Source organism: Gordonia sp. SCSIO 19800, from assembly GCF_018132775.1.
In the GTDB taxonomy this organism is placed as follows: Bacteria; Actinomycetota; Actinomycetes; order Mycobacteriales; family Mycobacteriaceae; genus Gordonia; species Gordonia hongkongensis.
On sequence record NZ_JAGRQM010000003.1, the window covers coordinates 1 to 57,077 of the forward strand.

The 57,077-nt window shown below is 68.7% G+C and carries 51 protein-coding genes and 1 pseudogene (1 of these 52 running past the window's edge); 30 read left to right on the forward strand and 22 right to left on the reverse strand.

All coding sequences use genetic code 11. The features are described from left to right. Window positions 1-144: 144 nt before the first annotated feature. Complete coding sequence (locus KB201_RS04045; protein ID WP_058252577.1) at window positions 145-618, reverse strand: hypothetical protein; 474 nt, start codon at window positions 616-618, stop codon at window positions 145-147. A 121-nt stretch (window positions 619-739) separates the two neighbouring features. Further along, on the reverse strand, window positions 740-1,669 hold the full coding sequence (locus KB201_RS04050; protein ID WP_065629147.1) for an IclR family transcriptional regulator: 930 nt from the start codon (window positions 1,667-1,669) through the stop codon (window positions 740-742). 62 nt (window positions 1,670-1,731) lie between these two features. Between KB201_RS04050 and cysD the strand changes: the two genes are divergently transcribed. The 3 genes from cysD to KB201_RS04065 all read left to right on the forward strand — a co-directional run bounded on the left by cysD (window position 1,732) and on the right by KB201_RS04065 (window position 5,407). Continuing rightward, window positions 1,732-2,694: a sulfate adenylyltransferase subunit CysD gene (gene cysD, locus KB201_RS04055; protein WP_211538560.1), complete on the forward strand. Its 963-nt coding sequence runs from the start codon at window positions 1,732-1,734 to the stop codon at window positions 2,692-2,694. Continuing rightward, window positions 2,694-4,556: an adenylyl-sulfate kinase gene (gene cysC, locus KB201_RS04060; protein ID WP_211538446.1), complete on the forward strand. Its 1,863-nt coding sequence runs from the start codon at window positions 2,694-2,696 to the stop codon at window positions 4,554-4,556. The genes cysD and cysC overlap by 1 nt, the downstream gene beginning before the upstream one ends. Window positions 4,557-4,627: 71 nt before the next feature. Next, window positions 4,628-5,407, forward strand: coding sequence for a 3'(2'),5'-bisphosphate nucleotidase CysQ (locus KB201_RS04065; RefSeq protein ID WP_211538447.1), 780 nt, complete (start codon window positions 4,628-4,630; stop codon window positions 5,405-5,407). A 12-nt stretch (window positions 5,408-5,419) separates the two neighbouring features. Here the strand turns inward: KB201_RS04065 and KB201_RS04070 are convergent, their stop codons facing one another. Both KB201_RS04070 and KB201_RS24755 read right to left on the reverse strand, forming a co-directional pair. Beyond that, entirely contained in the window at window positions 5,420-5,959 is a 540-nt protein-coding gene (locus tag KB201_RS04070) for a hypothetical protein (RefSeq protein WP_211538448.1), read from the reverse strand. Window positions 5,960-5,973: 14 nt separating this feature from the next. Beyond that, window positions 5,974-6,144, reverse strand: coding sequence for a hypothetical protein (locus tag KB201_RS24755; RefSeq protein WP_249145089.1), 171 nt, complete (start codon window positions 6,142-6,144; stop codon window positions 5,974-5,976). On the opposite strand from KB201_RS24755, the gene KB201_RS24760 reads away from it, so the two are divergent. Beyond that, window positions 6,143-6,436 (forward strand): hypothetical protein, encoded by a 294-nt coding sequence (locus KB201_RS24760; RefSeq protein WP_249145090.1) that lies wholly within the window; start codon window positions 6,143-6,145, stop codon window positions 6,434-6,436. The two genes, KB201_RS24755 and KB201_RS24760, sit on opposite strands and share 2 nt — an antisense overlap. A 30-nt stretch (window positions 6,437-6,466) precedes the next feature. Here the strand turns inward: KB201_RS24760 and eccA are convergent, their stop codons facing one another. Next, window positions 6,467-8,248, reverse strand: coding sequence for a type VII secretion AAA-ATPase EccA (gene eccA, locus KB201_RS04080; RefSeq protein ID WP_211538450.1), 1,782 nt, complete (start codon window positions 8,246-8,248; stop codon window positions 6,467-6,469). A gap of 196 nt (window positions 8,249-8,444) precedes the next feature. Between eccA and purL the strand changes: the two genes are divergently transcribed. From purL to KB201_RS04095, 3 genes are all read left to right on the forward strand, one after another. After that, window positions 8,445-10,739, forward strand: coding sequence for a phosphoribosylformylglycinamidine synthase subunit PurL (gene purL / locus KB201_RS04085; RefSeq protein ID WP_211538451.1), 2,295 nt, complete (start codon window positions 8,445-8,447; stop codon window positions 10,737-10,739). A 146-nt stretch (window positions 10,740-10,885) separates the two neighbouring features. Further along, window positions 10,886-11,257, forward strand: coding sequence for a CD225/dispanin family protein (locus tag KB201_RS04090; protein WP_211538452.1), 372 nt, complete (start codon window positions 10,886-10,888; stop codon window positions 11,255-11,257). 88 nt (window positions 11,258-11,345) lie between these two features. Continuing rightward, complete coding sequence (locus KB201_RS04095; RefSeq protein WP_211538453.1) at window positions 11,346-11,702, forward strand: DUF2752 domain-containing protein; 357 nt, start codon at window positions 11,346-11,348, stop codon at window positions 11,700-11,702. On the opposite strand, the gene KB201_RS04100 is transcribed toward KB201_RS04095, so the two are convergent. Further along, window positions 11,688-12,554 carry a glycerophosphodiester phosphodiesterase family protein gene (locus KB201_RS04100; protein ID WP_249145115.1) on the reverse strand — a complete coding sequence of 289 codons (867 nt, stop codon included), beginning with the start codon at window positions 12,552-12,554 and terminating at the stop codon, window positions 11,688-11,690. The genes KB201_RS04095 and KB201_RS04100 overlap by 15 nt on opposite strands. A 139-nt stretch (window positions 12,555-12,693) precedes the next feature. Here KB201_RS04100 and KB201_RS04105 point away from each other — a divergent pair, with 139 nt between their 5' ends. Further along, complete coding sequence (locus KB201_RS04105; RefSeq protein ID WP_211538455.1) at window positions 12,694-13,773, forward strand: diacylglycerol kinase; 1,080 nt, start codon at window positions 12,694-12,696, stop codon at window positions 13,771-13,773. Window positions 13,774-13,815: 42 nt separating this feature from the next. Here KB201_RS04105 and KB201_RS04110 read toward each other — a convergent pair whose 3' ends face one another. The 3 genes from KB201_RS04110 to KB201_RS04120 form a co-directional block, all read right to left on the reverse strand. Continuing rightward, a complete protein-coding gene (locus KB201_RS04110) occupies window positions 13,816-15,435 on the reverse strand; it encodes an HNH endonuclease signature motif containing protein (RefSeq protein ID WP_211538456.1) in 1,620 nt (539 codons plus the stop codon). Between the two features lie 365 nt (window positions 15,436-15,800). Continuing rightward, entirely contained in the window at window positions 15,801-15,923 is a 123-nt protein-coding gene (gene ykgO, locus KB201_RS04115) for a type B 50S ribosomal protein L36 (protein ID WP_033205406.1), read from the reverse strand. A 65-nt stretch (window positions 15,924-15,988) separates the two neighbouring features. Further along, window positions 15,989-17,497, reverse strand: a complete 1,509-nt coding sequence (locus KB201_RS04120) for a glutamate--cysteine ligase (RefSeq protein WP_205334152.1) — start codon at window positions 17,495-17,497, stop codon at window positions 15,989-15,991. Window positions 17,498-17,552: 55 nt separating this feature from the next. Between KB201_RS04120 and KB201_RS04125 the strand changes: the two genes are divergently transcribed. From KB201_RS04125 to purM, 3 genes are all read left to right on the forward strand, one after another. Next, window positions 17,553-17,960 carry a sterol carrier family protein gene (locus KB201_RS04125; protein ID WP_068972216.1) on the forward strand — a complete coding sequence of 136 codons (408 nt, stop codon included), beginning with the start codon at window positions 17,553-17,555 and terminating at the stop codon, window positions 17,958-17,960. A 151-nt stretch (window positions 17,961-18,111) separates the two neighbouring features. After that, a complete protein-coding gene (gene purF / locus KB201_RS04130; RefSeq protein ID WP_065629157.1) occupies window positions 18,112-19,722 on the forward strand; it encodes an amidophosphoribosyltransferase in 1,611 nt (536 codons plus the stop codon). A 97-nt stretch (window positions 19,723-19,819) separates the two neighbouring features. Further along, the gene (gene purM, locus KB201_RS04135) at window positions 19,820-20,926 is read left to right on the forward strand and encodes a phosphoribosylformylglycinamidine cyclo-ligase (RefSeq protein WP_065629158.1); all 1,107 of its coding nucleotides are present in this window, start codon (window positions 19,820-19,822) and stop codon (window positions 20,924-20,926) included. 275 nt (window positions 20,927-21,201) lie between these two features. On the opposite strand, the gene KB201_RS04140 is transcribed toward purM, so the two are convergent. The 3 genes from KB201_RS04140 to KB201_RS04150 all read right to left on the reverse strand — a co-directional run bounded on the left by KB201_RS04140 (window position 21,202) and on the right by KB201_RS04150 (window position 23,334). Continuing rightward, window positions 21,202-21,381: a DUF3073 domain-containing protein gene (locus KB201_RS04140; protein ID WP_010842099.1), complete on the reverse strand. Its 180-nt coding sequence runs from the start codon at window positions 21,379-21,381 to the stop codon at window positions 21,202-21,204. A gap of 94 nt (window positions 21,382-21,475) precedes the next feature. Beyond that, on the reverse strand, window positions 21,476-22,153 hold the full coding sequence (locus KB201_RS04145) for an MOSC domain-containing protein (protein ID WP_249145091.1): 678 nt from the start codon (window positions 22,151-22,153) through the stop codon (window positions 21,476-21,478). After that, window positions 22,150-23,334 (reverse strand): folate-binding protein YgfZ, encoded by a 1,185-nt coding sequence (locus KB201_RS04150; RefSeq protein WP_165630551.1) that lies wholly within the window; start codon window positions 23,332-23,334, stop codon window positions 22,150-22,152. Before KB201_RS04150 ends, KB201_RS04145 begins: the two co-directional genes overlap by 4 nt. A 58-nt stretch (window positions 23,335-23,392) precedes the next feature. Between KB201_RS04150 and KB201_RS04155 the strand changes: the two genes are divergently transcribed. The 5 genes from KB201_RS04155 to cydC all read left to right on the forward strand — a co-directional run bounded on the left by KB201_RS04155 (window position 23,393) and on the right by cydC (window position 30,587). Beyond that, window positions 23,393-24,262, forward strand: coding sequence for an aminodeoxychorismate lyase (locus tag KB201_RS04155; protein WP_065629161.1), 870 nt, complete (start codon window positions 23,393-23,395; stop codon window positions 24,260-24,262). Window positions 24,263-24,488: 226 nt separating this feature from the next. After that, window positions 24,489-26,072, forward strand: a complete 1,584-nt coding sequence (locus tag KB201_RS04160; protein ID WP_065629162.1) for a cytochrome ubiquinol oxidase subunit I — start codon at window positions 24,489-24,491, stop codon at window positions 26,070-26,072. A 12-nt stretch (window positions 26,073-26,084) separates the two neighbouring features. Beyond that, window positions 26,085-27,167, forward strand: a complete 1,083-nt coding sequence (gene cydB, locus KB201_RS04165) for a cytochrome d ubiquinol oxidase subunit II (RefSeq protein ID WP_065629163.1) — start codon at window positions 26,085-26,087, stop codon at window positions 27,165-27,167. Continuing rightward, window positions 27,164-28,885, forward strand: a complete 1,722-nt coding sequence (gene cydD, locus KB201_RS04170; protein WP_211538457.1) for a thiol reductant ABC exporter subunit CydD — start codon at window positions 27,164-27,166, stop codon at window positions 28,883-28,885. The genes cydB and cydD overlap by 4 nt, the downstream gene beginning before the upstream one ends. Further along, window positions 28,875-30,587 (forward strand): thiol reductant ABC exporter subunit CydC, encoded by a 1,713-nt coding sequence (gene cydC / locus KB201_RS04175; protein WP_211538458.1) that lies wholly within the window; start codon window positions 28,875-28,877, stop codon window positions 30,585-30,587. Before cydD ends, cydC begins: the two co-directional genes overlap by 11 nt. Window positions 30,588-31,010: 423 nt before the next feature. Here the strand turns inward: cydC and KB201_RS04180 are convergent, their stop codons facing one another. The 3 genes from KB201_RS04180 to KB201_RS04190 all read right to left on the reverse strand — a co-directional run bounded on the left by KB201_RS04180 (window position 31,011) and on the right by KB201_RS04190 (window position 33,637). Then, the gene (locus KB201_RS04180; RefSeq protein WP_211538459.1) at window positions 31,011-32,510 is read right to left on the reverse strand and encodes an aldehyde dehydrogenase; all 1,500 of its coding nucleotides are present in this window, start codon (window positions 32,508-32,510) and stop codon (window positions 31,011-31,013) included. Between the two features lie 128 nt (window positions 32,511-32,638). Then, window positions 32,639-33,274: an LON peptidase substrate-binding domain-containing protein gene (locus KB201_RS04185; protein ID WP_058252601.1), complete on the reverse strand. Its 636-nt coding sequence runs from the start codon at window positions 33,272-33,274 to the stop codon at window positions 32,639-32,641. 54 nt (window positions 33,275-33,328) lie between these two features. Further along, a complete protein-coding gene (locus KB201_RS04190; protein ID WP_035717146.1) occupies window positions 33,329-33,637 on the reverse strand; it encodes an antibiotic biosynthesis monooxygenase in 309 nt (102 codons plus the stop codon). Window positions 33,638-33,748: 111 nt separating this feature from the next. On the opposite strand from KB201_RS04190, the gene KB201_RS04195 reads away from it, so the two are divergent. After that, entirely contained in the window at window positions 33,749-34,579 is an 831-nt protein-coding gene (locus KB201_RS04195) for an alpha/beta fold hydrolase (RefSeq protein ID WP_211538460.1), read from the forward strand. A 69-nt stretch (window positions 34,580-34,648) separates the two neighbouring features. On the opposite strand, the gene KB201_RS04200 is transcribed toward KB201_RS04195, so the two are convergent. Further along, window positions 34,649-35,611 (reverse strand): hypothetical protein, encoded by a 963-nt coding sequence (locus tag KB201_RS04200; protein WP_065629168.1) that lies wholly within the window; start codon window positions 35,609-35,611, stop codon window positions 34,649-34,651. Window positions 35,612-35,773: 162 nt separating this feature from the next. Next, a complete protein-coding gene (locus KB201_RS04205) occupies window positions 35,774-36,670 on the reverse strand; it encodes an A/G-specific adenine glycosylase (protein WP_065629169.1) in 897 nt (298 codons plus the stop codon). On the opposite strand from KB201_RS04205, the gene KB201_RS04210 reads away from it, so the two are divergent. Both KB201_RS04210 and KB201_RS04215 read left to right on the forward strand, forming a co-directional pair. After that, window positions 36,669-37,322, forward strand: coding sequence for a carbonic anhydrase (locus KB201_RS04210; protein WP_065629170.1), 654 nt, complete (start codon window positions 36,669-36,671; stop codon window positions 37,320-37,322). The genes KB201_RS04205 and KB201_RS04210 overlap by 2 nt on opposite strands. Before the next feature lie 133 nt (window positions 37,323-37,455). Beyond that, window positions 37,456-38,226 (forward strand): hypothetical protein, encoded by a 771-nt coding sequence (locus KB201_RS04215; protein WP_058252679.1) that lies wholly within the window; start codon window positions 37,456-37,458, stop codon window positions 38,224-38,226. Window positions 38,227-38,255: 29 nt separating this feature from the next. On the opposite strand, the gene disA is transcribed toward KB201_RS04215, so the two are convergent. After that, window positions 38,256-39,341, reverse strand: coding sequence for a DNA integrity scanning diadenylate cyclase DisA (disA, locus tag KB201_RS04220; protein WP_055475230.1), 1,086 nt, complete (start codon window positions 39,339-39,341; stop codon window positions 38,256-38,258). 106 nt (window positions 39,342-39,447) lie between these two features. On the opposite strand from disA, the gene KB201_RS04225 reads away from it, so the two are divergent. Continuing rightward, window positions 39,448-39,996, forward strand: a complete 549-nt coding sequence (locus tag KB201_RS04225) for a PaaI family thioesterase (RefSeq protein ID WP_055475229.1) — start codon at window positions 39,448-39,450, stop codon at window positions 39,994-39,996. A gap of 22 nt (window positions 39,997-40,018) precedes the next feature. Here the strand turns inward: KB201_RS04225 and radA are convergent, their stop codons facing one another. Beyond that, on the reverse strand, window positions 40,019-41,398 hold the full coding sequence (radA, locus tag KB201_RS04230) for a DNA repair protein RadA (RefSeq protein WP_055475228.1): 1,380 nt from the start codon (window positions 41,396-41,398) through the stop codon (window positions 40,019-40,021). A gap of 86 nt (window positions 41,399-41,484) precedes the next feature. Beyond that, window positions 41,485-42,168 (reverse strand): annotated as a pseudogene (locus KB201_RS04235) (hypothetical protein). A gap of 446 nt (window positions 42,169-42,614) precedes the next feature. Between KB201_RS04235 and KB201_RS04240 the strand changes: the two are divergent. The 5 genes from KB201_RS04240 (at window position 42,615) to rlmB (ending at window position 46,856) form a co-directional block, all read left to right on the forward strand. After that, a complete protein-coding gene (locus tag KB201_RS04240) occupies window positions 42,615-43,103 on the forward strand; it encodes a CarD family transcriptional regulator (RefSeq protein ID WP_004020903.1) in 489 nt (162 codons plus the stop codon). A gap of 30 nt (window positions 43,104-43,133) precedes the next feature. Further along, window positions 43,134-43,826, forward strand: coding sequence for a 2-C-methyl-D-erythritol 4-phosphate cytidylyltransferase (gene ispD / locus KB201_RS04245; protein WP_055475226.1), 693 nt, complete (start codon window positions 43,134-43,136; stop codon window positions 43,824-43,826). Beyond that, entirely contained in the window at window positions 43,823-44,320 is a 498-nt protein-coding gene (gene ispF / locus KB201_RS04250; RefSeq protein WP_078112992.1) for a 2-C-methyl-D-erythritol 2,4-cyclodiphosphate synthase, read from the forward strand. Before ispD ends, ispF begins: the two co-directional genes overlap by 4 nt. A 194-nt stretch (window positions 44,321-44,514) precedes the next feature. Further along, window positions 44,515-45,906, forward strand: a complete 1,392-nt coding sequence (gene cysS, locus KB201_RS04255) for a cysteine--tRNA ligase (RefSeq protein WP_078112993.1) — start codon at window positions 44,515-44,517, stop codon at window positions 45,904-45,906. After that, window positions 45,906-46,856, forward strand: coding sequence for a 23S rRNA (guanosine(2251)-2'-O)-methyltransferase RlmB (gene rlmB / locus KB201_RS04260; protein WP_055475218.1), 951 nt, complete (start codon window positions 45,906-45,908; stop codon window positions 46,854-46,856). The genes cysS and rlmB overlap by 1 nt, the downstream gene beginning before the upstream one ends. Before the next feature lie 16 nt (window positions 46,857-46,872). Here rlmB and KB201_RS04265 read toward each other — a convergent pair whose 3' ends face one another. After that, a complete protein-coding gene (locus tag KB201_RS04265) occupies window positions 46,873-47,631 on the reverse strand; it encodes a LamB/YcsF family protein (RefSeq protein WP_055475217.1) in 759 nt (252 codons plus the stop codon). Window positions 47,632-47,729: 98 nt separating this feature from the next. Here KB201_RS04265 and KB201_RS04270 point away from each other — a divergent pair, with 98 nt between their 5' ends. After that, on the forward strand, window positions 47,730-49,277 hold the full coding sequence (locus KB201_RS04270; RefSeq protein WP_211538461.1) for a carboxylesterase/lipase family protein: 1,548 nt from the start codon (window positions 47,730-47,732) through the stop codon (window positions 49,275-49,277). A 446-nt stretch (window positions 49,278-49,723) separates the two neighbouring features. Here the strand turns inward: KB201_RS04270 and KB201_RS04275 are convergent, their stop codons facing one another. Further along, on the reverse strand, window positions 49,724-50,527 hold the full coding sequence (locus tag KB201_RS04275) for an alpha/beta fold hydrolase (RefSeq protein ID WP_211538462.1): 804 nt from the start codon (window positions 50,525-50,527) through the stop codon (window positions 49,724-49,726). A 220-nt stretch (window positions 50,528-50,747) separates the two neighbouring features. Here KB201_RS04275 and KB201_RS04280 point away from each other — a divergent pair, with 220 nt between their 5' ends. The 4 genes in view from KB201_RS04280 to KB201_RS04295 are tightly spaced (at most 5 nt apart) and all read left to right on the forward strand, a layout consistent with a single transcriptional unit that may run on beyond the window. Next, the gene (locus tag KB201_RS04280) at window positions 50,748-52,709 is read left to right on the forward strand and encodes an LPXTG cell wall anchor domain-containing protein (RefSeq protein ID WP_211538463.1); all 1,962 of its coding nucleotides are present in this window, start codon (window positions 50,748-50,750) and stop codon (window positions 52,707-52,709) included. Between the two features lie 5 nt (window positions 52,710-52,714). Then, on the forward strand, window positions 52,715-54,325 hold the full coding sequence (locus tag KB201_RS04285; RefSeq protein WP_259936030.1) for a hypothetical protein: 1,611 nt from the start codon (window positions 52,715-52,717) through the stop codon (window positions 54,323-54,325). Then, window positions 54,322-55,881 (forward strand): glycosyltransferase, encoded by a 1,560-nt coding sequence (locus KB201_RS04290; protein WP_137809740.1) that lies wholly within the window; start codon window positions 54,322-54,324, stop codon window positions 55,879-55,881. The genes KB201_RS04285 and KB201_RS04290 overlap by 4 nt, the downstream gene beginning before the upstream one ends. After that, window positions 55,878-57,077 carry the 5' portion of a glycosyltransferase family 39 protein gene (locus KB201_RS04295; RefSeq protein ID WP_137809739.1) on the forward strand. It continues 456 nt past the right edge of the window, so only the first 1,200 of its 1,656 coding nucleotides appear in the window; it begins with the start codon at window positions 55,878-55,880; its stop codon lies beyond the right edge, outside the window. The genes KB201_RS04290 and KB201_RS04295 overlap by 4 nt, the downstream gene beginning before the upstream one ends.

The following is a 57,077-nucleotide window of genomic DNA, read 5'->3' on the forward strand; positions in this document are numbered from 1 at the left end:
TGTCTCACCAGGCCCTTCGTGGCTCGTCGCTATCGCTCCTCACACCTCAGGGAGCAATGGGGTCGCTTCTTTCGGATCAGGGACCAGTGGGTGTGGATCCGGATTGAGCAGGGTGCCGCCGGAAGTCATCGGTGGCGGTCCGGCTCAGGGGATGACGATGCTCCCGCTGCAGCTCGTGGACGGCACGCTCCAGAGCGCGTTCCGGTTGACCGCGCTGAAGGTCACGTTCACCCGGCCCTTGCCGATCTGGTTGACGGGGATCACGAAGTAGTGGACGCCCTGGTACGGCGGGTTCACGCGGACGTTGCTGACCTTCGAGCCGCGCTTGCCGGTGGCCAGGTTGTGCCAGTCCAGGCGGGCCGAGGACTGGTAGCCGCCGGGAAAGTAGCTGGTGAAGTCGGCAGCGATGTAGGCGTTGCCGGCATACGTGCTCACGATCGTGCGTCGAGCCAGGAACGGGACGTCGACGACGTTCGGGCTCAGGCCCACGCAGGTCGACAGCGGATACTCGCGGGACACCGCGTTCGCGTCGCCGGTGGCCGCGACGCCGAGCCCGGCAGCCGAGGTCAGAGCGATGGCGGCGGCGGCCAACCGGGTGATCGTCTTGGTGCTGGGCATATCTCGACTCCCTTGCTGGTGGCGACGGTGACGTGTCGTGATCACCGGTCAGTTTTCCGCAGGAAGTCCGTTTCGTGGGTATTTCCGGGCGCAGTGTTCATTCGTTCGGTCGACCCGCCCCTCAGCTGAGATGACTCGAGATGCCGTCGGCGGCAGCACGCGTGGCCTCGCCGAGTCGGCGCACTTCGTCGACGTCGAGGGTGGTGTTCGGGCAGACGACGATCGCCGCGACCACCCGACGGGCGGAGTCGAAGACGGGGGCACCGATGGTGACCACGGGTACCCCCGTGCCGTCGGCCGCGCAGGCGTCGATCTCCTCGGGCAGGTAATCGATGACCGACAGCTCGGTGAGCAGGTCGCCGACCCGCGCGCGCAGGGTGTCCGACATGGTGTCGAGGGAGCTCAGGGCCTCGATCATCGCCACGTGGTCGTCGGTCATGCGCTCGATCGAGTAGCCGCGTTCGGCGACGACGTCGAGCACCATGCCCAGCCGGGTGCGGGTGGACTCGGCGGCCTGGCCGATCCAGTTCGACCGGGCGTCGTCCGGGTCGAAGGCGATGAACTCCCGACAGATCGGCGGGCGGAGCCGGATGCGGCTGCCGTTGCGCAACCAGGGATGCTGCGCGGTTTCCGGTGCCAGGTGGGGCGGAAAGGCGTGCGACGCCAGGGTCACCGCGTCGGCCGAGGTCCGTCGGGCGACGAAACAGGGGACGTCGAACCGTTCGCACAGGTCGCGCGCCGCCGACGCCGCCCACCGGACGAGGTGGTCCGCGCCGTCGGCGTTCCGGACGAGGCCGACGAAGGCCGGTCCGACGCCGAAGGTGCCGGCCGACGGGTCCCGGATCAGCCATCCGCAGTCGACGAGTTCGGAGACGACGGCGTGCGCGGTGGCGCGCGACATCGAGGTCTGACGCACGATCTCGGCCAGCGTCAGCGCCGGTTGTTCGGCGTCGGCGAGGAGTTCGACGATGCGGACGACCCGGGCGGTCGGTGGCGACGCCGCACGTGCCGGTTGACGCGCGTCGGAGAAGTCACCTACGGTTTGTGTCACATTGTCAACACATAGTGTCGAATATTCGACATGTCAAGGGGGTTGCTCCGGTGGCCATCACCATCGACGCCGACGACGGACGTCGTCCCGACGACACCGAGGACCGGCGTCGTCGTCACCACGGTTATGAGCTCTCGCATCTCGCGGCGCTCGAGGCCGAATCGGTGCACATCTTCCGCGAGGTCGCCGCGACCTTCGAGCGTCCGGTGCTGCTGTTCTCCGGCGGCAAGGACTCGGTGGTGATGTTTCATCTGGCCCGCAAGGCCTTCTGGCCGGCGCCGATCCCGTTCCCGCTCATGCACGTCGACACCGGGCACAACTTCGACGAAGTGATCGAGTACCGCGATCGCGTGGTCGCCGAGACCGGGGTTCGCCTGCTCGTCAGTTCCGTGCAGGACGACATCGATGCGGGACGGGTCGTCGAACAGACCGGGCCGGGTGCCAGCCGCAACCGGCTGCAGACGGCCGCGCTGTTGCGCGGCATCACCGAAAACCGGTTCGACGCCGTGTTCGGCGGCGCCCGGCGCGACGAGGAGAAGGCGCGCGCGAAGGAGCGCGTGTTCAGCTTCCGAGACGAGTTCGGCGCATGGAACCCCCGCGAGCAGCGGCCCGAACTGTGGCGGCTGTACAACGGACGGCACGCCAAGGGCGAGCACATCCGGGTCTTCCCGTTGTCGAACTGGACCGAACTCGACATCTGGCAGTACATCGCGGCGGAAAACATCGATCTACCCGAGATCTACTACGCGCACCAGCGCGAGGTCATCCCGCGCGACGGCATGCTGCTCGCGAAAACCCGCTTCCTGCAGGAGCTCCCGGGTGAGGAGGTGCGGACCGAGACGGTCCGGTTCCGCACCGTCGGCGACGCCACGTGCACCGGTTGCGTGCTGTCGGGCGCCGACGACGTGATGAAGGTGATCGAAGAGATCGAGGTGACGAGGCTGACCGAGCGGGGCGCCACGCGCGCCGACGACCGGATCTCCGAGTCGGGGATGGAAGACCGCAAGAAGGAAGGCTACTTCTGATGGGCGACCTCATCGCCGCCGGCGGCGCGACCGAGATGCTGCGTCTGGCGACCGCGGGCTCGGTGGACGACGGCAAGTCGACACTCATCGGTCGGCTCCTCTACGACTCGAAGGCGATCTTCACCGATCAGCTCGAGTCGATCGAGCGCACCAGCGCCGAGCGCGGGGACGAGTACGCGAACCTCGCGTTGCTCACGGACGGCTTGCGCGCCGAACGCGAGCAGGGCATCACGATCGACGTCGCCTACCGGTACTTCGCCACGCCCAGAAGGAAATTCATCATCGCCGACACCCCGGGGCACGTGCAGTACACGCGCAACATGGTGACCGGCGCCTCCACCGCCGATCTCGCGATGATCCTCGTCGACGCCCGCAAGGGCGTGCTGGAGCAGACGCGGCGGCACGCCTTCCTGTCGTCGTTGCTCGGCATCCCGCACCTGACGGTCTGCGTGAACAAGATGGACCTCGTCGACTGGTCGCAGGAGCGGTTCGACGAGATCTGCGCGGACTTCGTCGATTTCGCGACCAAGCTCAACGTCGTCGACCTGACGTTCATCCCGATGTCGGCGCTGCGGGGCGACAATGTCGTCGAACAGTCCGCGGCGATGCCGTGGTACGAGGGGCGTCCGCTGCTGAATCACCTCGAGCACGTCTACATCGCCTCCGACCGCAACCTGATCGACACCCGTCTGCCCGTCCAGTACGTGATCCGGCCGCAGCGCAGCGACGGCGCCGACCACCGCGCCTACGCGGGCACCGTTGCCGGCGGTGTACTCGCCAAGGGCGACGAGATCGTCGTCCTGCCCAGCGGTTTCAGCACGACCATCACCGAGATCTGGGCGCCCGGCGGCCAGCCGATCGACGAGGCCTTCGCGTCGATGGCCGTGTCCGTCGAACTCGCCGACGAGATCGACATCGTGCGCGGCGACATGCTGGCCCGCCCCAACAACCGGCCGTACGTGGGACGCGACCTGGACGCGATGGTGTGCTGGTTCGCCGACGACGCCGAACTGCGACCGGGCAACCGGTATCAGCTGCTCTGCGGAACCCGGTTGACCCGCGCGCAGGTCAACGGGCTCAACTATCGCCTCGACGTCAACTCGCTGCACCGCGACGAGGACGCGGAAGGATTGTCGCTTAACGAGATCGGGCGCGTCACCCTGCACACCCAGGAGCCGGTGACCTTCGACTCGTACCGGCGCAACCGCGACACGGGCAGCTTCATCCTGATCGACGAGGCGACCAACCGGACCGTCGGTGCGGGGATGATCACGGCGCCGGTGAGTCACGACAGTCATGTCGTCTGGCAGGCGACGAAGGTCGGGCGTGAGCATCGTGCGCACCGCGGCGCGACGATCTGGCTGACCGGTCTGTCCGGCTCCGGGAAGTCGTCGCTGGCGGTCGAACTCGAGCGGCGCTTCGTCGCCGAGGGGCGTCCGGCGTACCTGATGGACGGGGACAACCTGCGGCACGGCTTGAACTCGGATCTGGGCTTCTCCGACGACGACCGTCGGGAGAACATCCGCCGGACCAGCGAGGTGGCGGCGCTGTTCGCCGACTCGGGTTCGGTGGCGATCGTCTCGCTCATCAGCCCGTTCGCCGAGGAACGGCAGCGGGCCCGGGAGATCCACGCCGAGCGCGGGCTGCCGTTCTACGAGATCTTCGTCGACACCCCGCTCGCCGAATGCGAACGACGCGACCCGAAGGGGCTGTACGACCGCGCGCGGCGGGGGGAGATCAGTCAGTTCACCGGCATCGACTCGCCCTACGAGCGTCCGTCCGACCCGGATCTGCACGTCACCCCCGACGACGGCCCGCCGTCCGAGGTCGCCGACCTGGTGCTGCGTAACCTGGGTCTGTGAGCGCAGCCTCATAGCCGTCCGGCGCGAAGCGCCGCGTCCTGCCACCGGTATCCCGACCGAGAGGAAACCCCGTGACCGACGATCGTGCCCTGGCCGGTGCCCTGGCCACCGCCGCAGGTGAACTCCTGCTCGACATCCGACGCTCCAGCGGATTGACGGGCAAAGAGCTCGGTCAGGAGGGCGACCGCCGGTCCGACGAGTTCATCCTCGGGCGCCTCGCACAGGAGCGTCCGGACGACGCGGTGCTGTCCGAGGAGTCGGCTGACGACAAGTCGCGGCTGTCGGCGTCGCGCGTGTGGATCATCGATCCGGTCGACGGCACGCGCGAGTACGGCACCTACGAACCCGGCGGCGGTCGCAGCGACTGGGCCGTGCACGTCGCGCTGTGGTCGGCCGACGACGGGCTGATCGCCGGTGCGGTCGCCTTGCCGGCCCTCGGGGTGACCTACCTCGACGACGGTTCCACCGTCGAGCCCGTGGAAGGCCTGGCGTCCCGGCCCCGGACCGGGGTCCCGCGCGTCGTCGTGAGCAGTTCGCGCCCACCGGCGTTCGCCGACGAGGTGGCCGCGGCGATGGCCGGCGAGGTGCTGCCGATGGGGTCCGCCGGGGCCAAGGCGATGGCGGTGGTGCGCGGCGAGGCCGACGCCTACGTCCATGCGGGCGGTCAATACGAGTGGGATTCGGCCGCGCCGGTCGCCGTCGCGAAGGCGAAGGGTCTGTGGTGCGGGCGGATCGACGGTTCGCCCCTCGTCTACAACAACGAGGACACCTACTTGCCCGACCTCGTCATCTGCCGGCCGGAATTCACCGAGGCGATCCTCACGGTCACCACCGAGGGTGCCGGCGGCTGACGTCCGAGCGCCTCAGTGCGTGACCACGACCTTGATCGCGACGATCACGGTCGCCACCAGCGTGACCGCGCCGGAGCTGAACAGCGTTGCCCGACTCGGTCGTTCGTTGTTGAGCCGGTCGATGACGAAGACCGTGCCGCCGATGCGCAGGAGGATCACGATCTCCGCGACGAGCTGGGCGGTGCGGGGCTCGATCCAGCCGATCAGACCGAGCAGCAGGATCGCGCAAGGTAGGAGCGCCGAGGTCAGGATCGGCACCGAGTCGCGGAGATGACCGAGTACCTCCGATCGCGTCGGCTCGACCTTGCCGTCGGACACGCGCCGGGCGACGCCCTCGGCGAAGACGTGCGCGATGAAGGTCGACGCGGCGGTGCCCGCGAGGATCGCGATACCGACGAAGTCGTCCTCGACGTGCAACGGGATGAGCACGGCCAGGATCAGGATGTTGCCGTAGATGTAGGCACTGATGCGCGGCGCGGCGTGCTTGCGTTCGAGCGGGTTGTCCCGACTGAACAGCGGCCCGTGCAGCAGGGCCCACGGACTGTTGCTCATAGCTGGTGAAACTATCAGCGCGGGAGGAGTTCGGCGACGACAGCGGAGATGGTGTCGTCGGGCCGCGTCAGGCAGACCGTCGCCGCCACGGTGGCCACCTGCTGGACATTGTCGGTCACGTCCAGATCGGTCAGGACCGCCGCCCGCCGGGCATCGTCGAGTTCGCGGAACTCCGTGCACGTCATGGTCGACGCGGAGCCGGACCCGGTATCGGAACCGGACTCGGAGCCGCGCGACGGTGACGCACTGGCCCGGCTGCTGTCCGCAGATGTGGCGGGGCTGCTCGTCTCGGTGGCGCTCGTGGTCGGGACCGCGCTGTCGGGTGAAGGCGCGGGCGCGGCATCGTCGGACGAACACGCACCGATCGCCAGCATCATCATCGCGGCCATCGACAGGCCCGCGGCCAGCTCCGCGGGGCGGGATCGGCGGGCGGGAACAGACATCACGGAACTCCTCGGGAAGCGGTCCGGGTGGTGACCCGGTGGTGCGGGATGGGATGGGGTGCGGTCAGCGCATGAGGCCGGAGAGCACGCCCGAGATGGCGGCCCGGACATCCGTGGTCTCGATGCGCATCAGGTCGTCCTGGCTGAGTGAGTCGAAGTCGCCTGCGGTGCTGAGCCGGAACTCGCGCTCCTCCTCGGCCGCCTCGATGATGTTGCGGATGAAACGGCCGTTGCCGGCGAGATCGGTGGCGCGCCGCGCGGTGCCCTGATGCTCGCGGACGTCGTGGTACAGCGGAGCGCACGCCTGCTCGATCTCGAGCATCGCCTCCCGCGTCAACGACGAATCACGTTTGCGCGCAATGAAATCGGCGATGCGGGCGAGCTCGTCGGGAGTGTAGGAGTCGAACCGCACCCGGCGCGCGAAGCGCGACGCCAGTCCGTCGTTGGAGGCGAGGAACCGATCGATCTCGGCGTCGTAGCCGGCGATGATCACGACCAGCCGGTCACGGTCGTCCTCCATCCGGGCCAACAGGGTGTCGACGGCTTCGCGACCGAACGCGTCGCCGCCGGACAGCCCCTGCTGGATGAGCGTGTACGCCTCGTCGATGAACAGGACGCCGTCCATCGCGGAGTCGATGAGCGCCGCGGTCTTGATGGCGGTGCTGCCGAGGTGTTCACCGACCATGTCGCGGCGGGTGGCCTCGACGACCTTGTCGGACTTGATGAAGCCGAGGCCGCAGTAGATCTTGGCGACGATGCGAGCGACGGTCGTCTTGCCGGTGCCGGGTGGTCCGGTGAAAGCCAGGTGCAGGCTGCGGGCCGACGTCGACAGCCCGCGGTCGGCGCGGACCTTCGCCAGGGTCGCGGTGGACTGCAGTTTGGCCACCTGCTGCTTGACCGACTCGAGCCCGATCTGTTCGGCCAGTTCCCGTTGCGCCTCGGTCACCAGCGAATTCTGTTCAGCGGGGTCCCCGGAGGTCGACACCAGGGACTCGGCGCGATCGGGCACCGACTTCGGGTCCCACCGGTCGGTGCGCTCGGCGATCTGCTCGGGCGTCGTGGGTGGCATCCGGTAGGAGGGCGACCGGATGGCGTCGGCCGCGCCGGTCAGCGACGGGTCACGGGCGTAGGCCTGCTCGAACATCGACTTCGCCTTCTCCTCGTGACCCTGCTCGCGCAGCGCGAGGCCGTAGACGAAGATCGCCTGCGTCGAACAGGACGGGATCGGGCCGTCGACCGCGTTCTGCAGGCGCCGCATGCCCTCGCCGTACATGCCGAGATGCACGCACGACGTCCCGGCCATGAAGTCGGCGACGGCCTGCATGTACGGGTCATTCCACCGGTCGGACCTGGTCAGCGAGGTCAGGACGTCGGGCCAGCGTTGGGTGGCGAAGTGCAGGAACGCGCGGACGAAATCCACGATCGGCACGCGGTGCGCCGGGGGCACCTCGTCGAGGACCTCCTCCGCACCGGCGAAGTCCGCGCCGCGGACCAGACTGGCCGCGTAGGCCGCGGTCGCCTCGACGGCATTCGACGCCGGGAAGTCGATCAGCATCCCGGTGTACCAGCGCCCCGCGATCGTGCCGGGCGGGAGCCCGAGCCGGCGCTGCTCCGCGCCGATCGACCCGCGGGCACGATAGAGGCCCAGGAGGACCTCGTTGCTGCTGTCGCCGCAGGCCAGCCGGCCGATCCAGGCGTCGCCCAGGGCCGGGTCCCATTCGGTCGCTCGAGTAAAGGCCTTGGCGGCCTGCGCGGGATTGTCGACCGGTTCCTGACCTTCGACCGGGATGTTCAGGGACAGGACGCCGAGTTCGAAGAGTGCCCTCGCCTTGCGGACATCGGCCATCGTTTCCCCCTGTGTCGTCCCATCCCGCACCCCGACCCCGAACCGTTCTCCCCGGGGACCACGACGACACACCCGGGGCGGTCGCCGGAGACAGAGTATCGCTAGACCGGCGTGACATCCGTCGCAGATCTCCCAGGGTGCGTACCCGAGGCGCCCCGGCGGCCGCAACCGCCCGCGCCCGCCTAGACTTGTTCGAGTGAGTGCCCAGGTGGATACCGTCTCAGCCGCTGCCCAGACCCCGGACCATCCGCAACCGTTCCGCGAACTCGGTCTCAAGGACGACGAGTACGCGCGCATACGCGAGATCCTGGGTCGCCGGCCCACCGACGCGGAGCTCGCCATGTACTCGGTCATGTGGTCCGAGCACTGCAGCTACAAGTCGTCGAAGGTGCACCTGCGCTACTTCGGTGAGACCACCACCGACGAGATGCGCGCGAGCATGCTGGCCGGCATCGGCGAGAACGCCGGCGTCGTCGACATCGGCGACGGATGGGCGGTGACCTTCAAGGTCGAATCGCACAACCACCCGAGCTACGTCGAGCCGTACCAGGGCGCCGCCACCGGAGTCGGTGGCATCGTGCGCGACATCATGGCCATGGGCGCGCGCCCGATCGCGGTCATGGATCAGCTGCGCTTCGGCCCGGCCGACGCCCCGGACACCCGGCGCGTCGTCGACGGTGTGGTGCGCGGCGTGGGTGGCTACGGCAACTCCCTCGGCCTGCCCAATGTCGGCGGTGAGACCGTCTTCGACGCCAGCTACGCCGGTAACCCGCTCGTCAACGCGCTGTGCGCGGGCGTGCTGCGCACCGAGGACCTGCACCTGGCCTTCGCCTCGGGCGCGGGCAACAAGATCATCCTGTTCGGTGCGCGCACCGGCCTCGACGGGATCGGCGGTGTCTCGGTCCTGGCGTCGGAGACGTTTGACGATTCCGAGGGCTCGGGTCCGAATCGCAAGAAGCTGCCCAGCGTCCAGGTCGGCGACCCGTTCACCGAGAAGGTGCTCATCGAGTGCTGCCTCGAGCTCTACCACGCCGGACTCGTCGTGGGCATCCAGGATCTCGGCGGTGCCGGATTGTCCTGTGCCACGAGCGAACTCGCCGCAGCCGGTGACGGCGGCATGCACATCGACCTGGAGAAGGTGCCGATGCGCGCCGAGGGCATGACCCCGGCGGAGGTGCTCTCCAGCGAGTCGCAGGAACGCATGTGTGCCGTCGTGACCCCGGACAACGTCGAGAAATTCCTCGAGGTCTGTCGCAAGTGGGATGTGCTCGCGACGGTCATCGGCGAGGTCACCGACGGCGATCAGCTGGTCATCACCTGGCACGGCGAGACCGTCGTCGACGTACCGCCGCGCACCGTCGCCCACGACGGTCCGGTCTACGAGCGTCCCGTCGCCCGGCCTGACTGGCAGGACACGGTCATCGCGTCGACGACCGAACCGCTGCAGCGCCCGAGCACACCCGACCAGCTGCGCGAGACGCTGCTGGCCATGCTCGCCTCGCCCGCGCTGTGCAGCCGCAAGTTCATCACCGACCAGTACGACCGCTACGTGCGCGGCAACACCGTCCTGGCCGAGCACGCCGACTCGGGGATGATCCGCATCGACGAGGAGACCGGACGCGGCATCGCGCTGGCGACCGACGCGTCGGGGCGCTACACCTTCCTCGATCCCTACCGCGGCGCGCAGCTCGCGCTCGCCGAGGCCTACCGCAACGTCGCCGTCTCCGGTGCGACGCCCAAGGCCGTGACCAACTGCCTCAACTTCGGCTCGCCGGAGGACCCGGCGGTGATGTGGCAGTTCCAGCAGGCGGTCCGGGGACTCGCCGACGGCTGCGCCCAGCTCGGCATCCCGGTCACCGGCGGCAACGTGAGCTTCTACAACCAGACGGGCGCGACGGCCATCCTGCCGACGCCGGTCGTGGGCGTCCTCGGTGTCATCGACGATGTGCACCGCCGCATCCCGACCGGCATCGGCACCGAACCCGGCGAGACACTCATCCTGCTCGGCGAGACCCGCGACGAGTTCGACGGCTCGATCTGGGCCCAGGTCAGTCACGACCACCTCGGTGGCGTCCCGCCGCAGGTCGACCTCGAACGCGAACGTCTGCTCGCCGAGATCCTGTCCGCATCGTCCCGCGACGGATTGATCTCCGCGGCACACGATCTCAGCGAGGGCGGCCTCATCCAGACCGTCGTCGAGGCGGCCCTGGCCGGCGAGACCGGCTGCCGCCTCCTGCCGCCCGAGGACGCCGACCCGTTCGTCTGGCTGTTCTCCGAGTCTGCCGGGCGCGTGCTCGTGGCGGTCCCGCGCACCGAGGAATCGCGGTTCACCGCCATGCTCGACGCGCGTTCGATGCCGTGGACACGCATCGGTGTGGTCGACCAGGGCAGCGACGCCGTCGAGGTCCAGGACTACTTCTCGGTGCCCCTCGCCGAACTCCGTGAGGCGCACGAGGGCACCCTCCCGAGGTTGTTCGGCGACACGGTCTAGGGCACGGCCTAGTTGCATCGCGCAACGGTCCGGCCTGCGAGGATTCCGTTGTATGTCAATGGAATCAATATCGTTTCCAGGCATGTCGCGACCGGTGACGAACGGTTACGCTCCTGGAGTTCTCTGACCGAGTCGAAAGGGCGCAGATGAGCTACCCCAATGATCCGAACCAGCCGCCGAACTACGGCGCGGGTGGCTACGGACAGCAGCCGTACGCCGGGTTCCCGGGCGGGAATCCGGCCGGCCCGGAACCGGACAACAACCTCGTGTGGGCGATCCTGTCCACGGTGCTCTGCTGTCTGCCGCTCGGGATCGTGTCGATCGTGAAGTCGACCTCGGTCAGCAAGCTGTGGGCCGCCGGCGACTACGCCGGTGCGCAGAAGGCGGCCGACGAGGCCAAGAAGTGGGCGATGTGGAGTGCGATCTCGTCGGTCATCATCTGGGTCCTGATCATCATCGTCTATGTCGTCCTCTTCGTCATCCTCCTCGGCGCCTCCGCGTCCACGTCCACGTACTGAGCGTTTCGAGAGGGCCGTCCTCGGACGGGCCTCGGCTCTCTCGAAGCACCGGTATCTCGGGCCGGCGACCGTCGTCGCCGGTACCGGGATGGTCTGCGCGGCCGTGTGGTTCGGCGATCCGACGACGCCTGGTGGCACCCTGCCGGTCTGTCCGACCAAGCTGATCTTCGGGGTGACGTGTCCGGGCTGTGGGTCGCTACGGGCGCTCTACTCGCTGCTGCACGGCGATGTCCCGGCGGCGATGCACTACAACGCCGTCGGGGTGCTCGCAATGGGGTTGCTGCTCTTCGCCTTCGGCGCCTATTGCCTGCGACTGTGGACCGGCCGCCGGGTTCGCAGCTGGCAGCAACTCCGCTACTCCGGGGTCGTCGTGTTGGTGGTCGTGCTGGCCTGGTTCGCCGTCCGCAACATCCCTGTCGAACCGTTCTGGTCACTGCACGTCTGAGCGTCGGCTGCTGCCGCGGATCCAGCGCACCAGCCGCGAACCGGAATCACGTGCGGGGGCATCGAGGTCGAGCGTCGCCAGGGCCTCGGGATCATCGGTCGTGATCTGGTCGACCCGTAACTCCAGCAGTCGCCTGATGTCCGGGATGACGCGCGGTCCGACCCGCGTCACCGTGTACCCGTCGACGAGCCGACCGCGCTCGTGGAACGCGCCGATCAGGTCGTGGCCGCGGTGGTCGGCCGCCAGTATCAGCCGGTTCTCCAGGTACACCATCTCGGCCTCCGGCGATGCCGCCACCGCGCGGTCGACGAAGCCGTCGAAGTCCCCGGAGCGGATCGCCGCGTCGGCGGCACCGTGATGGCAAGGGTCGTAACCGATCCGGATGCCCGGTGCGGCCGAGGTCAACGTGTCGACCGCCGCGGCGTCGCCGCACGACAAGATGTAGTGCCGAGCGTGGGACGCGACACTGCGGGCGAACACCGCCACGGCCTCGGGATCGAGCGCGGCGTCGTCCTCCTTGAAGTCGAGCTGGAGGGACGCGGTGGGCGCGATGTCGACGCCGTCGAAGAGTTCGGTCAGGTCCTCGAGCAGGAGGACGTGCTCGTCGACGGGCCGGCCGCGGTTGTCCCGCAGGGACAGTTCCCGCAGATACGACGCCGGGAGCGCCGACACCACGCCGGTGCCGGTGGTGGCGTGGTCGACCGTGCGGTCGTGCAGGACGGCGAAACCGCGCTCGGCGTGGATCACCAGATCGATCTCGATACTCGCGCCGAGCCGCATGCCCTCGACGATCCGGGTCGCGGTGAACGCCGTGTCGTCGGCGCGCCGCCGGCCGCGGTGCCACTTGAGCATCGTCCGATGGCCGTCGTGGTCGATGTGGATCGGGGCGGCGGGGTCCGGGGGCGACGTCGCGGTCACAGCTCCCGACTCTAGCGAGGCGCATCTCGCCGAATCGGCACGGCGAAGTGGAACGTGTTCTAGTTTGGATCGCATGACATTGCGCGTGGTCGAGTGGTCGACCGGAACCGTCGGACGACATGCCATCGCCGGGATCGACGCCCGGCCCGACCTCGAACTCGTGGGTGTGTGGGTGTCCGACCCCGCCAAGGTTGGCAAGGACGCCGGCGAACTCGCGGGTCTCGACCGTGAGCTGGGTGTCGCGGCGACCGGCGACCGCGACGCGCTGATCGCCCTGAAACCCGACTGCATCGTGCACACCGCGATGACCGACGACCGCGTCATGGAGTCGATCGAGGATCTGATCTTCTTCGTGGAGAACGGGATCAACGTGGTGTCGAGCGGGCCGGTGGTCCTGCAGTTCCCCCATGGCATCCTGCCCGACTCGCTGCTGGATCGGATCGCCGCCGCGGGTGCGGCGGGTGGCGCGAGCCTCCACGTCAACGGCATCGACCCGGGTTTCGCGAATGACGCACTGCCGCTGGCGATGACGAGTCTCTCCCAGCGCATCGACGAGATCCGCTGCCAGGAGATCGCCGACTACTCGACCTACTATCAGCCCGTCGTCATGCGTGACCTGTTCGGCTTCGGGCAGCCCCTGGACGCCACGCCGCTGCTGTTCGCACCGGGCATCCTGTCGATGGGGTGGGGGAGTGTCGTGCGACAGATCGCCGCCGGACTCGACCTCGTGCTCGACGAGCCGCTCGTGGAACGCGTCGAGCGGGTCGAGGCGGACCGCGACTACTCGACGGTGTCCGTCGAGATCCCGAAGGGCACGATGGCCGCGGTCCGGTTCGAGGTCGCCGGTCAGGTCGACGGCGTGGATCGCATTGTGCTGGAGCACTATACGCGCACCCACCCCGACCAGTGCCCGGACTGGCCGACCCCGAACGAGGGCGACGGCTGCTACCGCATCGCCATCTCCGGCGAACCGGAGATGACGGTCGAGTTCGGGCACCACGGTGAGAACGGCGACCACAACGTGTCCGGGATGATCGTCACCGCGATGAGACTGGTCAATTCCGTTGCGGCGGTGGTCGATGCGAAACCCGGCCTGGTAACCGCGCTCGACCTCCCGCTCGTGACGGGCCGGGGGCTCTGCGCGCAGAAGTAGCCGCACTCGGCGACGGCGGGCGATGTGATCCGCAAGCGCGAGTCATCGAGTGGCGAGTAACTCCATGAGGTGCGCTTCGACGAGGGACGGCCGGGGTGTGAGTGGTCCTGGGCGGGGTGGTCGGACGTCGATGACGTGGCTGGTTTTCAACCATGATCGGCGCGCGTGATGTGGGCGTGGCTCATCGCCGGACGTGGTGCGTCCGTGGATCTCTCGCCGAACCTGTTCCAGGTGGGCCTGCAACCGCTTGGGTATGTCGGGTCGGCGGTTGATGTGTTCGGGGTTGGGTGGTGCGCCGGGTTCGGCGTTGAGTCGCCAGGCGCAGCGGCCTTCGTCCGGTCCGTCGCGTACTACCCGGGTGGTGTATCGGCCGGGTTGGTCACCGACCATGCGGTTGTGTCGCGGGCAGGCGGGTGCGAGGTCGTCGATGTCGGTGAGACCGCCTTTTGCCCAGTCCTTCTGGGCGTGGTGGAGTTCGACGTGGGTGGCGGGTTGGTCGCAGCCGGGTGCCGAGCACACTTCCCCGTCGGGGCGGGCGAAGGAGACGAGGCGTTGTTCGCGGGTCGCGAGGCGTTTGCCGCGCCCGAAATGTAGGGGGACGGTGGTGGCGTCTTTGAAGATCGCCAACCACGGCTGGACCTCACCGGCCATCGCGATCAGGTCCCGGATGGGCAGCAGGGTTCCGGTGGCGGTGGTGGCGAGTCCGGCTTCGCGGATGAGGTCGTTGAGGTCGGTCTTGATGATCAGTTGCACGGGCAGGCCTCGGTGCGACGTGCCGAGTGTCCCGTCGGCGAAGCCCGCGGCCAGGGCGGCGTCGAGCGCATCATGATTCGTCTGGGCGAGAGTGCGACCGTCGCGGTCGACTGCCGCGGCCAGGGCGTCAGGGTCGGCGGCACCGGCCGGTCCGCTGGGCGAGTCGGGGTCGTCGGGGTTGTTGAGTCCGGGTTTGCCCCACACGGCGAACATCATCGACAACCGGGCGTGGAGTTCGGGAGTCAGCGTGCCCGAGATCTTCGCGGTGCCATCGGCGCGTTGCCGACCGATCCACAGGCCGCGGCGCCTCTTGCGTTCCGAATCGTCGGCCAGAGTGCCGTCAGGATCGAGATGAGCTAGCAACCGCGCACCGAGTTGAGTGATGTCAGCCGGGGTGTGGTCGGCGGCGATCTCGGCCATCTGCCGCTCAGCCGCGACCTTCACATCGTGGTCAGTTCCATGAGGGATCTGGTCGAGGACATCGAGGACGGCCTGCACATGCGCAGAGCCGACAGAACCTTGTGCGAAAGCCTCAGCGAGGCACGGATGTTCAGGTGGTAGGACCTCGCCGCCGAGGCTGGTGCGGTGGGCGGTGGCGTCCATCTGCTTGCGACGCCGCATCGGGTTCGAGACTCGTAGCCGGTGTGTCATGAATTGCATGAGGGTTCGGCACCCCGTCTTGCGGGGCAGGTCGCGGGCCTCGACCTGATCGATCTGCCGGTCTCCGGCGACGGTCAGACGCGCGATGGCGCGTTCGGTCTCCGCGGCCACCTCGGCCAGTTCGGCATCGGTACACGGCGACAAATCCACCGACTGCAGTTTGTCCAGGGTGCGATGCAGATCAGCCACCAACTCGACCACCCGGGGAGCCGGCACGGACGCGTCGTCGGTGTGTGTGATGCCGGACATGACGGTGACCTCCCCCCGAGAACCGTTGCAGCGAATGTACGTTCGAGTGTACACGAGTCCGGCGGGTCTAGCCACGAAAACAATTGCCCGGCAATATGAATCAGAGTCATTGCGTTGCGGGAACTTGTCGGTGGGCGCCGGTAGGATCTCGCGGGACGACGACCACGTTGTCTGGGTCGGGCGGCATCATCGCCACGACGGCAGGCCGCGCCTCGAGTTGAGCGCGCAGTTCCTGCCGTCTGTGTGACTACTCGACGCCGCCCGTCGACGCGGGGACCCTGATGCTGCAGTCGCAGCACGAATGTCGTTTCCAGCGGAGTTGCTCGGCCGCGACGATAGCATTCTGGGCGGCGAGTGCTCGACGATCAGCCCTGGCGCGCCTTGAATCTGGGGTTGCCCTTGTTGATCACGTAGATGCGCCCCTTGCGCTTGACCACTTGTGAACCGGGTTGGTTCTTCAACGACCGGATGGATGCACGGACCTTCAACGGAGCCTCCTTAATGGAAATTGTTTCCATTAAAGCAGGTCCGTCGACGAGCGCCGAGGCGGGTGTCAGACCTCCCAGGTGTGCACCGGCTCGCCCTCGTGCATCTGGGTCACGTAGTCGCGGAGCATCCCGTGCAGCGCCTGTGTCCGGCTCTCACCCGCGCGTTCGCGGACTGCGACCGCATGGCGTTGCCAGACCGACCCGGTCTGGCGGGAGATGCAGCGTCCCTCGATGACCGACAGGTAGCGCTTGCGGGCCTTGTCGGAGACGCCGAACCGGCGCAGCCCGTCTTCGGCGAGCGCCAGAAGTCGGCGCAGGACGAGTTCGTCGGGTCGCACCCAGCCGACGTCGGGCCAGTAGAGCTGCGACTCCATGCCGGTGCGGGCGCCGGACTGCAGGTTCTCGGCGGCGGCGTTGAAGGACATCCGCGACCACAGCGGACGGTCGGACTCGACGAGGCCTCGGACGACGCCGTAGTAGAAGGCGGCGTTGGCCATCGTGTCGACGACCGTGGGACCGGCGGGCAGCACGCGGTTCTCGACGCGCAGGTGGGCCTGTCCCTCGTGGATGTCGTAGACCGGACGGTTCCAGCGGTAGACGGTCCCGTTGTGCAGACGCAGTTCGTCGAGGGTGGGGATGCGTCCGTCGTCGAGCTCGGCGAGCGGGTCGGTGTCGGTGCAGACGGGGAGGAGCGCGGGGAAATAGCGCGTGTTCTCCTCGAAGAGGTCGAAGATCGTGTTGATCCACCGCTCTCCGAACCACACTCGCGGCCGGACACCCTGGTTCTTCAGCTCCAGCGGCCGGGTGTCGGTGGCCTGTTCGAAGACCGGGATGCGGCTCTCGTGCCACAACGCGGTCTCGGCGAGGAAGGGCGAGTTCCCGGCCAGGGCGACCTGCACCCCGGCGATGGCCTGTGCCGCATTCCAGTGCGAGGCGAAGTCTTCCGGCGCCACCCGCAAGTGAAGCTGTAGTGAGGTGCAGGCCGCCTCGGGCAGGATCGAATCGGTCGAGGTGCGCAGGTGCTCGGTGTGGTGTCCATCGGTCAGCGGGACGCCGGTGATGTCGATCTCGAGATCCTCGCCGCGGGCGGCGAAGATCTGCTCGTTCAGCAGGTCGTAGCGCGGGTTCGCCGAGATCCAGTGATGCGCGAAGTGTTCGGACTTCAGTGTCGGCAACATGCCGATCATGACCAGGTGGCTCGACGTCTGTGCGGCCCGCTGCTCGGCCCGGTTGAGCGACGTCCGCAACGCCTGCTCGAGCGAGATCGTATCGTCGGTCGTGAACGGTCGCGGCGAGACGTTGATCTCGATGTTGAACTGGCCGAGTTCGGTCTGATAGTCCGGATCGGCGATCGCCTCGAGGACGGCGGCGTTCGCCATCGCGGGTTGCATGTCCTCGTCGACGAGGTTCAGTTCGACCTCCATGCCGAGCAACGGCTTCGGCGGACGGCCCTGATCGGTGAACAGCCCGTCGGCGAGCATCCGCGCGATCGCTTCCGTGCCGCGACCCACCTGACGCCGGAAACGAACCCGGTCCTCGCCGGTGAACTGCTGTTTGGACACCTCGGCTCCCATGCGGTCAATACTGCCCGATCCGCATCGGCGCGAACCCCCTTGCGAAGATGGCCGGGTGCCACCACGCAGGAGAGTGGACCCCGCCGAGGTCCGGGCCGCGGTGCTGGCCGTCTCGGACTGGCTCGTCGACCCGACCGTGCCGACCCCGGGACGCGCCGCCCTCGCCGACGCCGTCCGTCGATCGGCCCGGACACTCGAGCAGCTCGCCCCCGGGAACTCGGTCGAGGTCCGGATGCCCCCGTTCGTCGCGGTCCAGTGCATCGAAGGTCCCCGTCACACCCGCGGAACGCCGCCGAACGTCGTCGAGATGGCGCCGCGGACCTGGCTGCTCCTCGTCACCGGTGTCCTCACCTACGACGACGCCCTCGCCGCGGGCCTGGTGGATGCGTCCGGGCATCGCGCGGCACTCATCGCCGACCTGCTGCCGCTCATCCCGATCGGCCCGCCGGGCGACCGGGAGTAGGAGTGTGATGCATCACTCGACCGGGGCGTCGGGAATGACCCGCCGGTCGACACCGCTGGAAGATTCGCATCGGGAGCCGACCGACCCGTAAACTCACGCATGTCTCCCAGCCCACTCGACGGACCGATTCGCAGCCCCAGGGAGCTAGTCGATGCCTGATCATTCGATCGCCCACATGAACCTGCTCGCTGCCACGACGCCGGCGGGCGGATGCTCCGCACGCGGCTCGGGTGCGATCAATCCGGCCCCGCTGGACGATCTCGAGAACGAACCGCGTGAGGAATGCGGTGTCTTCGGTGTCTGGGCGCCCGGCGAGGACGTCGCCAAGCTGAGTTACTACGGCCTCTACGCCCTGCAGCACCGCGGCCAGGAAGCCGCGGGCATCGCCGTCGGCGACGGCAGCCAGGTGGTCGTGTTCAAGGACCTCGGACTCGTCAGCCAGGTCTTCGACGAGCAGACCCTGGGTGCGATGAGCGGGCATGTGGCGATCGGCCACTGCCGGTACTCCACCACCGGCTCGACGACCTGGGAGAACTCGCAGCCGATCTTCCGCACCACCGACGCCGGGACCGGCGTCGCCCTGGGCCACAACGGCAACCTGGTCAACACCGCGGACCTCGCGGCGCGTGCACGCGAGCAGGGGATCAAGAGTTCGGCGGCGACGTCGGACTCCGATGTCGTCGGTGCGCTCCTCGCGCACGGCGCCGCGGACAGCTCGATCGAGCAGGCCGCGATGGAACTGCTGCCCACCCTCAAGGGCGCGTTCTGCCTGACCTTCATGGATGAGCACACGCTCTACGCCGCGCGCGATCCGCACGGTGTGCGCCCGCTGTCACTCGGCCGCCTCGACCGCGGCTGGGTCGTCGCCTCGGAGACCGCCGCCCTCGACATCGTGGGTGCGTCGTTCGTCCGCGACATCGAGCCGGGCGAGCTCCTGGCCATCGACGCCGACGGCGTGCGCAGCACGCGCTTCGCCGAGCCGACCCCCAGCGGCTGCGTCTTCGAATACGTCTATCTCGCCCGTCCCGACTCGGTCATCCACGGTCGTTCGGTGCATTCGACCCGCGTCGAGATCGGTCGCCGACTCGCCAAGGAACACCCCGCCGACGGTGACCTGGTCATCCCGGTACCGGAGTCGGGCGTGCCGGCGGCCGTCGGGTTCGCCCAGGAATCCGGGATTCCGTACGGCCAGGGACTGATGAAGAACGCCTACGTCGGCCGTACCTTCATCCAGCCGTCGCAGACGATCCGCCAGCTCGGTATCCGCCTAAAGCTCAATCCGTTACGCGAGGTGATCCGCGGCAAACGGCTCGTCGTCGTCGACGACTCGATCGTGCGCGGCAACACCCAGCGCGCGCTCATCCGGATGCTGCGCGAGGCCGGTGCCGCCGAGGTGCACGTCCGCATCGCGTCGAGCCCGGTCCGGTGGCCGTGCTTCTACGGGATCGACTTCGCGTCCCCGGCGGAACTGATCGCCAACGGCATGGAGTCCGAGGCCGGAATGGTCGAGGGGGTCCGGCAGGCCATCGGTGCCGATTCGCTGGGGTACATCAGCATCGACGAGATGATCAACTCCACCGGGCAGGCCGCGTCGAGCCTGTGCGCTGCGTGCTTCGACGGCAAGTACCCGATCGAGCTGCCCAAGGAAACCTCGATGGGCAAGGCGGTCCTCGAACAGATGCTGGCGAGCGCGGCCGGCGACCGCTCGGTGGACCCGCTGACCCAGCCGAACGACAACGTCAGCGCGGTCATGCGGCCCTGATTTCGTGCCGTAGGCCCTCCGGTACCGTATGACCCGTCGGCGAACACGCCGGAAACAACGTTCGACCGAGATTTTCTGGAACGGGAGTGCTGCGGTGATGACGGAGCGGGATGCTGCTGCCGACGAGACGGCCGGGAGCTCGACACCGGCGTCGTATGCGGCGGCCGGGGTCGACATCGACGCCGGTGAGCGGGCTGTGGAACTCATCGCGCCCCATGCCAAGCGTGCGTCTCGTCCGGAGGTTCTCGGCGGGATCGGCGGTTTCTCCGGTCTGTTCGCACTCAAGGGCAACTATCGGGAGCCGGTCCTGGCCGCTGCCAGCGACGGCGTCGGCACCAAGCTCGCCGTTGCGCAGGCCATCGACAAGCACGACACCGTCGGCCGCGATCTCGTCGCAATGTGTGTCGACGACCTGGTCGTCTGCGGCGCCGAGCCGCTGTTCCTGCAGGACTACATCGCGGTCGGCAAGGTGGTCCCCGAAACGGTGGCCCAGATCGTCGCCGGCATCGCCGACGGTTGTGTCGAAGCCGGTTGCGCCCTGCTCGGCGGCGAGACCGCCGAACACCCCGGCCTGATGCAGGACAACCACTACGACATGTCCGCCACCGCGGTCGGTGTCGTCGAGGCCGACAACGTGCTCACCCCGGACCGCGTCCGCGCCGGCGACGTCGTCATCGGCATGGGGTCGTCGGGATTGCACTCCAACGGGTATTCGCTCGCCCGCAAGGTGCTGCTCGAGTGGGGTCACATGGACCTGTTCGGTCATGTCGAGGAGTTCGGTCGCACCCTGGGCGAGGAGCTGCTCGAGCCGACCCGGATCTATGCCCGCGACTGCCTGGCCCTGATCGCCGAGGCTGACGTGCGTACATTCGCGCACATCACCGGCGGCGGCCTCGCCGAGAACCTCGCGCGCGTGATCCCGAACGGGCTCGTGGCCGAGCTCGAGCGCAACACGTGGACGCCGGCCCCGATCTTCGCGCTCATCGGTCAGCGCGGCCGTGTCGAACAGCTCGAGATGGAACGCACCTTCAACATGGGCGTCGGCATGGTGGCGGTCGTCGCGCCGGAGGACACCGACCGCGCGCAGGCCGTGCTGACGGCACGGCACGTCGACAACTGGGTCCTCGGCACCGTCAAGCGCGCGAGTGACCGCTCGGACAACGACTCTCGCGTCACCCTGCTCGGGGAGCACCCGCGCTTCTAGCGCGATCGGTGAATCCGCAACTCTCGCAGAGACATTGGAGCGGGGGAGCAGCCGCACACACAACACCGACGCCCGCCGGAGGGGATTCCCTCGGCGGGCGTCGGTGTCTGTTCATGACGGGATCACCCCGGAACGGTCGCATGAGCACGCACCACCCATCAGAAACGGGTGGTGCGTACGAAGTCATGGTCCCGCGTCGCCGCGGGTCCGCTCATGCGGAGAAAATGTGGGGTGATCCCGGGCGTCGAGAGATCAACGCCCGAAGAGTGTGCGCGTCAAGCGCGTCGCCACTCCTCTTCGTCCACCCAGTCGTCCACCGGATCCGGTCGTTCTACAACCGGATCGCCCTGTCCGGAGAGCTCACGCTGCAAGCTTTCCAGGTCGGTGTTCGGAGTGGAGTACTTCAGCTGACGTGCAACCTTCGTCTGCTTTGCCTTTGCCCGGCCGCGGCCCATATGGGACCCCCTCGCACAATGACGGGGCGGCCAAACAATTGGCGGCCCCGTTCTCTTGAAGTAATTCTGTCGTGGGGACCAGTCTAGCGCGCCTCTAGGATTTGTGTTGTCCACCCTGTGTTGCCGCGCCGACGCGTCTTTGCGACTTGTTCACCATCTTGGTCGCCTCGCGGCGGACCTTCGCGGGTAGATCGTCCTGCGCGAGCAACGACCGGATCGCCTCGACGTCACCGCCGGCGAGCAGATCACGTGATCGCACACCGTGACCGGGGCGGTAAACGACGGTGATCCGATCGCCCTGCGCCACCGTGCCGTCGCGGACAACGCGCAGGTAGGTGCCGAAATCTGCCTGCGCCAGGAACCGCTTCATCCAGCGTGGCTCACCCGCCCACACCGCGAAGGTCTTGCAGGGGACGCGAGGGATGGTCACCTCGAGGACCAGCCCGTCGGTGCCGACTTCCCATCGCTCCCCGACGACCGCATCGGTGACCGCCATCCCGTCGATGCGCAGGTTCTCCCCGAACCATCCGTAAGGAAGCTCACGTCCGAGCTCGTCGGCCCATCGGCGCGCCTCGGGATCGGCGTAGGCGTACACCGCCTGATCGACGCCGCCGTGGTGTCGCTTGTTACCCACGTGGTCGTCGACGAGACCGAGTTCGTCGACGTCGAGGCGCCCTCTGCGGGGCCGCTTGTCGATGGCGGAGGGGCCGATGCCCTCTAGGATCACGTCGTCGCCGGCCGCGCACACGGCCAGCACCACACCCGTGCTCAACCGTTGCGTCCCGGCGCCGCCGAACCGCTGCGGAGTCGTTCCACGGCCGCGCGTCCCGCCTGGACCCGATCGTCGTCGCGAATCGAATCCGGATCGATCCGCGCGCTGACGGCGGACTCGGCCCCGACCGACAACTCCACGTCGGCGCCGACGTTGCGCTTGACGAGTGCCAGCGCGATGGGACCCCACTCATGGTGGTCGACGACCGTGCCCACCCGGCCGACGGTTCGTCCGCCGACGGTGACCGGGTCGCCGGGGACGGGTCGCTCGTCGACGCTCCCGTCCAGATGCAGCAGGACCAGCCGTCGAGGCGACTTGCCGAGGTTGTGTACGCGGGCGACGGTCTCCTGGCCGCGGTAGCAACCCTTGTCCAGGTGGACCGCGCCGAACTCGTCCGGACCGCCGATCCAGTCGACCTCGTGCGGGATCGTGCGTTCGTCGGTGTCGGCGCCGAGCCGGGGTCGGCGGGCGGCCACGCGCAGGGCTTCGAAAGCCCAGCTGCCGGCCATTCGCGCGCCGGCCTCGGACAGCGTGTCCCACCAGCGGGTCAGCACGTACTCGGGCACCACGAGGTCGACGACCGGCAGGTCCCGGTCCTCGCCGAGCGGGGGCATGCGCCGCCAGAAGCCGAGCGGTTCGTCCTCGTGGTGCGACTCGGGCAACCCGCCCGCCTGGTACACGACGGCGTCCGCGCCGATCTCCAGGAGATCAGCGACCGGACCGTCGAGGGCCCCGGGCCCGATCAGCGTCAGGACCTTCATGTCCGCACGCGCGGCGGGTTCGGCCTTGGCCCAGAACACCATCTTGGTCAGGAAGTCGAGCAGCGGTCCGCCGCGGGAACCCTCGGTGTCGATCCACGCCACGCCGTCGATGTCGGTGAGGACGAAATGCTCTTCGACACGACCGTTGAGGTCGAGAGAGAGGTCTTCGGCGCTCGACCGGTCGGCGAGGGTGGCGATGTGCTGGCTGCTGATGGTGTGCAGCCAGGTCAGGCGTTCGGCGCCGGCGATCTCGAGAACGGCGCGGTCGGACCTGTCGACGATGATCACGCCACGTTGTGCGGCTCGTTGTTCGCCGAGGGGGTCGCCGTAGTGCCACGCGGTGTCGGCGGAGAGGAGGTCGCCGGGGCCGGGCACCGCCCCGCCCTCGGAATGCCTGGTCAGGATGGGTGAGCGGCTCACGCGTCGATTCTACGGGTCGATTCGGCGCGGGGCTGCGACGCATGACAACCTTCTATCCATGGCGGATTCGATCCTTGTCTCCCTCGACGGCACCCGACACGATGCCGACGCTCCCTTCCTCCACGCCGACGACCTGGCCGCGGTGCGCGGTGACGGCATCTTCGAGACGCTTCTCGTGCGCGGCGGCCGGGCGCGATGCGTCCGACTGCATCTCGAGCGACTGGCCCGGAGTGCGGCCGCGATGGAACTCGACAAGCCCGATCTCGACGAGTGGCGGGCGGTGATCGAGACCGCGACGCAGGCGTGGACGGAGAAGCACGGGTCGTCGGGTGAGGCACTGCTGCGGCTCGTCTACTCCCGCGGACGCGAGCACGGTTCGGCGCCGACCGCGTACGTCACCGTCGACGCGGTGCCCGACCGGGTGTCGGCGGCGCGTGCGGACGGTGTCCGGGTGGTCACCCTCGCTCGCGGCTTCTCGATCGACCTCGCCGCCACGGCGCCCTGGCAGCTCCTCGGCGCGAAGACCCTCAGCTACGCCACGAACATGGCGGCCCTGCGCCACGCGTCGGCCGAGGGCTTCGACGACGTGATCTTCGTCAGCAGCGAGGGCGCCGTCCTCGAAGGGCCCCGAGCCACGGTCGTCGCCGTGTACTCCGACACCCTGGTCACACCGCCGACCGAGATCGGGATTCTCGAGTCGACCACCGTGCGTGCGGTTTTCGATGTCGCGGAACAGGAGGGTTGGACGACCAAGACCGACGTCCTACGGCCCGAGGATCTGGTGGCGGCCGACTCGGTCTGGCTGGTGAGCAGCGTGACCCTCGCGGCGCGGGTCACCCATCTCAACCGGTACGTGATGCCGCTCGCCGCGGACGCCGCGAAGTTCACCGATCTGGTCGACCGGGCCATCTCGGTGGACGACAATTGATCCCGGTCACCCCCACCTGATCTCGTCCGCCTGGGGCACACACCCGCGTGGGTGAGAGGGAAGACACCGCTTCGAACTGGTCGGCGGGACCTTTGGCGCTTGTAAGGGCCCGGTGACCAGGCGTAACGTCGCGCCTACGACCTACTACTACCGCTAGTAGTAGGTACCCGGCAGGTTTCGACCTTGCCCCCGCAGCCCGGGGGCCGGCAACTCGATTCGAGGCGATATGGACGCTCTGGACGTCTCCAGATGGCAATTCGGGATCACGACCGTCTACCACTTCATCCTGGTGCCGTTGACGATCGGCCTCGCGCCGATGATCGCGGTGATGCAGACGGTGTGGCATGTCACCGGCAACGAGCAGTGGCTGCGCGCCACGAAGTTCTTCGGCAAGCTCTTCCTGATCAACTTCGCGCTCGGTGTCGCGACCGGCATCGTCCAGGAGTTCCAGTTCGGCATGAACTGGAGCGAGTACAGCCGGTTCGTCGCCGATGTCTTCGGCGCGCCACTGGCCCTGGAGGGTCTCGTCGCCTTCTTCCTCGAATCGACGTTCATCGGGCTCTGGATCTTCGGCTGGGACCGCCTGCCGCGCCGCGTGCACCTGGCCTGTATCTGGTTGGCCGCCATCGGTGTGAACGCGTCGGCGTATTTCATCATCGCCGCGAACTCGTGGATGCAGCACCCCGTCGGCGTCACATGGGATGACGAACGCGGCCGGCCTGCCATGAACGACTTCGTCGCGGTGCTCACCAACAACACGACCCTGGCGGCCTTCCCGCACGTCATCGCCGGCGCCTTCCTCACCGCCGGTACCTTCGTCGCGGCCATCGGCATCTGGTGGATGGCGCGGAACTCATGGCGGGCCAAGAAGATCCGCGAGGCCGCGGACACCGGTGACCTGTCCGAGATCCCGGACAGCACCTCGCCGAGCCACGTCGACGCCACACCCGAGGACCTCGAGAAGGACGCCCGCGACCTCTGGCGGCCGGTCACCAGACTCGCGTTGTGGATCACCATCGTCTCCGGTGTCGCGCTGTTCATCACCGGGGACCTCCAGGCGCAGATCATGTTCAAACAGCAGCCGATGAAGATGGCGTCCGCCGAGTCGCTGTGCGAGACCGAGACGGGTCCGGGTTTCTCGGTTCTGTCGATCGGCCGCCAGAACAACTGCGAGAACATCGAACACGTCATCGAGATCCCGAAGATGCTGTCGTTCCTCGCGAATCACGACTTCGATTCGACTCTGCAGGGCGTCGAGGAACTACAGGAGCAGTACACCCGGGCCTTCGCCGGACAGCCGAACGTGCCGGCGAACCAGAACTTCGCACCCAACCTCTTCGTGACCTACTGGGGCTTCCGGGCGATGATCACCTGGGCGCTCGGCTCGGTGGTCGTGGCCTTGGGCGGACTGTGGTTCACGCGCCGTAAGCGGGTGGTCGAATCCAGACGCTTCGGCTTCATCGCCCTGTTGATGATCCCGACGCCGTTCCTGGCCAACAGTTCCGGCTGGATCTTCACCGAGATGGGACGCCAGCCGTGGGTCGTGGCGCCCAACTGGGAGGACGACCTCGACCCGCTCCGGATCAGCATGCTGGTGCAGAACGGTGTGTCCAACCATTCGGCAAGCACCGTGCTCGTCACGCTGATCGGTTTCACGCTGCTCTACGGTGCCCTCGGCATCGTGTGGTTCATGCTGCAGCGGCGCTATGTCATCGAGGGCCCGGCCGCACACGATGCGCGACCGCCGGGCCACACCGACGACGACGAGTCCGATTCCGATGAACCCAAACAGCTCTCGTTCGCGTACTAGAGGAGCGTGCTCATGAGTCTCGAAGAAATCTGGTTCCTGGTCATCGCGTTCCTGTTCGTCGGGTATTTCGTACTGGAGGGCTTCGATTTCGGTGTCGGCATGCTGATGCCGATCCTCGGTTCGAGTCACACCGGCGGCGACGACAAGGTCGCCGCCGACGATCCCGAAGCCGACCCCGACAAACGGCGCCGCGCGCTCCTCAACACCATCGGCCCGGTCTGGGACGGCAACGAGGTCTGGCTCATCACCGCGGGTGCGGCGTTGTTCGCGGCCTTCGGCGGTTGGTACGCAACCATGTTCAGTGCGTTCTACCTACCGCTGTTCCTCATCCTCATCGGGCTCATCGTGCGGGTCTGCGCGATCGAGTGGCGGGGCAAGATCAACAACCCCCGCTGGCGCGTGTGGTGCGACGTCGGAATCGGGCTGGGTTCGTGGATTCCGGCGATCCTGTGGGGTGTGGCGTTCGCCAACATCGTGCGCGGGCTCCCGATCGACGCTGACGCCCAGTACACGGGTGGGTTCTTCAACCTCCTCAACCCGTATGCCCTGCTCGGCGGCGCCACGACCCTGCTCGCGTTCCTCACCCACGGGGCGGTGTTCATCTCGCTGAAGACCTCCGGTGTGCTGCAGGAGGATTCGGCTCGCTACGCTGCCCGGCTGGCCTGGCCGACACTGATCGTGGCCGCCGTGTTCCTGCTGTGGACCCAGTTCGCCTACGGCAGCTCGTGGACCTGGATTCCGGTGCTCATCGCCGCCGTCGCCGCGGTGGGCATGGTGGCCGCCACCCAGATCCGCCGCGAGGGTTACGCATTCATGTTCACCTGCATCGCGATCGCCGGCACGGTCGCCACGCTGTTCGCCGTGCTCTTCCCGAACACGATTCCGTCGACCCTGAATCCGCAGTGGAACCTCACCATCGAGAACACGTCGTCGAGCGATTACACCCTCACGATCATGACGTGGGCGGCCGTGCTCATCACCCCGGTGGTGATGGGCTACCAGGCCTGGACCTATTGGGTGTTCCGAAAGCGACTGTCGGTCGCGCACATCCCGGACCCGGCCGGACTTCCGTCGTTGCGAATCCCGAGCAAGTGAGACGCACCGCCCGGCCTCCGCTCGACCCCCGGCTGCTGCGGTATTCGCCGACGACGCGGCGGTATGTCGGGGTCACCGCGGCGTTCGCGGTGGCCGAGGTGGTCGCGATCATCGTGGTGGCCGCGATGGTGGCGTCGATCGTCTCCGAACTGATCGTGTCGCCCGGGGCGCGGTCGTTCGCCGCGCAGGGCGTTCACCTGACCGTGTTGGCCGCAGCACTGGCGGCCCGGGCCGCGATGGCATACGGACACGACCGATACGCGCACCGCGCCGCCGAGCGTGCGATCGCGGAGATGCGTGCCGAGGCCCTCGATGTCCTCACCGATCCCGCCCGCACGTCGCCGCGATCGCTGACGGCGATCCGCGAACACGCGAGCACCGTCCTCCTGCGCGGGCTGGACGCCCTCGGGCCGTATCTGTCGGGCTACCTGCCGACCCTGGTGGCCGCGGCGGTTCTGACGCCGACGGTCACGGTGGTCATCGCGTTCGCCGACTGGCCGTCGGCGCTCATCATCCTCGTCACCCTGCCCCTCATCCCGCTGTTCATGGTGCTCGTCGGACTGATGACGCGCGATCGCACCACACGCAAGCTGGCGACGATGAGCCGGCTGAGCGCCCAGCTCCTCGACCTCATCGCCGGATTGCCGACGTTGCGCGCACTGAACCGGGCCGGCGCCCCGGCGGTTCGGGTCGGTGAACTCGGTGAAGCCCACCGCCGCAGCACGATGAGTTCGCTGCGGGTCGCGTTCCTGTCGGGCGCCGTCCTCGAGTTACTGGCCACGCTCTGCGTCGCACTGGTCGCCGTGGGGATTGGTCTCCGTCTGGTCTATGGCGAGATGTCGTTGTACGCGGGCGTTTTCGCGTTGATCCTGGCGCCGGAGGCATACCTGCCGCTGCGTCGGGTCGGCATGCAGTTCCACAATTCCACCGACGGCCTCACCGCAGCCGAGCAGGTCTTCGAGCTCATCACACCGCAGTCTGAGGCGGCCACGCCGTCCGCCACCGGGAATCGTGGGGTCAGCGTCGCAGGCGAACCGATCACCGTGCTCGACGTCGGCATCCACGGGCGCGACGGATGGGCGCCGGAGTGCCTCCGCACGACGATCGAACCCGGGGCGCTGACCGTGTTCGCCGGACCGAACGGGTCGGGCAAGTCGACGATGCTGGCGGCGATCATGGGCCTGCTCGCTCCGGACGCGGGATCGGTGCTGATCGGGTCCACCCCGGTCGGTCAGGCCGATCCGGCGGCGCTGCACGAACAGATCGCCTGGCTGCCCCAGCAACCGGTGATCGTGCCGGGCACGGTCGCCGAGAACCTGGAGCTGTTCGGCGCGCTGGACCGCGACGCCTTCGAATCGGTTTCCGCGGCAACAGGCTTCGCCGCAGTCCTGGGTGGACTGCCGGGCCGGTTCGGCACGGTGCTGGGATCCGGCGGGGTCGGGCTCTCCGCGGGACAACGGCAGCGCCTCGCCCTGACCCGAGTCCTCGCCTCGCCGGCGCCGCTGCTGCTGCTCGACGAACCGACCGCCCACCTCGACGAGGCGTCCGAGCGCGACGTGTTCGCCGCACTCCGCGATCGCGCTCGGGCCGGGGACACCGTCGTCGTGGTGGCGCACCGGGGCGTCGCCCGCGAGTACGCGGACCGGGTGGTGGACTTCCCGGCGGCCACCGGCGCAGCAGCCGCGGGCACGGCCGAGGAGGTGGACCATGCGCGGTGATCCGTTGATCCGGGCTCTGGGCTTCCTCGGCCTGCGCCGGCGTCCCGCGCTCACCGCGCTCGCGCTCGGTGTCGGCGGCTCGCTCTCGGCCCTCTTCCTGGCGGCGCTGTCGGCCTGGCTCATCACCCGTGCGTGGCAGATGCCGCCGGTGCTGTACCTGTCGGTCGCGATCACCGCGGTCCGGGCGCTGGGTATCTCGCGCGGAGTGTTCCGCTATCTGGAACGGCTGGCGACCCACGATCTCGCCCTGCAGGCCATGGCCACCGCGCGGCAGCGCGTGTACACGGCGTTGGCGTCGGGCGCACCGGGTTATTCGGTCACGTTGCGGCGGAGTGAACTGCTCAACCGGACCGGTGACGACGTCGACGAGATCGGCAACGCCCTCATCCGCGGCCTGATCCCGATCGGCATCGGTGCCACGACATCGCTTGCGGCAGTGGTGGTGATGGCGCTGGTCTCGGTGCCGGCGGCCGTGGTGCTCGCACTCGCGCTGGCCGTCAGCGGCGGTGTGGCGCCGTGGCTGGCCGCGCGTGGTGGTGCCCGGTCGATCCGCGACGGCGCGCAGGCCGCGTCCGAGGCGACGGAGGCCGCCACGACGGCGCTGTGGCACGCGCCCGAACTCGTCGTCGCACGCAGACGCCATCGCGCGCTGGCAGCGGCCGCAGCGGCGGATCGCCGCCATCTCGACGCCACGGACCTGGGCATCCGGTGGCAGGCATCCGCCGCGGCGGCAACTCCGCTGGCTCTGGGTGCGTCGCTGCTCGCGGCATGCGTCATCGCCGTCGAATTGGCCTCGGCGAACTCGGGTTCGCTCGCCGGGGTGAGTTCGGGGGCGGGACTGACGCCGATGATCCTCGGTGTGCTCGTCCTGCTGCCGCTGTCGGCTTTCGAATCCACCGCGCCGCTCACCGAGGCCGGGCTGCAGATCGAGCGGAGCCGACAGAGTGCGGCCCGGCTCATGGCGCTGGTGGACGGGGCGCACGCCGACGGAACAGTCGATGTAACCGACGCCGAGGTGTATCGGTCTCCGGTGCGCCTGAGGACCACGGGCTTGCGCTGGGGACACCGGGATCGGGAGGTCCTCGGTCCCGCGGCGGGCGTGGATCTCGACCTGCGACCTGGTTCGCGTCTGGTGGTCACCGGCCCGAGCGGGGCGGGGAAGTCGACGCTGCTCCTCACCCTCGCCGGGTTGTTGCCGCCGATGGCCGGGGACGTCGAGGCGGTCGACGTCGGCGACGGTTCGATCGTCGGGTTACGTTCGGCGGGATGCTATTTCGCCGAGGAGGCGCACATCTTCTCGACGTCGGTCCGCGAGAACCTGCGCGTCGCCCGCGGTGACATCACCGACGAGGAGATCGACGCCGCGCTGGCGGCCGCCGGGCTGCAGCGCTGGGCCGCAGCACTTCCCGACGGTCTGGACACCGTCCTCACCGGTGGGGCCGATGCGATGAGCGGCGGGCAGCGGCGGCGACTGTTGCTCGCCCGCGCACTGTTGCATCCCGCGCCGGTCGTCCTGCTGGACGAACCGACCGAGCATCTCGACGAGGCGGACTCCGACGAACTGTTGCGGCGCCTCCTGGGGGCCGAGCGGGACCTGTTCGGGCCCGACCGCATCGTCGTCGTGGTCACGCACCAGCCGCCGGCCGATACCGGTGCGGCAGCGGTGCTCGAGTTGGCGGGCGGGCCCCTTCCTGCTCCCTGAGGTGCGAGCGAAGCGAGCCTCGAAGGGCGTAGCAACGTGTCTCGCCGAGCCTCCCACCCGCTGGCGAGCCTCCCACCCGCTGGCGAGCCTCCGATCCGCTGGCCGAGCCTCTACCCCGCTGGCCGAGCTTGTCGAGGTCACCAGGTGGCTTCGACTCGGCGCCTCGCTTCGCTCGGTGCCGGCTCAACCAGCGGTGGGGGCGTAGCGAAGCTGTTGCGCTCCCACCCGCTGGCCGAGCGTCCCACCCGCTGGCCGAGCTTGTCGAGGTCACCAGGTGGCTTCGACTCGGCGCCTCGCTGCGCTCGGTGCCGGCTCAACCAGCGGGGGTGGTGGCTTCAACTCGGCGCTCGCATCAAGAACAAGAACCGGGGCCGGACGTACGCGTCGTCCGGCCCCGATTCCCCCCTGTGAGAGGCGGGAGGTCTAACCCGTGGACACCTCGTAGCCCATCGGCAGCATCGTCGACTTGTGCTCGAGGAAGGACTCGAGGCCTTCTCGGCCGTTCTCACGGCCGATGCCCGAGTTCTTGTAACCGCCGAACGGTGACTCGGGATCGATGGCGTACCAGTTGATCCCGAAGGTTCCGGTGCGGATCTTGGTGGAGATCTCGATACCGCGCTCGACGTCGTTCGTCCACACCGTGCCGGCGAGTCCGTAGCTCGAGTCGTTGGCGATGGCGATGGCCTCGTCGACGTCGTCGTAGGCGATCACCGACAGCACGGGCCCGAAGATCTCCTCCTGCGCGATGGCCATGTCGTTGGTGACGCCGGTGAAGATCGTGGGGGTGAGGAAGTAACCGGAGTCGAGTCCGGCCGGCCGCTCGCTCTCGAGAACCGCGGTGGCGCCGGCCTTCTTGCCGAGTTCGACATACTCCTCGACCTTGTTCCGCTGGTTCTCGGTGATCAGCGGTCCGAGCTGGGCCTCCGGATCGGACGGCAGCCCGACCTTCATCGCCTTCGCCGCCTCGACCATCGCGGCCACGATCTCGTCCTGTCGGCTGCGCGGCACCAGGATTCGCGTCTGCGCGACGCATGCCTGGCCCGTGTTGAACAGGCCGAGGAACGTCAGCATGAAAGCGTTCGCGGCGAGGTCGACGTCGTCGAGGACGATGGCGGCCGACTTGCCGCCCAGCTCGAGCGAACACCGCTTGAGGGTCTGGGCGCAGGCGGCGCCGATCGCCTTGCCGGCCGCGGTCGAACCGGTGAAGGTGATCTTGTCGACGTCGGGATGCGCGACAAGCGCCTGCCCGGTCTCGGCGCCGCCGGTGACCACCGAGATCGCCTCGGCGGGCACGCCCGCCTCGATGAACAGCTGCGCGATGTAGTTGCCGGTCATGGGGGTCTCGGGTGCGGGTTTGAGCACCACCGAGCAGCCCGCGGCCAGTGCGGCACCCATCTTGTTGCAGGTGATGAACAGCGGGACGTTCCAGGCGCAGATCGCGCCGACGACGCCCACCGGTTCGCGGGTGATGCGGGTGGTGCCGAACAGGCCGGTGCGGTATTCCTCCCACTGATAGTCACGGGCCGCGTTGGCGTAGGCGCGCAGGACACCGGTGCCGGGGAGCTGTTGGAGGGTGCTGATCGCGCTCGGCGGCGCGCCCATCTCGGCCGACACGAGCGCGGTGATCTCGTCGCCCCGCTCGTCGATCAGATCGGCGACCTTCGCGATGATGTCGGCGCGCTGTGCGGGCGGCGTCGAACTCCAGACCCCGGAGTCGAAGGCCGCGCGCGCCGCGCGGACCGCGGCGTCGACATCGGTGGCGTCGGCGAGCGGTACCGAACCGACGCGCTCACCGGTGGCGGGGGAGTGGACCTCGAGGGTCTCGGTGGAATGGGGATCGGCCCATCGGCCGCCGATGAGCAACTGGGGTTGATCGCCCCCGCCGGTGAGGGTGGCGGGTTGGGACTCCACGGTCTCGGTCATTACGCGTGTGCTCCTCAGAGGACGGGGCCTGTCCGGGCGTGGGCGGCCGACAGCCGCCGACGGACAGGTGTGAACTACGGCACACGCAATACTAGAACACGTTCTAACTCTGATGCCAGGGGTGGTCGTCAGGAACTCCCGAAGGCCACCCGGGCCTCCATCCCCTGCATCACGTCGTGGAGGATCTCGATCTGATCGGTCGGGTCCTCGGCCTCGAGGAGTCGTTGCTGGTCATGCGGTTGTCCCGCCGTCTGCGCCGCCCACCGGTGGATGGGCGAGAGGTCCGCGGCCCGGGGATCGGAGTCGATGAGGGCGAAGGCGGCGATGATCGGCTCGGGGTCCTCGCCGGCGGCGCGGAACTTCCGCCGGATCAGCTCGCGGTGTCGTTCGGCGAGGTCGCGCAGACGGGCCAGATCGGAGCGGCTCGGGGTCCGCTCGGGCAACACCGTGATGCGGGCGCGCGGATATGGATCGTCGGGCAGCCACTCCTCGACCCGGAACCGGCGTCGGCCGATCGCGGTCAGCGTCGCGCGGCCGTCCGGCAGCCGGTCGGTGATCTCGGCGTGCGCCAGGGTGCCGACGCGGCAGCGTGACTCGCCGCCGCCGACCTCGGAACCGCGCTCGATCAGCACCACGCCGAATCGGACCGTGGGTGGGTCGGACGAGGTGTCGACGTGGTCGTCGAGCATCTGCCGATAGCGCGGTTCGAAGATGCGCAGCGGCAGTTCCGCGCTCGGCACCAGGGCGGTGCCGAGCGGGAACATGGGCGCGACGAGCGACTCGCCCGCCGCCGGTTCAGGGGTCAGGGCGTGCTCGTCTCAGGACTTGGGCCGCGCGTCGAGCACGACCTCGAACTCGAGCAGATCGGCACCCGAGGCGACCGGCTTCGCGCGCTCACCGGAGTGCGCCTCACGGGCCGGGCCCGCCGACCAGGCCTGGAAGTCCTCTTCGGACTCCCACTCGGTGACGACGAAGTAGCGGTCGTCACCCTTGACCGGACGCAGCAGCTGGAATCCGAGGAACCCCTTGGACCCGTCGACCGAGTGGGCGCGATTGGCGAACCGCTTCTCCAGTTCGGGGCCTGCGCCCTCGGGGACGGAGATGGCATTGATCTTCACAACAGACATGCGTCCACCATAGGCGCTGCGCGGGTCCGGTCGTCTGGAGAACCACGACACGGCGGTCGGGCCCCGTGCCGCTCGTCGGTGGCACTGCGGTTCTGCGACTACAGTTCTGGCATGTTCGACGGTGAGGTTCCGCAGGAGACCGGACTTCGCGACCACGGTGGTCCCGAAGTCGCGGACGACGCGAACGGATCGTCGGCCGCAGTCGAGCGCGCGGCGCCGCCCATCGTGTTGCTGCACGGCCTGATGGGCCGCGGACGGACATGGCGCCGCCAGGTCCCGTGGCTGCGCCGGTACGGCCGGGTGTTCACCTACGACGCCGCCCTCCACACCGGCGCCGACGCCGAAGAACCCTGCGACGACGGCGAACTCGCGACGGAGCGGTTCGTCGCCGATCTCGCGGAGGTCCTCACCTGGATCGACCGCGGGCCTGCGGTCCTCATCGGGCATTCGATGGGAGCCCTGCACGCCTGGTGCGCGGCGGCGGAGTACCCCGAACTCGTCTCGGCGCTGGTCGTCGAGGACATGGCCCCCGACTTCCGCGGCCGGACCACCACGAGCTGGACCCCGTGGTTCGAGTCCTGGCCGGACCGATTCGCCTCCGAGGCCGAAGCCGTCGAGATGTTCGGGCCGGTGGCCGGCCGCTACTTCTTCGAGGCCTTCGACGACGGCCGGTTACACGGTCGGATTCCGTTGTGGGCCGCGATCGCCGAGGAATGGGGCCGACGCGACTTCTGGACGCAATGGCGTTCGGTCGACGTGCCGGCGCTGCTGATCGAGGCCGAGCACGGGGTCACCCCGCCGGGGCAGATGCGGACGATGTGCGCGGTCAACGACCACGCCCGATACCTCCGCGTGCCGGGTGCCGGACATCTGATCCACGACGACGCGCCGCATGTCTATCGCGGTGCGGTGGAGGCATTTCTGTCCGGCCTCGACCGCTGAGGCTGCTGCGCAACGTAATTCGGGGCGTACACGACGAATCGTGTACGCCCCGAGAAGGAACGGGTGGCGTCAGGCCGGGTCGGCCGGCGCGATGGGCGCGCCGTTGAGCCGGCGCCAGCAGTGCACCAGGAACAACTGGGCCACCGGAGCCGCGACGATGAGTCCCACGTAGCAGAGGAGCACACCGACGAGGTTGATGGCGTAGGTGACCAGCAGGGTCAGGATCGAGTCGCCGACCTTCGACTTGGTCAACTCGAAGGACGCCTTCATCGCGTTGATCGGCGACAGACTCTTGTCGATGGTCGCGACCACCGAGAACATCAGGAAGAACATCGCGATGATGCCCGGGATGATGCACAGCGCGTAGCCGATACCCGTGATGAGGCCGACGAGGATCGCGGTTCCGATGACCGGCCCGAAGCGGATCGGGGTCAGGAACGACTTCGCCGTCACCGGTTCGCCGTTGGCCACCCGGACCGCGCCCGAGATGATGCTCGCCTGGATGTAGAGGAGGCCCAGGATGAAAACGAGGTACACCAGGCCGAGGAGGATGCCGCCGCCGAGGCCGAGCGACGTCTCCTCGTAGTAGAAGCCATTGCCGTAGTCGACGGTCTCGGTGGTGCCGAAGATCGACACCGCGGAGAACCCCACCGCGATGAGTGCTGCGCCCAACAGGAACACCGCGAGGCCCGGCAGGATCATCGCGCCGACGTTGTTCTTGAACTTGCCGAAGGCCCACGAGAACGCGGTGCCCACGTCGATCTTGCCCGAATCTCCCGGCGCGCCGTAGGGATCCGGGGCTCCGGGATAGGCCCCGGCGTCACCGTACTGCGGCCCGCCCGGAGGCGGCGGAGGCGGGGCCTGGCCGTACTGCGGCTGCGGCGGCGGCTGCTGGCCGTACGGCGGTTGCTGAGGAGGCTGCTGCCCGTACTGCGGCGGCTGCTGCCCGTATTGGGGCGGCTGCTGCCCGGGGAAGCCGCCCGGTTGCTGCGGGTCCGGCGGCGGGACAGGGGGATACGGCGGCTGACTCATGGATCGGGACATTAGCAACGATCCGGGCGTGGTGGGAGACTATCTCCGAACGATCAAACGACTGGTCAATGAACCCGGCACGGATTATGAGGTCTGTCATCGCCGGCTCGAGCGGAGTTCCGGTACAGCCGTCTCGGTGCCGTTCGGCGGAGTCCCGGCGGACTATGCCTCGCCGGCGAGGCAGTAGCGTCCGCTCGCGGTGATCTCCACGAGTCCGTCGACGAGCAGCGAATCCAGGGCCCGGTCACGCTGGGCGGTGTCGGAGGTCCACACGACGTCGAGTGCGGCGCGGTCGACGGCGCCGCTCGTGTTGCGCAGGACATCGAGGAGCAGCCCGCGCACCTGACGATCGGTGCCGGCGAACTTCTGCACCCGGCGCGGCGGTCCGGCGTGCGCCGGCCGGCCGCGGCCGACCCAGGTGCAACCGTCGACGAGAGGGCACTTGTCGCACTTGGGGTTTCGAGCCGTGCAGACGAGCGCGCCGAGTTCCATCAGCGCCGCCGAGAAGCGTGGTGCCGACGCGGCGTAGGTGCCGTCGACGGACCGGGGGAGCAGCGCCTGCGCGTCGGCGAGATCCCGCCGCGACGGATTCGCCGGTTGTTCGCGCCCGTGAACCGCGCGGACGATGACCCGCCGGACGTTGGTGTCGACCACCGGCACGGCCTGTCCATAGGCGAAGCAGGCGACCGCCCGTGCGGTGTAGTCCCCGATACCGGGCAGTCCCAGCATGGTCTCGACATCCTCGGGAACCCGATCGCCGTGGTCGGCGGCCAGCACCTTGGCGCACTCGTGAAGGCGGAGCGCGCGTCGGGGGTAGCCGAGCTTGCCCCACGCCCGCAGGACCTCCCCGGCCGGTTCGACCGCCATCGCCGAGGGGACCGGCCACCGCCGGACCCACTCCCGCCAGGGTTCGACCACCCGGGACACCGGCGTCTGCTGCAACATGATCTCGCTGATGAGGATCTGCCAGCCGCTACACGACGGGTCACGCCACGGAAGATCCCGTTCATGCATATCGAACCAACCGAGCAGATGGCCCGATGGCACACTATTGGGCATGACCGCAACGACACCACGGCAGGCCTGGCGCATCCTGCGCGACGGCAACAACCGATTTGTGACAGGTGAATCTCGGCATCCCAGCCAGGGTATCGAGGACCGGGCGCGACTCGCCGGGGGCCAGCATCCGCACGTCGCGCTCTTCGGTTGCGCCGACTCGCGGCTGGCGGCCGAGATCATCTTCGACCAGGGTCTCGGCGACATGTTCGTCGTCCGCACGGCCGGTCAGGTCATCGACTCGGCGGTCCTCGGTTCGCTCGAGTACGCCGTCGAGGTGTTGCAGGTGCCGCTCATCGTGATCCTCGGACACGACAGCTGCGGCGCGGTGAAGGCCACCCTCGACGCGCTCGACGACAACCAGATCCCCGGCGGTTACATCCGCGACGTCGTGGAACGGGTCACCCCCAGCATCCTCGCCGGCCGTAGCGAGGGCCTGACACGAGTCGACGAGTTCGAGGCCCGCCATGTGGTGGAGACCGGGCAGCTGCTCATGCAGCGCAGCCGGATCATCGCCGACCGGATCAGTACCGGCCGCCTGGCGATCGTCGGCCTGACCTACCAGCTCAGCGAGGGTCAGGTGAACGTCCAGGGCGTGTACGGGGACATCGGTGAACGCCCGGCGCCCACCGCGGTGGCGGCCGAGTCTGCCTGACGTCGTATTCGTCTCCGCATGCGGTGGACCTGAAGGCGAACTCTAGACTTTGCCTGCTCGGGACCGCTTTCCCGCTGCGACACGCCGCACGTGATGAACCAGAAGTCAAGACCCGGCCGTTAGCGTTGTGGTCGTGATCGAACCCCAGGGCCCGCTGCCACCCGAGATCTACTGGCGACGCCGCGTCGTCGCCGCGGGTGGTGCGCTGGTCGTGGTCGGTCTGGTCGTCGCACTGATCGTGTGGATGACGTCGGGAAGCGGGGATCCGCAGAACACCGCAGCCACCGCGAGCGTGTCGTCGAGTTCGTCGGCGTCGTCGACGACATCCGCGCCGCCCGCGTCGGAACCGCAGGCGGGTGGCGCCTCCGGTGAACCGGATGCGGGGGGCGGTGCCGGCGGCGGGGCGGGTGCTCCGGCGGGGCCGCCCGCGGGGTCCGCGACCCCGGTCGAATCAGCAAGTCCAGCAGGCGTTCCCGGAGCAGCCGGCGGGCCTGCCCTGTGCCCGGATCAGGCGATCTCGGTGGTCCTCTACACCGACAAGCCCACCTACACGATCGGACAGAACCCGGTGTTCACCATCGTGACCACCAACGCCGGACTGTCCGAGTGCACCCGCGACGTCGGCAAGGCCGTGCAGAACGTCATCGTCCGCACCCTGGACGGCACCCGGACGCTGTGGTCAGCGCGCGACTGCTCGCCGCTGAACACGGTCAACAACGTGGTGCTCAAGCCTGCGCAGCAGGTCAAGGACACGATCACCTGGTCGGGTACCACCAGCAGCCCCGGTTGCGAGCGCCCGCGGACCCAGGTGCCCGCCGGCTCCTACTCCGCCATCGGCAAGATCGGCGAACGCGAATCGTTCCCGATCACGTTCAACATGGTCGCCCCGGCCCAACAGCCCTGAGCGACGGTCACGTTCGCCGGGCCAGGCGATCAGTCGTAGCGCTCGATGCTGGTCTCGGCCAGGCGGGACAGTCCCTCACGGATGTGGCGGGCCCAGATGCTGCCGATACCCTCGACCGCCTGCAGATCGGCCGACGAGCTCGCGAGCAGCGCCTGTAGGGTCCCGAAGCTGCGCACGAGCCGGTCCACGTGGGCGAACTGCAGCCGCGAGATCCGGGCGAGCAGACGGTAACCGCGGGGACTCATCGCCGTGTCCTGGGCCTCGATCGTCGTCGGGTACCCGAAGGCCCCGGCGAGCAGGGTGAGGTCGAGAAGGTCTGCGTCGCTGAGGTTCTCGACGACCTCGAGCGCCTGGCGGACATCCTCGGCGGTCGCCGGCTCGGGGCTGGCGTAGTAGTCGCGGACGAGCAGTTCGCGCATGGTGTCGTTGTCGCTGATCAGCTCCTCGAGCTGCAGGCTGACCTGCCGGCCGTTCACACCGAGTTCGAGGACGTACTCCTCGATCTCGGCCGACACACGACGGACCATCTCCATGCGCTGGGCGGTCGACATCGCGTCGCGCAGCAGCACGTAGTCCTCGATCTCCGCGCGCGACAGCGCCGAGATCACCTCGTCGAGCCGGGCCTTGTACCGCTCGAGGGTGGCCAGCGCGACGTTGGCGCGGGACAGGATCGGGTCCGGGCTCTCGACGACCCGGCGGGCGCCGTCGACGTAGACGCTCACGATCGACATCGACGCGCTCACCGAGATCACCGGATGCCCGGTCTGGATGGCGGTCCGCTCCGCCGCGCGGTGACGGGTGCCCGACTCCTCGGTCGGGATGGAGGGATCGGGGACCAGCTGGACGTTGGCCCGCACGATGCGCTTGCCGTCGGTGGAGAGCACGACTGCGCCGTCCATCTTGGCGAGCTCGCGCAGTCGCGTCGGCGCGAACTCCACGTCGAGGTGGAAACCGCCGTCGCAGATCTTCTCGACGTCGGAGTCGTGCCCCAGCACGATGAGGGCGCCGGTGCCGCCTCGCAGGATGCGTTCGAGGCCGTCACGAAGCGGCGTGCCGGGCGCGACGCGCGCCACCGTGTCGCGCGTCAGCTCGGATCTGACCACCTCGGCAACCATGACTTCCCTCCAGTGACCCGTCCGTCCCCGCGGGGACGGCGCCCACCCGCGCCGGGCCGGATGCCAGCGACATCGGCCGTTCTGATGGTGACTAGGGTACCGGGGTGTGAAGAGCAGCAGTTTCGTGGTGCCCGACGACCTGGACGAGGTGGAACGCCACCCGAAGGCGGCCAAGCCGGGCGAACCCGTCCGCATGCACAACCCGACCTGCTACGGCTGCGGACCGGACTCCCCGCAGGGCCTGCATCTGGTGGTGCATGCGGGTGAGGGGTTCACCGTCGACGCGTCGATGGAGGTCGAGACCCGGATGGAGGGCGGCCCCGGCGTCATCCACGGCGGCATCCTGAGCACCGCGTTCGACGAGGTGATGGGCACGATCCCGCTCCTGATCGGGCCCTCCGGGGTGACGGTGCATCTCGAGGTGGATTACATCCGGCCCATCCCGGTGGGCTCGACGCTGCAGTTCACCGGCACCTTGCTGGGCCGACAGCGCCGCAAAATCTTCACCGAGGCGGTCGCCCACATCGGTAATCCGGACGAGCCGGTGGCCAGCGCACACGCGATCTTCGTGACGATCGATGTGCGGAAGCACTTCGCCGCCCATGTCGAGAAGAGCGCCCGGGCGGAGGAGTACAAACGCCGGATGTACCCCTAGGCGTAGCGGCCAGGGGGACGGGTCAGAAGGGCGCGTCCACCGGATCGGCGTCGCGGAGACCGACGGCGTCGCCGAGGTTCGCCACACGCAGGATCCGGATGCCCGTCGGCAGTTCCTCGTCGGTGGCCGCGGGGATGATCGCCTCCCGGAAGCCGAGTCGCTTCGCCTCGGCGAGTCGGCGCGCGACGGCCGAGACACGACGGACCTCACCGCCGAGCCCGACCTCGCCGACGACCACCGTCGACTGCGGGATCGGCTGGTTCTTCACCGTGGAGTACACAGCGAGCGCGATCGCGAGATCGGCGGCCGGCTCGGTCACGCGCATGCCGCCCACCGTGGATAGATACACCTCGCTCTTCGCGATCTGTTTCAGACCCCCGCGTGCCTGCAGGACCGCGAGCACCATCGAGACGCGGTTCATGTCCAGGCCGGAGACCGCCCGGCGCGGAATGTTCATCTCGGTGCCGTTCGCCAGCGCCTGGACCTCGCCCACCAGTGCGCGTTTGCCGTCCATGGTCACCAGGGTCGCGCTGCCGCTCACATCCGAATCACGTTGATGCAGAAAGATTCCGGAGGGATCCGGGACCTGATGGATGCCGTCGTCGCGCTGTTCGAAACACCCCACCTCGTCGGCCGCACCGAACCGGTTCTTGACACCGCGGACCATGCGTAGCGTCGAGTGCCGGTCACCCTCGAACGCGAGTACGACGTCGACGAGGTGCTCCAGCGACCGCGGCCCGGCGACCGCGCCCTCCTTGGTGACGTGGCCGACGAGGATGACCGCGACCCCGCGGTTCTTGGCGAGCGAGACCAGTGCGGTCGTGACCGCCCGGATCTGGGTCACGCCGCCGGTGACGCCGTCGGCCCCGGAGGCGACGAGGGTCTGTACCGAGTCGACGATCATGAGTGACGGCGCGACGGAGTCGACGTGGCCGAGGATCGTCGCGAGGTCGGTCTCGGCGGCCAGGTAGACGTTCGGGTGCACCGCGCCGGTGCGCTCGGCCCGCATGCGGACCTGCCCGGCAGATTCCTCGCCGGTGATGTAGAGCGCCGTGCGGTCCTGTGCCGCCCAGTGTTTGACGGCTTCGAGCAGCAGCGTCGACTTGCCGACGCCGGGCTCACCGGCCAGCAGGATGACCGAGCCCGGGACGACGCCGCGGCCCAGCACCCGGTCGAGCTCGCCGATGCCCGTGGGGATCGCGGCGGACGATTCGGCGTCGACCTCGGTGATGCGCAGAGCGGGGCTCGACGGTGCGACCGCCGCGGTCGAGCGCGCCGACGGTGCCGGCCCGGCCACCTCGCCGATGGTGCCCCATTCGCCGCACTCGGGGCAGCGGCCCACCCACTTGGGCACCTGATGGCCACACGCGGTGCAGCGGAAGGACGTCTTGGTTCTGGCCACCCGGTCAGCCTAGGTGGCGGGGCCGACAGAACGAGCGAGGCCCGGCGGGTGCCGGGCCTCGCTCGTGGAAGTGGTTCGACCGGTGGTCAGTGGCCGCCTTCGCCGTGACCCTCGCCGTCGGCGCCGTGTTCGCCGGTGCCGGCCCCGGAGCCCTCTTCGCCGTGGCCCTCGTCGCCGTGATGCTAGTTGTAGAAGGTCGGCTCGGCGTTACGTGCCACGTCCTGGCGCTCGAGCTCGGCGCCGCCGTCGACCGGGGCGTCGACGGTGGTCTGGCCGGCATCGACCCAGCGGCCGTCGGCCTCGCGCTTCTCGAACACGAACGTCAGCTCGGTCGTCAGACCCGCCGCGACCGTGTCACCGGTGTTGTCGAGCTCGACGCTGAGGCGCTTCTCGAACTCGGCGTTGGCGCCGACCGGGGTGCCGCCGCGCAGCGCCCCGTTGGGCGGGATGACGCGGTCATCGGCCTCAGCGCCCTCGATGAAGGTGACCTGCCCCTCCTCGGGGTTGATCCCCTTGAGGCGGTAGTAGACAAGCGGATCGGAGTTGGCGATGACGAACGCCAGCTCGAACGGTCCGCCGTCGCCGAAGACCGTCGATGCGTCGTTCTCGGGGTAGAGGATCTGCACGTCGCGGAGCTCGAGTTCGTCGTAGTTGACGTTCGCGCCGTTGATCGCGGGCAGCTGATTGGCGGTCTGCGAGATCTGACCCGCACCGCAGCCGGTGGTGCCGAGGGCGACGGCGATGCCGATCGCGGCAACCGCGGTCACCATGCGAGATGGCCGAACCGCCGACCGCCGCGCGGAAAGTGATAGCACTGACACCCGATCCTCCCAGGTCAAACGAAGCCGACATGCAGCGCGCGAAACCCTGCACTACGCAGCGTAGTGGGCGCGGTGCGGAAAAGTCCGGCCGGGTACCCGATTGGTCTGTCGCCGTCGCCGGCGCCACGGCCCCGCAGCGGTCGCCGGGTGGTCGTGCCCACGTCGTCCCAGGGGTCGGCGGGCGGTGCCGGGGAGCCCGGTCGACACCGTGGTGGGGCGTACCCCGCGCCAGGCCGACGGGGAGCTCCGGTGGGGTAGCGCACCCTCACCGCGCACCCCTCGCGACCTCGCAAGAGCCTGTCATGAAACCTGTTCACCGCGTTGACCTGCACCGTTGGGTGGGTGCCTCGGAACGCCCGTGCTAGACTGGCTTCACTCGAAAGGGGCAAGGAACATTGAATTTCAAAGTTGGCGACACCGTCGTTTACCCCCATCACGGTGCTGCCCGGGTCGAAGACATCGTGACCCGGACCATCAAGGGTGAGCAGATCGAATACCTTGTTCTCAAGGTTGCCGACGGTGACATGACCGTTCAGATTCCCTCGACGAAGCTCGAGTACGTGGGCGTTCGCGACGTCGTCGGGCAGGAAGGTCTCGATCAGGTCTTCCAGGTTCTGCGGGCCCCGCACACCGAGGAGCCGACCAACTGGGCGCGCCGGTTCAAGGCGAACCAGGAGAAGCTGATCTCGGGCGACATCATCAAGGTCGCCGAGATCGTCCGCGACCTCTGGCGTCGCGAACAGGATCGTGGGTTGTCGGCCGGTGAGAAGCGGATGCTGACCCGAGCCCGTCGCGTTCTGGTCGACGAGTTGTCACTCGCCCAGAACACCGACGACGAGAAGGCCACCAGCATGCTGGACGAGGTTCTCGCCGCCGCTTCCTGACCGCCGGTCGCACCTGGTTCAGGACTCTTCGTGACCCCTACGCCGGAGCTTTCCGGCGCAGAAGTCTGTGTCATCATCCCGGCCGCCGGGTCGGGAACCCGGCTCGGTGAGCCGGTGCCCAAGGCCTTCGTGGACGTGGGTGGACGGACGATCCTCGAGCGATGCGTCGACAACATCCCCGCCTCGCTGGGGGCGACCGTGGTCGTCGTGGTGCCCGCCGACCTCGTCGAGCGGGCATCGGCGTTGCTGACCGGCGTGCGCGTCGTCGCCGGTGGCGCTCACCGGTCGGATTCGGTGCGCGCCGGCATCGCCGCCGCCGGCCACGCCGGCATCCTGCTCGTGCACGACGCCGCGCGACCACTCACCCCCGCGCGGGTGTTCACCGACGTCGTCGCCGCGATCCGCGCCGGGCATCAGGCGGTCGTCCCCGCCGTTCCCGTCGTCGACACCCTCAAACAGGTCGAGCCCGGCCCGGCCGGTCTCGAACGCGTGACGCGGACCGTCGACCGCGAGGAGTTGCGCGCCGTACAGACCCCCCAGGGTTTCACCCGTGACGCCCTCCTCCGCGCGCACGCCGATGACGCCGGTATCGCGACCGACGACGCCGGCCTCGTCGAGACATGCGGAATCGATGTCCACCTCGTCCCCGGAGACCCGCTTGCCATGAAGATCACCACGCCCTGGGACCTGCGTATCGTGCGCGACATGGTCGGTGGGCGATGAGGGTCGGCATCGGTACCGATGCCCATCGCGTCGACGCGTCCGCCGAGTGCTGGATGGTCGGTCTGTATTTTCCCGACGAACCGGGGTGTGAAGGCCACTCCGACGGCGACGTCGGCGCCCACGCGCTGTGCGATGCGGTGCTGTCGGCGGCGGGTCTGGGTGACTTGGGTTCCGTGTTCGGCACCGGTCGCCCGGAGTGGGAGGGTGTCTCGGGAGTCCAGATGCTCTCGCACGTACGGACTCTCATCGAGGCCGACGGGCTCCGCGTGGTGAACGCGGCCGTACAGGTGGTGGGCAATCGGCCCAAGATCGGACCGCGCCGTGCGGAGGCGCAGCAGGTGCTGTCCGACGTGCTGGGCGGCCCGGTGTCGGTGTCGGCGACAACGACCGACGGCCTGGGCATGACCGGCCGCGGCGAGGGGATCGCCGCGGTGGCCACCGCGCTGCTGGACGCCGCGCTGTCGCAGGCCATGCCGCCGTACGATTCCGCTTAGTCCGCGACGTTCAGCACGAGCCCGTAGGGGCTGCGCTGCTCCAGGTGGCCCCGCCCGTGGGCCCTTGAGCACGCGCGGACGCACACCGTAGCGCCGAACGCCATGCGCCCGTGTCCGGTGGCCTTGCGTGAGGTGCGCGCACCTGCGGCTCGGGCCGTCGGTGGCCAGGTCAGGGTCCGGTAGGATTGCCGGTCGTGACCCTGCGCCTGTATGACACCGACTCCCGAGAGGTGCGCGACTTCGTGCCGCTGCACCCAGGCCAAGCGTCGGTGTACCTGTGCGGGGCGACGGTCCAGGGAGTTCCGCACATCGGGCACGTCCGCAGCGGCATCGCCTTCGACATCCTGCGGCGCTGGCTGACCCACCAGGGCCTCGACGTGCTGTTCGTGCGCAACGTGACCGACATCGACGACAAAATCCTGCGGAAGGCCGCGGACGCGGGACGGCCGTGGTGGGAATGGGCGGCCACCCACGAGCGTGCGTTCGACGACGCCTACCGCGCGCTGGGGGTCCTGCCGCCGTCGGCCGAGCCGCGGGCCACGGGGTTCGTCACCCAGATGATCGAATACATGGAGCGACTGATCGACCGCGGACACGCCTACGTCGCCGACGGCAACGTGTACTTCGACGTCCGGAGCCTGCCGGAGTACGGGTCGCTGTCCGGACACCGGCTCGACGACGTGCATCAGGGCGAGAGCGCGGGGACCGGCAAACGCGATCCCCGCGACTTCACCCTGTGGAAGGCGGCCAAGCCCGACGAGCCGTCCTGGCCGACGCCCTGGGGCCCCGGCCGTCCCGGCTGGCACCTCGAGTGCTCGGCGATGGCCACCTCGCTGCTCGGCGCTGAGTTCGACATCCACTGCGGCGGGATGGATCTCATCTTCCCGCACCACGAGAACGAGATCGCGCAGGCACACGGTGCGGGAGATGCGTTCGCGCGCTACTGGTTACACAACGGCTGGGTCACCATGGGTGGCGAGAAGATGAGCAAGTCGCTGGGCAACGTGGTGTCGATCCCCGCGATGCTGCAACGGGTCCGGGCGGTCGAGCTCCGCTACTACCTCGGCAGCGCGCACTACCGGTCGATGCTGGAGTACTCGTCTGGCGCGCTCACCGAGGCCGCCGCCGGCTATCGGCGCGTCGAGTCGTTCGTGGCCCGGGTCGGCGCGCGCGTGGGCGAGGTGGTCGTCGGGGATGTCGACCCCGAATTCGCCGCCGCGCTCGACGACGACCTCGGCGTCCCGGCCGCACTCGCGGTCGTGCACAACGTGGTTCGGCAGGGCAACACCGCGTTGGAGTCCGGTGACGGAGCCGCCGCGCTGGCGGCGGCATCCACGGTCCGCGCGATGATGGGGATTCTGGGCGTCGACCCGCTGGACGACCGGTGGGCGGGTGCCGCCGACGAGTCGGCCACCACCTCCGCACTCGACGTGCTGGTACAGGCGGAATTGCAGCGACGCGCCGACGCGCGCGTCGCCAAGGACTGGGCGACCGCGGACGCGGTGCGGGATCGGCTGGCGCAGGCCGGTATCGAGGTCACCGACACCCCCGACGGTGCGCAATGGGCATTGAAGGGTGAGGCGTGATGGCAGGGAACTCCAAGCGCAGAGGCGCGATTCGCAAGGACGGCACCAAGAAGGGGCAGACCGTCGGCTCGGGTGGTCAGCGTCGCCGCGGCCTCGAGGCCCGTGGCGCGACACCGAAAGCAGTTGACCGGCCGTATCATCCGGCTCACAAGCGAGCCAAGGCGGCGTCGAAGTCGGCGGCCGGTCGCAGCGGGGCGCGGGCCCGGGACGAAGGTCCCGAGTATGTCCTCGGCCGCAATCCGGTCGTGGAATGCCTGCGCGCCGGCGTGCCGGCCACCGCGCTGTACATCGCCACCAACTCCGAGCCCGACGAGCGGGTCGCCGAGGCGGTGAAGATCGCCGGCGACTCGGCGATCTCCATCCTCGAGGTCGGCAAACCCGAACTCGATCGCCTGTCCACCAACGGAATGCACCAGGGCATCGCGCTGCAGGTGCCGGAGTTCGAGTACACCCACCCGGACGACCTGATGGCGGAGGCCAAGGCCAGCGGCACCCCGCCGCTGCTCGTCGCCCTCGACAACATCACCGATCCGCGCAACCTGGGCGCGGTGATCCGCTCGGTCGCGGCCTTCGGCGGGCACGGCGTGGTCATCCCCGCACGACGCAGCGCGAGCGTGACGGCCGTCGCCTGGCGGACCAGCGCCGGTGCCGCGGCGCGCCTGCCGGTCGCCCGCGCGACCAATCTGACTCGCACATTGAAGGATTGGGCCGACGCCGGGGCGCAACTGGTCGGTCTCGACGCGGACGGTGACGTCACCCTCGACGACTACGACGGCAGCGGCCCCACCGTGATCGTGGTCGGTTCGGAGGGCAAGGGGCTCTCCCGCCTCGTCCGCGAGAGCTGCGACTCGATCCTGTCCATTCCGATGGCCGGCGACGTCGAGAGCCTCAACGCCTCGGTCGCCGCGGGTGTGGTCCTCGCCGAGTTCGCCCGCCAGCGACGCGGCTAGGCAGCATCCCTCCCGGTCAGGCCGGTGGCGCGCCGATGACGATCCCGGCGGCGGTGAGTGCGTCGCGCACGGCCTGCGCGTGTCCGACCGCGCCCGGGGTGTCGCCGTGGAGGCAGACCGATCCGGCGTCGACGTCGATCAGGGTTCCGTCGATCGCGCCGATCCGGCCCGTCGTGACGAGTTCGACCACCCGTCGCGCGATCTCGGCGCTGTCCGACAACACCGCGCCGTCGGTTCCGCGCGGCACGAGGGTGCCCTCCGGGGTGTAGGCGCGGTCGGCGAACGCCTCGGAGATGGTGTCGAGTCCCGCCCGTCGGGCGCGTGACAGCACCTCCGATCCCGGTAGCCCCATGACCGCCAATCCGGCGTCGACATCGCGGACCGCGGTGACCACGGCCTCGGCCTGCTGCTCGTGATGGACGATGGTGTTGTACAGCGCGCCATGCGGTTTGACGTAGGTGACGGCCCCGCCGACCGATCGGGCGAGGGCGTCGAGCGCGCCGATCTGGTACACCAGGTCGGCGACGAGGTCCGGAGTCGTCATCTCCATGAACCGGCGCCCGAAGCCGCTGCGATCGGGGTAGGACACCTGGGCGCCGATCCGGACCCCGGCGTCGACCGCGGCCCGGCAGGTGGCGAGCAACTGCGCGGGGGTGCCGGCGTGAAAGCCGCACGCCACGTTGGCGCTGGTGACGATCCCCAGCATCGCCGCGTCGTCGCCGATGCCTTCACCGAGGTCGGCGTTGAGGTCGATGCGTGCCGCGCCGGAACCCATGAGCGCATCGTAGTGGTGGCCGACCAGCGGGGACCGCCCGATCGGTGTGTGTGCGGCGGCGGGTAGACGAAGTCGTCGTTTCGTCTACGGTGGTGGGTATGGCATTACTCGACAGTAAGGTGACCATCCGTAACGGCGTGGTCGAGGGCGCCCGGGGGAAGCGGCTGCGCAAGGGGACCATCAGCTGGCGAGGCATCCCGTTCGCGGCACCGCCGGTGGCCCATCGCCGGTTCCGTGCACCGGAGCCCGCCCACGACTGGCCCGGCGTCCGCGACTGCACCAAGGTGGCCAAGGCGGCCATCCAGGAGAAGCGGTTCACGGCCATCGCACCGGGCAAGTTCGCGCCGATGGCCGAGGACTGCCTCACGCTGAACGTCTACTCGCCCGACGTCGCGTCGTCGGCACCGCGACCGGTGATGGTGTTCATCCACGGCGGTGCGTTCATCCTCGGTACGGCCGCCACCCCGCTCTACGACGGCGCCTTCCTCGCGCGTGCCCAGGACGTCGTCGTCGTCACCATCCAGTACCGGTTCGGTCCGTTCGGCTTCCTCGACCTCGGTCAGTTCGCCACCGAGGATCGTCCGTTCGACTCCAACGTCGGACTGCGTGACCAGATCGCGGCCCTGCAGTGGGTCCAGGACAACATCGAGGCGTTCGGCGGCGACGCGGAGAACGTCACGATCTTCGGCGAGAGCGCCGGCGGGTCGTCGGTGCTCTCGCTGCTGTCCGCCCCGTCGACGACCGGTCTCTATCACCAGGCCATCGCGCAGAGTCCCGCCCCGGAACTGATCGTCGAGCAGGACGCGGCGAAGATCTACGCGGACGAGTTCGTCCGGCTGTTGCGCGACCCGCAACGTCGGGCGACCTCTCTCGAACGGGACGAGCCGCCGGTCGACACGGTCCACGCCCAGCGTCTGCTCACCTCGCCCAACCCGGCGTTGCTGCTGGCGGCGGGGAACCGGCTGATGCGATTCGCCACCAAGACCGCCGGTGGTGCGATCCCGTTCGCGCCCGTCGTCGACGGCGATCTGCTGCCGCGGTCGCCGCTCGCCGCCGCCGCGGGTGGGCTCACGCAGCCGGTGCCGCTCGTGATCGGCAGCAACCGCGACGAGGGCAAGCTGTTCGCCAAACTCTGGAACGTCCTGCCCGACGCCGAACGCACCCTGATGCGCGTCGAGGACGAGGAGGTCCGGCGCGAGATCGCCTCGCACTACGAGGACGGGGACCGCGACCGCATCCGGCTGGCCGGCGACTCGATCTTCTGGGCACCGATGAGCGCCTTCGCCGACGGGCACAGCGCCGTCGCCCCGACCTACGTGTACCGCTACGACTACCAGACGAAGGTGCTCGAGGCCACGGGCTTCGGGGCCACGCACGCCACCGAGCTGTTCAGCGTGTTCGGTGCCTACCGGGCCCCGATGGGTGCCGGTCTCGCCCTTGCCGACTGGCCCGCCACCGGCCGGGTCACCAAGAACGTCCAGACCCGCTGGGGCGGGTTCGCCCGCACCGGCGACCCCGGTTTCGGCTGGCCCGCCTACACCACCGCCGACCGCAAGGTCCTCGTCCTCGACGACCCCGACCACGTCGAGGCCGACCCGGACACCCTGCGGCGCCAGGCGTGGTACCGGGTGCATTCGCCGGCCTAGGCGGCCGTCGTGCACAACGAGAGAACACCCCTCAGCATCCACATCTCTGCTCCCTGAGGTGCGAGCGAAGCGAGCCACGAAGGGCTTCGCAACGTGTCTCACCAGGCCCTTCGTGGCTCGTCGCTTACGCTCCTCACACCTCAGGGAGCAAAGGGGCAGTCGCTGACGCTCCTCGCACCTCAGTAACTGCGGCCTGGCGGCCGTCGTGGACCACGAAAGAACAGTGAGCGTCCACATCTATGCTCCCTGAGGTGCGAGCGCAGCGAGCCACGAAGGGCTCCGAGACGCGTCTCACCAGGCCCTTCGAGGCTCGTCGCTATCGCTCCTCACACCTCAAGGATCAAAGGGGCAATCGCTGACGCTCCTCACACCTCAGGGGGCAATGGGTATGTCGTTCTCTCGGATCAGGGAGCAGGGGCAGGTCGTGCTTTCGGTCGGGGAGCGGGTCAGCCGAACTCCCAGACCGACGGGGGGTCGGCGGCCAGGAACGACAGGACGAGCGGGTTGAACAGCTCGGGCGATTCGACGGGCAGGATGTGGGTGCCCGGGATCACGGCCAGCCGGGCCGCCGGCAGCGTCCGCGACAGCTCGAGCGCGTGCTCGAGGCGGACGAGCCCGCGATCGCCGACCACCACCAGCGTCGGTACCTCGACGTGGGTGAATTCGCTGACCTCGCATTCCAGTTCGGCGGCGAGCATCCGGACCGCCTTGTCGAAGACCGTCTCGAAATGCTCGGGCCCGTCCGGTGACGTGGTGTCGTAGTAGATGCGCAGGTAGTCCATCGTCACCGGGTCGCGGCGAGACACCCGGGAGATGAACTCGTCGGCCATCCGGCCGGCACGGTTCAGGTATCCGCCGACGAACACCAGCCGATGGACGAGGTCCGGGCGGTCCCGGGCGACGAGCAGGGCGACGGTGCCGCCGTCGGCCCATCCCACCAGATTGGCCGGCCGGCGCACGACGGTCTCGAGATAGACGATCGTGCGTGCCACGATCCGGTCGAGGTGGAACTCGCCGGGGAGGTCGGGACTGTGACCGTGACCGGGCCGTTCGGGTACGAACACCTGCTGACCGGCGTCGAGGAAGGCGGGGATCTGCGTTCCCCACGTCGACGCCGACGCGAACAGCCCGTGGAGCAGGACCATCGGCGGGCCGTATGACTCGCCGGCGGTGAAGTGCCAGATCGTCGCGTCGGCGATGTCCACGTAGACGCCGCCGTCGACGCGTTCGCCGGCGTGAACCTGTCGCATCGCGCTCCCTCGAATCTCGCCGGACGTGTCGACCTGCAGGACATGGTCGCAGAGTCGGGTGCCGGTTCGGGGCATCGTTGGCGAATCGAGATGGCACGGATGACTCGCACCGGGCGGCCCACCGGTCCGATCGCGTGAAAATATGTGCCGAGCCGTGTCGTGGGATAGGTTCTCTTCGGGGCGCTAAGGGTCGGGACGGGGGTCACTCGAAGGGTGGCGAATGCACGTGTCCTGGAAAACCCGCGGCGAGTCGCGTTGTCGACGTAGCCGTGGGCCGGCGTTGTTGCTGGTGGGCCTGCTGTTGGCCGGCATCGCCTCGATCGGGGCGCCGTCGACACCGGCCGCGCAGGCGGCGCCGGGGGATCCGCCTGCGCCGCTGAACCTTCGCGATCTCGGTTCGTCGCCGACCATCGCGTTCCCGGGACAGCAGGGCGAGGTGAGTCTGTCCCTCGCGGTACCGCCGGATCTCGCCCCCACCGAATTGCGCGGCGTCACGCAGTATCCCGCTTTCGTCACCGGCGGCAACATCGACGTCCTGCAGGAAGGCCGGCTGATCTCGCGGACGCCGATCAATCCGGCTGTGAATTCGCCGATCTCGCTGTCGCTACGCGGCGTGCGGGTCGAACGCAACGCCGCCGACATCGTCCTGCGGACCTATCTGCGCACGGCCGGATCGTGTCTGTTCGACCCCGATTCGGGGTTGCGCATCCAGAACGCGACCGTCACATACGGTGGCCGGGAAGCCGCGCCGAACAGCGTCGCCGAGTTCCTGCCGCCGGTCCTGCGCAAGCTGACCATCTTCGTCCCCGACGACGTGCGGCCCGCCGAGGGCGCTGCGGCCGTGTCTCTCGCGACCGCCGTGATCGCGAATTACGGTGCGGCGACAGTGGAGATCGAGACGGACTCGCTGCCGCGCGGCGATGCCGCACCTGACGAGGAGATCGAACCGCTCGAGCGGCAGATCGTCATCAACTCGGCCCTGCCCGACGGACTCAGCCTGGGGCCGGGTGCAGGCTGGCCGGTGTTGCGGATCGGCGGCAGCGAGGACGACCTGGAGACCCAGGTCGAGTTCCTCACCTCTGATCTCTCGTCGATCGCCGTCAGCTCCGCGGCCGTGGCCGGACCGCCTTTTGCCGCACCGCAACTCGCGCCGGAGGTCACCACGCTCGCCGAACTGGGCGTGGGGGACCAGCGCGTCTCGGCGACCGGCTGGCCGACCATCTCGTTCGGGGTCGACCAGACGCGCCTGGGACGGCCGTCTCAGAACGTGCGAATGCAGCTGAAGGGCACCTACACCCCGATGGGCGGCCAGATCGCGGTGTCCGTCGGGGACCGGGTCATCGCCTCCTGGCCCGCCGACTCCTCCGGCAGCTACAACTCCTGGGTCGACATCCCCGCCGATCTGCTGACGCGTTTCACCGAGGTCACCGTCACCTACAACCACGGCGACGTCGGCGAGCAGTGTGGCGCGGGAGTGCGCAGTTCGCTGAGCCTGGACTCCTCCGGTGAGGTGCGATCCGAGGTCGCCGACCCACCGACACCATCCGGGTTCGCATCGTTGCCGCAGGCGTTGATGCCGCGGAACTCGTTGGCCTGGACCCGCGGTGACGTCGCCGACGTCGCCCGCGCGGTGGCGCTGATGTCGGGCCTGCAGCGACTGTCGGCGGTGCGTCTCGGAGTCGACGTCGTACCGCTCGACGACGCCATGTCGGCCTCGGCCCCCGCGGTCGTCATCGCCGCGGACGGCCAGGGATTGCCCGAGCTGTCGCTGCCGGTGACCGCCGACGGCGGCACGGTCTCGGTGCTCAATCCCGACGGCCGCCGCGCCGAGGTGCTGCTGTCGCCGACCGTGCGTTTCGGTTCGCTGCAGGTGGCCCGTGATGCCGGCCGGTCGGTGCTGGTCGCGACCTCGACGAACGACGCCGCTGATCTCGACGCCCTGCTCGACTGGCTGGCCGCCGATCCCGATCGCTGGCCGTCGCTGAACGGCGACGCCTTGTTGCAGGTGTCCGGCCAGGAGCCGGTGCTCGTGGTCGATGACGACGCGCAACAGCCGGAGTCGTCGACCGGCGACACGTCCTGGGTGGCGTTCGCGGTCGTCGGGGTCGGCAGCGTGGTGGTTGCGGCCGTCGCGGCGACCCTCATCCTGCGCCGTCGACGGCAACGGACCGCCGAGAGCTGACCGGCGTGCCCGAGGCTCCCGCGACGACCACGGCCCAGAACCCGGAACCGTCGACCCCGGATCCGGGGTCGGCCGGCACGACGAGTGCGGTCACCACACTCGTCGGGATCGTCACGCGCCGCAAACCCGAGACGCCGCACCCCGCATTCGTCGATCACCCGGAGTGGCTGGTGGCGGCCAGATGGTTGTTCCTGATCGGGTGCACGGCCCTGGGGTTCTGGAACACCATCGTCGCGATCGTCGACGAGTTGATGGCGCAGACGCTCATCCTCTACGTCCCGGTGCTGGTCGTCCTCGCGCTGATCGCCGTCATCGGGGTGTCGTGGCGCACCGTCGACGAACTGCCGATCTACGACCGGCAGACCGACGTCATCGTCGGCATCGTGGCGCTGATCCTCGCGCTGGCGATGAAGTATCTGGTCAACCCGCGCTATGCGCGCGCGTACCTCACCACCCACATGGATCTGCTCGCCCTGTGGTTGTTCGTCTTCGGCGCCGCGGTTCTGCTCTTCGGGCTGCGTCCGGTCGCCCGCTACCGGTGGGTGTGGCTGCTGTTGGTGCTCATCTTCCCGCCGCCGGTCCGCGCCGTCGTGCTGATCATGGGTGGGACGTCGCTCGCCGCCGGTTTCGTGGTGGTGCTGATGGCCGTCGCCGCGACCGCGATCGCGGTGGGTCGGACCTGGCGCCGAAAATTGGTCGCGGCGCTGCTGGCCGGTGCGGTGGGCCTGGTCGCGCTGTTCGTGCTCGACGCGCTCGGCGCGCCCCGGAACATCGTCGTGCCCTATCCGGGCCTGATCGCGGCCCTCGCGACGTCGGCCTACATGCTGGTCGACTATCGGCGGCGCGGCGGCCGGCAGTGGTCGCCGCCCGAGGCCGGCCAGATCAGTCCGCCGAAAGTCCCGTTCGTGGGCCGGCCGGGTCTGGTGGTGCTGCTCGTGGCGGTCCTGCTGGCGCTGTGCCCCACCCCGCCGGTGGGTAGCAACTACCAGAGCAATCGCTATCCGCAGCTCGGTATCGGTGAGCCGCTCGTGGTCCCGGTCGGCTGGCGGCAGGAGTCCCTGGGTGTCTACGGGTGGGTGTCACGCCTCTACGGGCCGGGGTCCGTGCTGATCCGCCAGGTCCTGGTGCAGACCCGCGGCAACCGCGCCTACGACAAGTTCGCGCGTCCCCGGCGGGTGGTCGTCGACAGCGTCGACAGCAGGCGGCCACTCGTCCTCGACGTCTACCCGGACATCTTCCGCTACGACCTGTCCAGCGAACGCACGAGCCTTCCGATCGAGGTGAACCTGTCGAACGGGGTCCGGGGTCGGGTGTGGAGTGTCGTCGACGACGAGCGCTACCTGACCTACACGGTGCTGTCCTGGCGGTGGAACAACGGCAACCGCACCCAGCAGGTCATGCTGTGGGCGGTCGACAACCACGAGCCCGAGGCCTACTTCCCGGAGCCGCGCATCACGATCCTCGCGAACATGAACTCGCTGATGACGATCCTCCTGCGGGGCAACTCGGTCCTGCTGGACACCGACCCGCAACTCAAGGACGAGGCCCTGCTCATCGGCTTGGCCGGGGAGCTCATCCGGGCCCAGCTCGGGGCCGCTCGGGGGGCCGGTGCATGAGCATCGACGAGGCCGGCCCCGGGCACGCCGCAGCCGCCGACAAGCCGGGGGTCGCGCGCAGCACGAGACCGACGCGTCCGGTGGCCGAACTGCTCGCCGACCCGGACTACCGGGCGCAGGCCCTCGAAGACGCCGTCAACCGTCTCCGCAACGCCGACGAGGACATGTCGGCCTCGGTGGCCTTCAGCCGGATTCAGAAGATCATCGGGTTCACGCTGCTCGGCATCATCGCCGTCGCGATGGTGATCGAACCGGTCGGGACCTGCGCCACCCTGGTCTCGATCGCCACGATCGGATACGTGGTGACCCTCGCCGACCGCCTGGTGATCTTCCGGCGGGGACTGGTCAACGGTGCCATCCGCGTCTCCGACGAGGACGCCCGGTCCATCCCCGACGACGAGTTGCCCGCCTACACCGTGTTCGTCCCGGCCTACGGCGAGCCGGAGGTGGTGGGTCAACTGGTGGCCGCGATGGAGACGATCGAGTACCCACGGGACAAGCTCCAGGTCCTGCTGCTGCTGGAAGAGGACGACGAGCCGACGATCGAGGCGGCGCGCGGGGTGGAGGAGAACGGGATCGTCACGGTCGTCCTGACACCCCCGGCGCAGCCGCGGACCAAACCGAAGGCCTGCAACTACGGCATGCACTTCGCCACCGGCGACATCGTCACCATCTTCGACGCCGAGGACAAACCCGACCCGCTGCAGCTGCGTCGGGCGGTGTACGTGCTGAACAACTCCGGCGACGACTCGGTGGTCTGCGTGCAGGGCAAGCTCAGCTTCCACAACGTGCGCGACAACATGCTGACCGAGTGGTTCACGGCCGACTACGGCATCTGGTTCGGCTTCCTGCTGCCGGGCATGATGGTCAGTCGCGCGCCGATCCCGTTGGGCGGCACGTCGAATCACTTCCGGCGCGATGTCCTCGACACGATCGGCGCCTGGGACCCCTACAACGTGACCGAGGACGCCGACCTCGGGGTCCGCATCGCCGACCACGGATACCGCACCCTGGTGCTCGACTCGGTCACGATGGAAGAGGCCAATGTCGATGCCATCAACTGGGTCCGCCAGCGTTCCCGTTGGTACAAGGGCTACATGCAGACGTGGCTCGTCCACATGCGGCACCCGGTCAAGCTCTGGCACATCCTCGGGCCCGTCGCGTTCGTGCGCTTCACGCTGCTGATCGCCGGGACCCCGGTGATCGCCTGCCTGAACATGGTGTTCTGGCTGATCCTGGCGCTGTGGATCGGCGGGCAGCCACCGGTCGTCGCCGAGCTGTTCCCCGGACCCATCTACTACCTGTCGCTGATCTCGCTGCTGCTGGGCAACGGGGCAGCGCTGTACATGAACCTCGTCGCGATCCGCGAGGACGATCGCAGCGAACTGCTCGGTTTGGCCCTTCTCATCCCGCTGTACTGGCTGATGATGAGTGTCGCCGCCATCAAGGGCATGTGGCAGATCCTGGTCAATCCGTCGTACTGGGAGAAGACCTTTCACGGTCTGTCGACGAGCAGTTCGCCGGACACCGATCCCGACGGGCAGGAGCCGACGTGACCCGCCGTGTCCCGGCCTCGGTGCTGATCTTCCTCGCGACGTGGATCCCGTACCTCGTCATCGGGGTCTACCTCGTCAGCGAGGTGCAGCTGTTCTTCGGCGACGCGCTGTCGAGGGTGCAGTCGGCACAGAGCGTGCTGTTCAGTCGGACACCGCATCTCGCGGCGATCGGATTCATCTTCACCCCGCTGACCGCCATCGTCCAGCTGCCGCTGACCGCGCTCACCCCGTGGATCCCGGAGATGACGACGCAGGCGCTCTCGGCGGTGATCATGTCGTCGGCGTTCATGGCCGGATCGGTGGTGCAGGCGTCGGGGATCGCGCGCGACCAGGGCCTGCGTCCGCTCGTGGCAGGCACTTTCACGATCTTCTACGCGATCAATCCGATGATCGTCCTCTATGCCGCGAACGGGATGAGCGAGGCGCCGTACCTCTTCTTCTTGGCCTGGGCCACCCGTCGTCTGATCCGGTGGGTCTCCTCAGACGACGTCCACGAGCTCGTGGTGGCCGGGATCGCGCTCGGCCTGTCCTATCTCACCCGCTACGACGGCGGTGCCGCCGCATTGGCCGCGGCCTTCGTGGTCGGCTGGGTGACCTACACACGTCGCGACCGCCGAAAACGGGTGTCGCGCACGCTCCTCGACGTCACCCTGGTGGTGGCGCCCAGCGCACTGGCCTTCCTCGCCTGGGCGGCGGCGGGCTGGCTCATCACGGGTGACGCGTTCGCGCAGTTCACCTCTGAGTACGGCAACGCCGCGATCATCGCGCAGTCCGGCGGTAGCGGGTCGTCGACGACCGGGGATGCGATCGGGTTCTCCCTCACCGAGATCTTCATCCTCGCGCCACTGCTTCCGATACTCATTCTCGGAGTCATCGGGGTCCGTGCCCGACGTCATCGGCTTGCGGCGATGTTGCCCGCACTGCTGATCGTGGCCGTGCTGGCGTTTCAGGTCTTCGGTTACTCACGCGGTTCCACGTTCGGCTTTCTTCGGTTCTACATGACCGTGGTCCTGCTCGCCGCGGTCATCGCCCTGTTGTCTGTGCCCCTACGGCAGCAGGTTCCGATGCGTCGCGAGGGCAGGCATTCGGACATTCTGCCGCCCCGCCCCTATGCCTCGCGTTGGAGTAACAAGATCGCCGCGACGATCGTGATCGTCGTGGTCGCCACCGCGATCCCGGTCACCGCCGCCGGGATG

Excerpts from the sequence above, each read along its gene's own strand:
- disA (WP_055475230.1), bottom strand. The coding sequence starts at position 39,341 with ATGGTTGCCGAGGTGGTCAGATCCGAGCTGACGCGCGACACGGTGGCG.
- eccA (WP_211538450.1), bottom strand. The coding sequence starts at position 8,248 with ATGGCCGATGTCCGCAAGGCGAGGGCACTCTTCGAACTCGGCGTCCTG.
- KB201_RS04120 (WP_205334152.1), bottom strand. The coding sequence starts at position 17,497 with ATGGGAGCCGAGGTGTCCAAACAGCAGTTCACCGGCGAGGACCGGGTT.
- KB201_RS04270 (WP_211538461.1), top strand. The coding sequence starts at position 47,730 with ATGGCATTACTCGACAGTAAGGTGACCATCCGTAACGGCGTGGTCGAG.
- KB201_RS04155 (WP_065629161.1), top strand. The coding sequence starts at position 23,393 with ATGGCGGATTCGATCCTTGTCTCCCTCGACGGCACCCGACACGATGCC.
- purM (WP_065629158.1), top strand. The coding sequence starts at position 19,820 with ATGACGGAGCGGGATGCTGCTGCCGACGAGACGGCCGGGAGCTCGACA.
- KB201_RS04140 (WP_010842099.1), bottom strand. The coding sequence starts at position 21,381 with ATGGGCCGCGGCCGGGCAAAGGCAAAGCAGACGAAGGTTGCACGTCAG.
- KB201_RS04210 (WP_065629170.1), top strand. The coding sequence starts at position 36,669 with ATGACCGCAACGACACCACGGCAGGCCTGGCGCATCCTGCGCGACGGC.
- cydB (WP_065629163.1), top strand. The coding sequence starts at position 26,085 with ATGAGTCTCGAAGAAATCTGGTTCCTGGTCATCGCGTTCCTGTTCGTC.
- cydC (WP_211538458.1), top strand. The coding sequence starts at position 28,875 with ATGCGCGGTGATCCGTTGATCCGGGCTCTGGGCTTCCTCGGCCTGCGC.
- KB201_RS24760 (WP_249145090.1), top strand. The coding sequence starts at position 6,143 with ATGGTCGACGCGGAGCCGGACCCGGTATCGGAACCGGACTCGGAGCCG.
- KB201_RS04265 (WP_055475217.1), bottom strand. The coding sequence starts at position 47,631 with ATGGGTTCCGGCGCGGCACGCATCGACCTCAACGCCGACCTCGGTGAA.
- KB201_RS04160 (WP_065629162.1), top strand. The coding sequence starts at position 24,489 with ATGGACGCTCTGGACGTCTCCAGATGGCAATTCGGGATCACGACCGTC.
- KB201_RS04110 (WP_211538456.1), bottom strand. The coding sequence starts at position 15,435 with ATGTCCGGCATCACACACACCGACGACGCGTCCGTGCCGGCTCCCCGG.
- KB201_RS04090 (WP_211538452.1), top strand. The coding sequence starts at position 10,886 with ATGAGCTACCCCAATGATCCGAACCAGCCGCCGAACTACGGCGCGGGT.
- KB201_RS04045 (WP_058252577.1), bottom strand. The coding sequence starts at position 618 with ATGCCCAGCACCAAGACGATCACCCGGTTGGCCGCCGCCGCCATCGCT.
- KB201_RS04180 (WP_211538459.1), bottom strand. The coding sequence starts at position 32,510 with ATGACCGAGACCGTGGAGTCCCAACCCGCCACCCTCACCGGCGGGGGC.
- KB201_RS04290 (WP_137809740.1), top strand. The coding sequence starts at position 54,322 with ATGAGCATCGACGAGGCCGGCCCCGGGCACGCCGCAGCCGCCGACAAG.
- KB201_RS04100 (WP_249145115.1), bottom strand. The coding sequence starts at position 12,554 with ATGCTCAAGTGGCACCGCGGCCGGCGGCGCGCCGACGACACGGCGTTC.
- KB201_RS04195 (WP_211538460.1), top strand. The coding sequence starts at position 33,749 with ATGTTCGACGGTGAGGTTCCGCAGGAGACCGGACTTCGCGACCACGGT.
- KB201_RS04095 (WP_211538453.1), top strand. The coding sequence starts at position 11,346 with ATGGTCTGCGCGGCCGTGTGGTTCGGCGATCCGACGACGCCTGGTGGC.
- ispF (WP_078112992.1), top strand. The coding sequence starts at position 43,823 with ATGAGGGTCGGCATCGGTACCGATGCCCATCGCGTCGACGCGTCCGCC.
- KB201_RS24755 (WP_249145089.1), bottom strand. The coding sequence starts at position 6,144 with ATGACGTGCACGGAGTTCCGCGAACTCGACGATGCCCGGCGGGCGGCG.
- cysC (WP_211538446.1), top strand. The coding sequence starts at position 2,694 with ATGGGCGACCTCATCGCCGCCGGCGGCGCGACCGAGATGCTGCGTCTG.
- KB201_RS04200 (WP_065629168.1), bottom strand. The coding sequence starts at position 35,611 with ATGAGTCAGCCGCCGTATCCCCCTGTCCCGCCGCCGGACCCGCAGCAA.
- KB201_RS04190 (WP_035717146.1), bottom strand. The coding sequence starts at position 33,637 with ATGTCTGTTGTGAAGATCAATGCCATCTCCGTCCCCGAGGGCGCAGGC.
- KB201_RS04070 (WP_211538448.1), bottom strand. The coding sequence starts at position 5,959 with ATGAGCAACAGTCCGTGGGCCCTGCTGCACGGGCCGCTGTTCAGTCGG.
- KB201_RS04185 (WP_058252601.1), bottom strand. The coding sequence starts at position 33,274 with ATGTTCCCGCTCGGCACCGCCCTGGTGCCGAGCGCGGAACTGCCGCTG.
- purF (WP_065629157.1), top strand. The coding sequence starts at position 18,112 with ATGCCTGATCATTCGATCGCCCACATGAACCTGCTCGCTGCCACGACG.
- rlmB (WP_055475218.1), top strand. The coding sequence starts at position 45,906 with ATGGCAGGGAACTCCAAGCGCAGAGGCGCGATTCGCAAGGACGGCACC.
- KB201_RS04275 (WP_211538462.1), bottom strand. The coding sequence starts at position 50,527 with ATGCGACAGGTTCACGCCGGCGAACGCGTCGACGGCGGCGTCTACGTG.
- KB201_RS04280 (WP_211538463.1), top strand. The coding sequence starts at position 50,748 with ATGCACGTGTCCTGGAAAACCCGCGGCGAGTCGCGTTGTCGACGTAGC.
- KB201_RS04205 (WP_065629169.1), bottom strand. The coding sequence starts at position 36,670 with ATGCCCAATAGTGTGCCATCGGGCCATCTGCTCGGTTGGTTCGATATG.
- KB201_RS04105 (WP_211538455.1), top strand. The coding sequence starts at position 12,694 with ATGACATTGCGCGTGGTCGAGTGGTCGACCGGAACCGTCGGACGACAT.